Origin of the sequence: Geodermatophilus sp. DSM 45219 (assembly GCF_900104025.1) — a bacterium.
Taxonomy (GTDB): domain Bacteria; phylum Actinomycetota; class Actinomycetes; order Mycobacteriales; family Geodermatophilaceae; genus Geodermatophilus.
The window spans coordinates 1-56,213 of the sequence record NZ_FNIQ01000001.1 but is presented as its reverse complement, the minus strand read 5'-3'; the positions used below and the strand labels follow the sequence as shown (position 1 = coordinate 56,213).

Below are 56,213 nucleotides of genomic sequence, written 5' to 3'. Positions count from 1 at the left end.
CGATGAGCGCACGCGCGCCTACGCCGACCGCCGCCGAGCCGAGGGCAAGACCGACCGCGAGATCAAACGCTGCCTCAAGCGCTACATCGCCCGCGAGCTCTACCGGCGCCTGGAAACACCACTCGCAGCGGCTTGACGCGTCATAGGAGCGTCCCCGTTCTCCTCGCCGTGGAAGGACCCCGTCCTCCCCACCCTCTGCACACCCAGGGGCGGGACCCGGACTCTGCCGGGGCCGCGGTGTCCGTCCTGCGGAAGGTCGTGCTCTGCCCACCACCGTGGGCAGAGCACGACCTCCGGCAGGAGGTCCTCTTCTCAGCCGGCGTCGTCGGCGGGCTCCTCGAAGGTCACCTCGACCTGGTCGACGCCGAGCGCGCCGGCCAGGCCGGTCAGCATGGTGCGGGTGTTGTCCTCGGCGCGCTCGCGCAGGTCGCTCGCCACGGCGGCCGCGGCCAGCCGGTCCTCGGCCAGCGCGTAGAGCTCGGTGTCGTCGACCGGGTCGTCACCGACCGCGTCACCGACCCGCTCGACCAGCCCGCGGTCGCGGTCGAGGACGCGGCTCTCGGCGGGGTCGATGCGCACCTCGCCCAGCCGCGGGGCGGGCAGCGCGATGGTCGCGGACGTGCCGTCGGGCGAGAGGCTCACCCGGCCGGCGTCCAGGCCCTCGAAGTCGACGTAGGCGTCCGCGGTGCCGGTGGCCAGGAAGCTGACCCGCTCGCCGCTGATCACCGACGGCACGTAGCGGGTGTCCACCTCGCGGTCGACGACGACCTGGAAGGTGCCGGTCGCGGCGTGGTACTCCGAGAGGTCCTCCAGGGCCAGCAGCAGCGGGGTGGTGCTGCTGTCGGTGACCTCCTGGCCGGGGGCCTCGGGCACCCAGTCGGCGATCCGGAAGCCGGCCGGCACGAGCAGGGCCGCGCCGATCCCGGCGGCGAGCAGACCGCGACGGACGCGTCGACGGCGGCGCGGGGCCGGGGAGCCGGGGAGCGGGCGGGTCTGCAGCAGCGTGGGCATGCGCGGCCTCTCGGGTCAGGGGGTCGGGCGTGCGGTGCTCGCGGTGTCCAGCGGTGTGCCCGCCGCCACCATTCCCGACACGCCGCACCGACCCGGGGAGAGGTGCGTCCCGGCGTCGGCCAGGGTGGGGGCATGCGAGCCGTCGGGGTGACCGAGTTCGGCGGGCCGGAGGCCCTGCACGTCGTCGACGTCCCGCCCGAGCCGCTGGGGCCCGGCCAGGTGCGGGTGCGGGTGACCGCGGCGGCGGTGAGCCCGACCGACACGCACCTGCGCGAGGGCGCGTACGCGAGCCGCGACCCGGTGCAGCAGTTCCCGTACGTGCCCGGGATGGACGCCGCCGGCGTGCTCGCCGAGGTCGGCCCGGACACCGGCACCGACCTGCGGGTGGGCGACCGGGTGATGGCGATCGTCGTCCCGTCGGGGGCGCACGGCGCCTACCGGGAGGACCTGGTGCTGCCGGCCGCCTCGGTGGCCCGCTCCCCGCGGGACAGCACGGACGCCGAGGCGTCGACGCTGCCGATGAACGGGCTCACCGCACGGCTGGCGCTGGACCTGATGGCCCTGCGCCCCGGCCAGGTGCTCGCGGTGACCGGCGCGGCCGGGGCGTTAGGCGGCTACGTCGTCCAGCTGGGCAAGGCCGAGGGGCTGACGGTCGTCGCCGACGCGTCCGAGGCCGACGAGCAGCTGGTGCGCGACCTGGGTGCCGACGTCGTCGTCCGGCGGGGGGACGACGTCGCGACGCGGATCCGCGCCGAGTTCCCCGACGGCGTCGACGGGCTGGCCGACGGCGCCGTGCAGGACGCGCTGGTGCTGCCGGCGGTGCGGGACGGCGGGGCGGTGACGACGGTCCGCGGCTACCGGGGTGACGGCTCGGGGCGGGTCCGGGTGCACCCGACGCTGGTGCGGCGGGTCGCGGAGGACTGGGCGGCGCTGGACCGCCTCCGCGAGCAGGCTGAGCAGGGGGTGCTGACCCTGCGCGTGGCCCGCACGCTGCCCGCCGAGGACGCCGCCGAGGCGCACCGGCTGCTGGCGCGGGGCGGGGTCCGCGGGCGACTGGTGCTCACCTTCTGAGGTCGTGGCCTGCGGTGGCGGGAGGTGCTCGGGGCCTGACAGGGTGAGGTCGTCCCGGGGCAGCTGGGCCCCGGTGGGAGCGGAGGTGCGGTCCGATGGTGCACAGGCTCGTCGTCAGCTACGGGCAGCCGGAGGACCCGGCGGCGTTCGACGCGTACTACCGCGACACCCACGTCCCGCTGGCCACGACGATGCCCGGCCTGGTCCGGTACACGATCGGCTCGCCGCAGGCGATGGACCCGTCGCAGTCCGTGCCGTACCTGGTGGCCGAGCTGGACTTCGAGTCCGAGCAGGAGATGGGTGCGGCGTTCACCTCCTCGGAGGGCAAGGCGGCCGCCGGCGACGTCGCCAACTTCGCGACCGGCGGCGCGACCATGACGCACTACGAGGTGGACGAGGTGCACGCCTCCCGGTGAACGGCGCCCAGGCACTCATCCGGACCCTCGTCGGCGCGGGCGTCGACGTCTGCTTCGCCAACCCCGGCACCTCGGAGATGCACTTCGTCGCCGCGCTGGACGACGTCCCGGAGATGCGCGGCGTGCTCACGCTGTTCGAGGGCGTCGCGACCGGCGCCGCCGACGGCTACGCGCGGATGGCCGGTAAGCCGGCGGCGACGCTGCTGCACCTGGGCCCGGGGCTGGGCAACGGCCTGGCCAACCTGCACAACGCCCGCCGCGGCCGGGCATCCGTGGTCAACGTGGTCGGCGACCACGCCCGCTCGCACAAGCGGCTGGACGCGCCGCTGGAGGCCGACATCGACGCCCTCGCCGGCGCGGTGTCGGGCTGGGTGCGCCGCTCGCTGTCGCCGGCCGACGTCGCCGCCGACGCCGCCGAGGCGGTCGCCGAGTCCGCCCGCCGGGGGATCGCGACGCTGGTGCTGCCCGCCGACGTCTCGTGGGAGGACGGCGCCGAGCCGGCCGGCCCACCGCCGTACTGGTACCCGCCGGTGCCGACCGAGTACCGGCTGGCCGACGTCGCGGCCGTGCTGGGACGCGGGGAGCCGACGGTCCTGTTCCTGGGCGGGGACGTCGTCGCCAGCGACGAGGGGCTGCTGGCGGCGGGGCAGGTCGCGGCCGGTACCGGCGCCCGGCTGATGGCGGAGACGTTCCCGGCGCGGATGGTGCGCGGCGCCGGGCTGCCCGACCTCCCGAAGCTGCCCTACCCGCCGGAGATGGCGATGGCCGCGCTGGCCGGCACGCGCCACCTGGTGCTGGCCGGGGCGACCTCGCCGGTGCACTTCTTCGGCTATCCCGGTGTGCCGGGAACGCCGGTGCCCGCGGACTGCACGGTCCACGTGCTGTCCGCCCCGGGTGAGGACGGCGTCGCCGCGCTGCGGGAGCTGGCCGCGATGGCGGCACCCGCGGCCGGCGGGCAGCAGGCGCTGCTGGAGCCCGCACGGCCCGAGCTGCCCAGCGGGGAGCTCACGCCGCGGACGGTGTCGGCCGTCGTCGGGGCCCTGCTGCCGGAGCGGGCGGTCGTCGTCGACGAGGTGCTGACCTCCGGTGTGGGCCTGGCCGAGCTGACCTCCGGCGCGCCGCGGCACGACTGGCTGTCGCTGACCGGCGGGGCGATCGGCGACGGGCTGCCGATGGCCGTGGGCGCGGCGGTCGCCTGCCCGGACCGGCCGGTGCTCGCGCTGCAGGCCGACGGCAGCGCGATGTACACGATCCAGGCGCTGTGGACCATGGCCCGCGAGCAGCTCGACGTCACCGTCCTGCTGTACGACAACGGCTCCTACGCGATCCTCCAGCACGAGCTGTCCCGGGTCGGCGCGGCCGAGGACGGCAAGCGCGCCGGCGAGCTGCTGCACCTGGGCACCCCCGCGCTGGACTTCGTCGCGCTGGCCACCGGCATGGGCGTGCCCGCGACCCGGGCCACCACCGCCGAGGAGCTGGCCGATCAGCTGCGCACCGCTCTCGCCGCGCCCGGCCCGCACCTGGTCCAGGCCGTCCTGCGCGGCTGACGTCGCTGACCCGGCGGGCTCAGCCGGTCGCGCGGTAGAGCGTGTACGCGCCGAACAGGCGGTGGACGTGGGTTCCGGTCGCCGCGACGTCCCGGAACCCGGCCCGGGCGAGCAGCTCCGGGGCGTCCTCCACGGCGTGCTCCCGGGTGAACCGGTGCCGGTGGCCCCGGTCGTCGGAGCCGCCGACGTCCACCAGGTGCAGCGCACCCCCGGGGCGCAGCACCCGGAGCACCTCGCGCACCGCCGCGTCCCTCTGGTCGGCGGGCACGTGGTGGAGCATGAACGAGGAGAGGACGACGTCCATGCCGTCGTCGGCGTAGGGCAGCTCCTCGGCGTGGCCGCGGTCGAGCTGCACGGTCAGCCCGCGGCGACGGGCCTTGCGGTGGGCGCGGGCCAGCGCGGCGAGGTCGGGGTCGAGTCCGACGACGACCGCCTCGGGCTGGGCCCGTTTGGCCGCGAGCAGCAGGTTGCCGGTGCCGCAGCCGATCTCCAGGACGCGCTGGCCGGGCCGGAGCGCGGCCTGGTCGAGCAGCCGCCGGTGGACCCGCCCGACGCCGGCCAGCCGGGTGATCGGGTCGTAGAGGGGCAACAGCCACGCCTGCCTCATCCCGGGGAGGAAGTCGCGCTCCCCGCCGGTCACCGCCGTCCGCAGGCGTGCGCTGCCGGTCGTGCCACCCATGCCGATCACCTCCGCCGGGGGCCGTCCCCGGTGACCACCGCCACCCTCGACCGTCACGCGGGGGATGGCAAGGAGGCGGTGACCGCCGAGCTGTCCCTCCCACGTGGCGGGAGCCGTCCCCGGCCGTGAGCATGGGGGCCCCGACGACACCGGAGGCCGCGATGGACGCCGCACAGCTCAGGGACCGGCAGGCACCGATCAAGCAGGGCTACCGCGACGACCCGGCGTCCGCGTGCGTGACCATGCACGCCGAGGCCGCCTTCACCGAGCCCGGCATCACCTGCACGGTGCAGACCTGGGGTGGCCCGGCCCGCGCCGGCCTGCACCCGTCGACCGGCGGCGACGGCAGCGACGCCTGCTCCGGGGACATGCTGCTGCAGGCGCTGCTCGCCTGCGCCGGGGTCACCATGCGCAGCGTGGCCACCGCGATGGGGGTCGAGATCCGCTCGGCGCGGCTCACCGCGCGGGGCGACATGGACGCCCGCGGCACCCTCGGCGTCTCCCGGGAGGCCCCGGTCGGGCTCGGCGCCATCGCCCTGGACGCCGAGCTGGACACCGACGCCGACGACGACACCCTCACCAAGCTCGGCCAGCTGACCGAGCGGTACTGCGTGGTCGCCCAGACCCTGGCCCAGCCCCCGCACCTCACCGTCCGCCGCGCCTGAGCCGACGCCTCCGGCGCGAGGGTGAGCGCTGGCGTCGCGGGGCGTCCTCCGCCGCTGGCTCCCCGGCCGGCATCGGCCAGTCGAGGACCCACGGCTCCGGGAACAGCGGCGCGTGCCTCGGGCAGAGGTGCGCCACGGGCAGCGTGCGCAGCTCGCCGGTGTACCGGGAGCACTCGTCCGACGCGGTGTGGACGGTCAGCGGCTCGTGCAGCCGGACGACCGCGAAGACCGGCGTCAGGGCCGGCACCTCCGTCGACTGCCCGCAGACCAGGCAGCCGGGTGGGTCCTCGTCCGCGTGCTCGCGGGCGCAGCCACGGCCGACCGGCCCCCCGGGATCGCACAGCAGCCGGTCCGGGTGGCGCAGGCAGAGGGCGAGCGTCCTGACGCCGCCCCGCAGGCCACCGCCCGCGCCCGCCGCGTGCCGGCAGGCCGGCACGGGCGAGCCCTCGCGAGCGGGAGCCAGTGCGCGCTCGACGGCCAGCGCCGTCCGCCCGGCCCGCTCGATGAGGTCCGGCAGCGCGGTGGCCATCTCGATCCGCGCCCACGTCTGGTCGTCGGTCTCGTGGGTGCTCATCGGTGGTCCCGTCTCCCTGACGTGTGCCGGCTCGATCGAGGGCTCCAGGTCGGGACTACGGCTCCACGTCCTCAGGTGCTCATCGTCCCCCCGCGTGTCGCGGAGAACGCGCCGACGGCTCTCCTCCGTCGGCCGATCCGGGCGCGGGGGTGACACCTGACCGGGTGGAGCCCCGGCACGCGTCGTCCACAGATCGTGTGCCCGGCGCCCCGCGGACCGTCCGGTTCCCCTACAGTCCCTCGTCGTCCTGACCTGGCTCGACGACGGGGGTGCCGTGCCGACTGCGACCAGTGCACTGGAGGTCGTCGACGGCGAGGTGCGCGAGCTGATCCGCCGGCGCGGGCTGGACCCGTTCACCGACCCCGGTCCGGTGCGGCTGCTGGTGCGCGACGTGGTCGCGGACTACTCCGAGCGGTCGATGACCTCGGCGCTGCCGCCGATCGCCGACCCGGAGTCGGTGGTCCGCGACGTGCTGGACCGGGTGGCCGGGTTCGGGCCGCTGCAGCGGTGGCTGGACGACCCGGAGGTCGAGGAGATCTGGGTCAAGTAGCATCTGACCCAAGGGTGGCTTGGCCTGTGCCGAGGGGACGCTGCCCGTACCCGACCACGGAGGTAGAGGTCGTGGGGTCGACCCTGATGGCTGGCGCGCCGACGCGGCGGCCATAGATGGCTGCACTGCCAACCCACCACAGCTCGGGTGCACCGTACGGGACGTTGCCCGAGACCGCCCTGAAAGAGCAGCTCAGTCTCGCCTACGTCCAAGCTGTCGCCACGGCTGCTGCCTGCACGGTGGAGGAGGTGCGGGTCGACTACTCGGGCATCGACGTGACCATCAAGCAAGAGCAGCCGGCCCATACCCTGTACGACTACCCGGAGGTCGACCTCCAGCTGAAGTGCACGTCGCAGGCCAGTCTGATTCGACCGAACTACCTGGCCTGGTCCCTCGACCGCAAGAAGTACGACCACCTGCGGGCGGTCAAGGTCCTGGTGCCGCGCATCCTCGTCGTCATGGCCTGTCCGTCCGACTTCACTACCTGGGTTGATCAGGACGACCAGCGCCTCACCGTCGCGCACGCCGCCTACTGGATGAGTCTCCGGGGCGCAGAGGCTCTGCCTGAGACCCAGGACAGCAAGGTCGTCCACGCCCCGCGCTCCCAGCCGTTCAACGTTGAGCAACTGCTGGGCATCATGGCCAGGATCGGGGAAGGGGGTACGCCGTGACGGAGCCGCTCGCCGACCTCGGCATCACTCCGTCGGCGGTTGCCGCCTACCTCAACTCAAGCGGATGGTCGCTCGTCCACGACGATGACGTCCGGCAGAACTGGGCGTCCGACGACCCAGGCAGGGCGCGAACGGTCCTGCTCCTGCCTAAGGATCCGACCTACGAGGACTACCGGGAGGTCTTCGTCCGGGCCTTGCGTCGCCTCGAGCGCCTGTATGACTGGGACGATCAGGAGCTGTACACCCACATCCTGAGCACTCGCTCGGATGTGCTGTACATCCGCGCCGCGCAGTACACCAGCGACGGCAGCATCCCGATCCGTGAAGCCCAGCAGCTGCTAGACGGCGCCGTCGACATGATCACGGCCGCTGCCCGCTGGACCCTCAACCCCCGCCGGGCCTTCAGTGGCCGACTGCCTGACGCGGTGCGGCACTTCGTCGACGATGACCTGCGCATGGGGCACACCCAGCACGGCAGCTTCGTCATCACGGTCCTGACCCGTCTGGACCAGGACCGGGCAACCGATCAGGCGTCGGTCGGCTCGGCACCGGCGGCTTCGCCGACCGCCCTGACGGGGCATGCGGAACTGGTCAAAGGCACGCTGGCGCCTTTCCAGCGGCAGGTAATGACCAGCCTAGCGCTTGGCTTGACTTACGCCCAACGGGCAACCATGCAGGCAATGAAGGAGCAGGCCGGCGCGGCTGTCGTGGATGTCGACGAGGCGGTTCAAAACGGCGTCAATGCGCAACTCTGCGAGGCGCTGGGCACCATGACCGAGCAACCGGGGCTGCAGGCACTGGATCTGTCATTCAGCTGGGCGCTCGCCGAGCCGACGCCACCACCGCAGGTGGAACACATCGTCTTCGAGCGGCCGGCGGCACCCGTCCTGCATGCGATGCGCGAACGACTTGTGCCGTTGCCACCTGCACCGCGGCGTACGTCGGTCCTGGGATACGTGACCAGGTTGGAGCGCGGCCAGGACACCGAGGAGGGCACGATCACTGTGACTGGCCATGCCGACACCGGCGAAGAACGTCAGGTCCGTGTGCCACTGACCGGATCGGCATACGTTGAGGCGGTGCAGGCCCACGAGGCCCGGCGGCTCGTAGAGGCATCCGGCCGCATGGTGCGGGAAGGCAACGCCTACTACCTCCGTGAGAACCCAACCGTTCGTCGGGTCACACCTTCCGGCTGAGTCGCCTCAGCCCGCGCGCTCATTTGCTCTTCGATACGAGATTCACATTATATTCACCGCACTGGCACCTTAGGGCGTCTTCCTTGCCCGGGATGCCGGTAACCGTAATCCAGCACTCGCAGTCGTCATTGTCGCACCGGAACAGCTGCAAAAACTCCCGACAGGCTTGAACGACCGGTGCGAAGTCGTGCTTGGTCATGGTGGCCCACCCGTTGTAGTGGACCAGCGCATTAATGGCCCAGTTCTCACCGTCCTGTGCGAGCAGCGCCTTGGAGCGGGCGTCCTTCAGGTCGGCGACGCGCTGCTTGGCGTCAGGCAGATTCCAGCTCGCGGCCGAGTTGGCTGCCTTCTTGAGCCAATCGTTATGTCGACCTTTGACGGCTGAGAGCAGCTCACCTAGTTCATACTTGGCGTCTCCCCGGTACGTGACCCGTGCTCGCAGCTCTTCGGCCAGTTCCGGCAGCTCGGCCTCCAAGCCGCGACGCAGCTTGTGAGCGGCGGCAGGAACATCATCCTTAGCAAGATCCTGGTCGATTCGGGCCCAAAAGTCGGAGCCTTGTTCCGACGCGGGCCCTGTGTCGACGCTCCAGCCGTGGAAGCGAAGTTGTGATTTCTTGCTGATCAGCTGCGAGGATTGCATCTGCTTCGCCCAGATTTCATCGTGCGTCGTGATGACGAACTGCACGTTCGGAAATTCGGCACGCAGCAGTTCACAGAACTGGCGACGATGGTTGCTGTCAACGGACATGACGACGTCATCGAGGACGGCGAAGCGGAAGGCTGGACCAAGCAGCTTCTCGACAAGGGCAAGGTACAGACAGACTCCCATGCCATCCTGGTGGCCCTCGCTGTGGTAGGCGCCGGGCGGAAACATGCCCAGGCCATAGAAGTCCACTAGCAGGTCGAGCTTGCCGGCGCTGGGCTCGAGCTCGGCCTTGAAGCCGGACTCGTCGTCGGCGTTGATACGCTGGTAGAACTGGCTGAAGCGGGTCTCAACCTGGTCGTAAAGAGAGGTCAAAGCCTCGTCCGCGACCCGGCAGTACGCCCGGTAGACGTTGTCAGCCAGCTCATGTGCCTTGGCCGCGGCGTCGTAGCCAGTCCGGGCTAGACGGAGCTGGGACCAGCGCTCAGCAGCGATGATCAGACTGCTGCGGGCCTTCGCCTGGGCGCTGGTGTCGGGCTTGGCTGCCAGGTCGGCGGCGAAGCTGCTCAGCGCCGTTGTCAGGCCGGCAGGAACGGCGAACGGATCAGCTTCCAGTTGCTCGTAGATCGCCAGCGCACCGGGCACTGTCGCCAGTTGACTGTCTAGCGCCAGTAGCCTGTCTTCCCAGCTCTGGATGGCTTCTTGTGTAGCAACTTCTGCCCACGTGGTCGCGAGCTTGGAAGCAGCTCGAACGACACCACGGCCAGCCCGCAAGAGGTCGAGGAGTTCGGCAGTGGCCTGCTTAATGCGCTGTTCCAGCCGTGCTGCCTCCTGCGACGAAGACACCTTCTCCTGCAGGTGCGCCCGCAACAGTTCAGGAGAGTCCCATTCCACATCACAAAGCGGACAGACGCTGTCGGTCTCGACCAGGGTTAACCCAGTCTCGACGAAGGCCCGGTGCTTTAGGGAGTCCAGGACGCCCGGGTTCGCCTGTAGTGTGGCCAGGGGCTTAGTGAGCGCAGCGAGGGCGGCATTGAGGTTGGATTGATCGGCCAGCCAGGCCTGCAGTGCCTGGACGTCGCGCACAGCCGATGGCTTGTCGAGCGCCACCTCGGCATCGCGGTCGTCTAAGCCTTCCTTCAGGTCGGTGCCAAGCGCAATGTTCTCCAGGGCCGTCAGCCCCAGCACGGCGCGGTAGCCGTTGACGACGCCAAGGACCTCTGCAGAGGTCAGCCGCTGTAGGTCGAAGTGGCGGCTGGCCGCTGCTTGGGCGTTAGTGAAGTTGCTGTGGGCCGTCGACTTGTCTCCTGCCACCTTGCCGAGCGCGGACTTCAGCGCCTTGCGCTGGGCGTCCAGCGTCTCAAGCCGCAGCAGTGCCTGAACTTCACCGGCACGCTTGCCGGCCTCCGACAGGATGAACTTGATGATCTCTCGCCGGGAAAGGGTCAGCTCAGGGTGCTGTTGCACGACGGTAAGGGCTTGGCGCAACTCGGCAGTATCCGGCTGTAGTGAAAAGCTGGCCGGGTTCTTAACGGTGCGGGTGATGACACCCGTTTGCCCGCTCGCCGTGTCCCGGAAGGTCAGAGCTACCTTTGCAGCGCCGGGATCGTCGCGCTTGTGGACGTGTGGTCCATGCTTTTGGACGGTGATGCCGGCGGTTCCCGAACCGCTCAAGCGGGCGATGGTGCCCGTGAAGGCGAACCCGATGGCGTCGACGACCCCGCTCTTGCCAGACCCATTAGGGCCATGGATGGCAAAGGACTTACCATCGAGCGTGGTCTTAAGGTTGCGTATGCCGCGGAACTCCTCGATGTGCAATGCGAGAATTTGGATCATGCAACCGGTCCTTCGCAGGCGTTGCGGATCAGGTCGGCGAGTTTCTCGGCGTTCGGACCCTTCGGTGAGACAAGCTCCGCTCGCAGAGCCGCAGCAAGATCTGAACTCATCCCGTCAACCGAATCGAGCGCTTGCACGAACTGGTCGATTACTTGATCTTCTAATGGTGACATGGCAACGCCCCTGTTTAGCTAATCTCCCACTACTGTAAAGGATAGCAAGGAATGCCGCTCGTTACCTAAACTCCGTTCAGCCTTAAAACGATGCAACTCACCCCTCATTGCCGGCGGGCATGTCGAGAGAACCGGTCTGGCAGTGCAGGGGGATTCTAGGTTAAAGGATGAGAGCGGTGATCACTATGACGTTGTGACTGCAGTGACGGTAGGTGCCTATGAGGCGGCTGAGTGCACCTGCGCCAACTACCGCTTGCTCTCGGTCGGTTTCACCGGCGTACTGCTCGCCGTCACCCCCGCGGCCTACAGCGGCGCCCTCACAGAGCCCCCGGATCTACCCCGTCTCTGCGACCCCGCATCCTTCGACACCCCGGAGCCGCTCAGTCCGCTCGCCCTTGCGGCTATGGACCACCACGCCCGTCGGCTGGGTATCGACCTGGTCGTACGTTTGGGGTAGCTGGTGGTGCTGCTTACGTCTGGAGCGGGTCGGCTTGGCTGGCGCTAGTTTCTGGGTGGCTGCCACTGACCGGACGATCTGTTCCAGCGCATCAAGCTGCTGGGTCGTCAGTGGAGGAGCGGCGGCAGCCAGCTGGGCGGCGTAGGCCATGACGTCCGATGTTGTCGAGGCCCGTGGTCTCCCGGCCGCTCCCGTGCTCATGACCTATCGCCGGACGGGGAGTTTAGTAGTCCGAGCCAGTAGCGGGCACTCGTGACCAGCTGTCGTGGTCGGGGAGTGAAACTGACGGCAGTCCTGACGGCAACGTGGCCGACCAAGCGCTGCCGCGTACAAACACGGACGAGCTCCAGCGCCTCTGTTAGCGGGTCGTCATTGAGGGGCTGGCGGGACCTTTTAAGCAGGGTGTCGTGGGTTCGAGCCCCACTGGGCCCTCCAGATTGAAACGTAGTATTTGATGCAACAAGAGAGTGACTTGACGGCAGCAATTGACGGCAACGGCTGCCATCGAAGACTGCCGTCAGCAGTCGCTCAACGCCGCTGAGAGCGGTCCGTTGGTCCTCGGGACTGGCGTGCTGGTAGATCTGCTGGGTCGTCAGCGGACTGGCGTGCCCCAGCACCAGCTGGGCGTCGCGGACCGGCACGCCGAGCCGCTTGAGGAGGGTGGCGGTTGTGTGTCGCAGGTCGTGCAGCCGGATGCGCGGCAGGCCGGCGGCCTCGCGGATGCGCTGGAACGATCGGGCCAGGTTATGCGGCTCGATGGGCTGGCCGAACCGAGTGGTGAAGACGAGCGCGTCCGGAGCGGGCGCGGCCGTCAGCCCGGCGGCCTGCTGGCCAATGACCCGCTCAGCCAGCGGCAAGAGGGGCAGGTCGCGCTTGCCGGCCTCGGTCTTGACTGGCACCTGCTGGAGCTGGCCGTCGAGACGCTGGATCTGCTGCCGGACGTGCAAGGTGGCATGCGCGGCGTCGACGTCCTGCCAGCGCAGGCCGACGACCTCGCCGCGGCGCAGGCCGTAGAGCAGTAGCAGAACAAAGGCCGGATAGAGCGGATCGTCAGTCGCGGCCCGCAAGAACTGGCCGGCCTCTTCTGGCGTCCACGGCCGGACCTCCTTCGGCCGCCAGCTCGGCAGCTTCACCAGGCGCGCCGGGTTCCGGACGATGAGCTCCTCGCGCTGCGCCTGGGTCAGGGAAGCGCGCAGCACACTGCGGGTAGCGGCCAGCAGGCGCGTCGACTGGCCGTCGGCAGCCTGGTCGTTGAAGAAGGTCTGCAGCACCGCGACGCCGAGCCGGCCGAGCGGCTGGCGGCCGAGGGCCGGCTTGAGGTGGAGCCGGATGATGGCCTCGTAAGACTCATAGGTGCGCGGCCGGCAGTTCGGCCGCACCACGGTCGCCAGCCAGTGGTCGAGGTAGTCGCCGAGCCGCCAGGTCCGGTCCGGCACTGGCATGCCCTGGTCGCCCTGGGCGGCCAGGGTGATCAGCTGGGCGCGGGCCTCGGCACGCGTCTTGCCGTAGACGCGGACCCGTTTGCGGCTGCCACTGGCGGTGTGCAGGTGGATTGCCGCCTCGTAGCGGCCGTCCTTGCGCCGGTAGACCGAGCCCTCGCCGTTAACGGCGCGGCCAGCCATGGCTAGGCCTCCTCCTGCTGGCTCAGCTCGGCGATGAGCTCAGCCAGGGCCGCGGCCGGCACCAGCCGCCGGTTGCCGATGCGGACGGTGCGGAGACGGCGCTGCTGGACCAGGCGGTAGAAGCTCCAGCGGCTGATGCGCAAGGCAGCACAGGCCTCGGGCACGGTGAGGAGCAGGGAGTGGTTGGCGGCGCTGTCCGGTTGACCTGTCTGATCGCGGCCGGCAGCGCGGCAGTAGACGCGCCGCGCCAAAGCGGGATCTGCGGCGCGCCGGGCAGGGGCTGCGGCGGCCGACCTCATGGCGCGCCTCCAATGACCGGTGTCAGGCCGCGGCTCGCCCAGTGCGGCGACAGCAGGCGGAAGTAGGTCTGTCGGGGACGATGGGTCGGGCGCACCGTCGAGGGCGGGGCGCAGCGCAAGCGAGGGTCCACCAGCCCGAGCTGAGCCAGGCGGACCTCAATGGCGCGCTCGGAGACCCCGAAGTGCCGGGCCAGCGCGGCCGGCCGCTGCAGCCCCTGGCCCCAGGCCCGCTTCATCAGCCGCTTAGGCATCAGGGCGCAGCCGGCGAAGTAGTCGGCGGCCTGCTCGGCCTGCTGTGCGGGGGAGTGGCGGCCCACGCCGGTGTACAGCCGGTCGGTCGCGCCGTGATCGATGATGTGCTTGTACTCGTGCAGCAAGGTGAAGCGCTGCCGGGTCGTCGGCTCGCTGCTGTTCAGGGCGATAACCCAGTTGTGACCGTCCCAGAAGCTCATGCCGGAGGTCGGCAGCTCCACCCGGCGAACGCGGATACGGGGCAGTTCGGTGATGACGGCGCTGTCGACTGGTCCCTCGGTGCTGTCGCTCAGCTCGAGCAGCCGGGCGGCCTGCAGCTCGGCGATCTGCATGGCCTCGGGGAAGTCCAGCGGCCGGACAGGAATGACGGCCCGGAGGGACGCCAGGACACTGCGGCCTCCGTGGTGGTTGCTGTTGTTCATGGCGTTCCTCCTTTCGTTAGTTGCTGCGGCGGCTAGGGGAGCTCGTCCTCGCCGTCCTGGGGGCCGTGCAGCCCGTAGTCGCGGGCCAGGCGCTCGAAGACGGCCTCGATCTCGGCAACGGCCTCGTCCGGGAGTTCCTGGTACTTGCTGCGCAGGTAGGGCCGGAAAGTCGGCAGTTCGGTCGATGGCAGCCAGCCGGCGGCGGCGTACAGGTCGGCGGTCGAGATGCCGAGCGCGTGACCGACGGCGCGCAGCTTGTCCGGCTTCGGTTGGGCGATGCGACCCTGCTCCAGGTGCAGCACGGTGGCGGCGTCGACACCGGCCCGTTGGGCCAGCCCCCGGACCGACAGGCCTTCCTGTTCACGGGTGGTCCGCAGTAATTGGGCAAGTTTATGAATCTGATCGACCGACATATAGCGTGCTCCTGTTTCCATTATTGTCCGCTTAGCGTTGAGATAGGTCAACGTTTCGACGTGCATTCCACAACAGGCTCCGGCGCCAGCCAAAATGCACGACGGGCTAGGTGTTCGGCTGTTCGTACGGGTCGAACACGAACGTGCCACCGTCCTCTGGTGCGTCATAGACGTAGAAGTGGCCGGCCTGCTCGAAATCACGGGCGACGGCCTCACCGTCAAAGCGGATGTAGGCCTGCAGCCAGTCAGGCAGCCGATAGATGCGGCTGTCGGCGCCGAGGCGAGCCAGCAGCTCCTGGCCAAAGGCGTCGCGGCTGGGATAGTGGCCGAGGAAGCTGCGGCGGAAGCAGCCCTCGTCCCGGCTGCCGGACCACAGCTGGAAGACGGTCCAGGCCGTCTCGATGTGTTGCTGCTCCAGTTCCTGTTCGTGTTGTTGTACTTCATGGCTCATATCACCTCCTTTCGGTTAGTTGCTTGACCCCGGCGGGTCGGCGGCGCCGACGATGACGCTCACAAAGCTGGCCGCGGTCGTGACGCGGAACAGCTCTTGGTCGGTGCCGTAGCGGCGGCGGATCGCCGCGACGAGGACCCCGGCCCGCCGGTCGTCTGGTACCACCCAGAGCACCGCCGGGAAGACGCCGCGCTGCTCCTGCTCCCTGCCGGTGCGCTGGTAGCGCTCGTACTGGGCGCACTTCTTGAGCAGCGTCGGCAGGCTCTCGGTGCTGCGGTCGACCTCAATGAACCAGCTGTCCTCGTACTCGGTGGTCGCCGTCACGGCGTACAGGTCGGGCTTGAGCGTCTCTGCGCCGCCGTAGGCCCCGAGGAAGCCGCGCCAGCAGGCGGGTTCGTGCTCCGTGGCGAGCAGCTCCAGGTCGCCGCGGCGGTCGGCCTCGACCAGCTGCACGCTGCACTCGGCCACGGCCAGCACGTGATCGACGAAGCGCAGCCCGGGCTGCTTGTGGCGGCCGCGGGGCGCCCCTTCGTCCTGCCGGAGCAGGCGCTCGCCGACCGGGCCGACCCGCCAGACGTAGGACGCCGAACCGGCCCGCACCCCGCCGATGCGGCGGTCGAGGTGCTCGATGACGCCCAGCCGCTGCAGCCGGGCAAGGACACGGCGGCAGATGCGGCTGGCGGCGCCCTCGGTGGCGTGATCAGCGAAGTGCAGGCGCTGCAGCTGGCCCGTCGTCAGCAGCCGGCAGGCGGCCAGGCTGAGCAGCACACCGCGCTCGCGGTCGCTCAGATCGCTCTGCAGCCGGAGCAGCCGCCGGGCGCTCGTCCGCCGCCGGACAACCCTTCCGGAGCGCATACGGGAGGACAGACTTTCGGGCGCCGTATCGCCGCGGTACCGGGCGCCGACCTCGGTGTTCGTCGTCCCGGGCTCGACGCGATCGGACCACCGACCGGACCAGCCCTCAGCCGGACTCATGGCTGCCTCCGGCGGCGCCCAGTCGGTGCCGCAGGTGCGGTCGAAGCTGGCAGCAGCAGGTCGGCCAGGCCGGCGTCGACCTCGTCGAGCGGACGGCCCCAGCGCTCCCGGCTGCGACGCCGCAGCTCGGCCGGGTCGGCGGTCGGCGGGGGCAGCGGCAGCGTCCTGCCGGAGACGAACGGGCTGACGCCGTGGCCGGTGTGCAGGCTGGCGTAGATCGCGTAGGCGCTGAGGGCCGTCAGGTCGTCGGCGCTGAGCTCGGGATGGCCGCGGGCGATGACGCGGGCGTCAGCCTCGCTGAGGGTGAAGGCTACCCGGGAACGGGCGTTGGCCAGCACGGCGCTCTGCATGGTGTCCGGCAGCTGCTTGAGGAACTGGTGCGCCAGGGTGAAGCCGGCGCCGTAGCCGCGCGTCTGGGCCAGCACCTCGTCGAGCGGCGTGCCGGTGTGCAGGTAGTCCTGGACCTCGTCGATGTACACCATGACCGGGTGGCGCCGCTCAGCCGGGATGGCCGCCCGCGACTGCAGCGTCTGCCAGAGCTCGGCGACGACGAGCGAGCCGAGCAGCCTGGCGGCGTCGTCGCCGATTACGCCGCGCTGCAAGGGCACGAGCAGGATGCGGCGCTCAGTCAGCACCTGCTTCAGGGAGAAGCGGGGTTGTCGCTGAGCCAGCACGCCGCGCAGTCCGGGCCGGAGCAGCGGCCGCAGCTTGTTCATGACCGGTGCGACGGCGTTCAGGCGCTCCGCCTCAGACCAGGCCTCGTAGGTCGCCCAGAACGGCTCGAGCAGCAGCGGGTCACGGATGCCGGCCGTCAGCCGGCGGCGGACGCCGGGATTGGTTAGCAGGAGCGGCAGCATGGCCAGGCTGGCGTCGTCGCGGCGGACGAGCGTCAGCAGGCTGGCGTAGAGGATGTCCTGGCTACGCGGCCCGACGTTCTTGCCGTAGAGCTGCTTGAAGATCGACAGGACGGTGTCGGCGACGAGCTCCGGCCGGCGGCCGTGCCGGGCGAGTGGATTCAGACCGACCGGTACCGGGTCCTGCGCATCCAGTACGACGACGTCGTCCCAGCGTGCCGACGGCACGCGGGCCAGGACATCGGCCACTAGGTCGCCCTTGGGCTCCACCACCACGACCGCCCGGCCGTCGGCGATGTCCTGGCGGATGAAGTTGGCCAACAAGGTCGACTTGCCGGTGCCGGTTGGGCCGACGACGTGCAGGTGCTGGAGAGCTGCCGGGATGCCGAGCGCCAGCGTGCCCCGGTGTCCGGACGCCGTCACCGTGGCCAGGACGCGCTTGCGGCCCACGGTGCCCGGCGTCGGCGGCAGCAGTCGGGGATGGGCGGCTGGCTGGCCCGGCAGGTAGTCGGCGCCGAGCGGCCAGGCGGTGAGAGGCACCAGCTCTGGCACGCTCAACCTCAGGGGCCAGCGCCAGGGCGTCCGGGCGGCGTTCAGCCGGTCAGGACGTTCAGGGGCGAGGCGGAGCTGGACGCCCGGCGCCTCAACCGTGCGCAGCGCCGCCAGCAGCCCGAGCAGCCGGGCACGACGGACCTCCGCCGTTGCCGCCCGCGCCCCGAGGCGCAGGGTGCAGGCGAAGCCGTGGTCCGCGACCTTGGTGCGCAGGGCCGTGCGCTTCTCGCCGTCGAGCGTGTTGCCGGTGCCGTGCCAGGCGGTGACGTACCAGGGCGCCGTCAGCGCGGACGGGCTGTTGGTCGGCACCGCCAAGGGGATACGCCGCGGCCCGAGGACAAGTTGCAGCACCAGTTCCTCGTCAGCCCGGACCCGGGTGAGGGCCGCCAGGACGGCGTAGACGGTCGTCTCGGGCTCGGCGGTCTTCAGCGGCCGATGCCGGGTGTTCAGGCGCAGGCTGCCCACCACGTCGACGGGAAGGCGGGCGGCCTCCGGGCCGAGCGTCGTGGCCTTGGCGCCCGCGAGGTCGCCGAGCGCCGTGGTCAGGCCGGTGATGGCCTCGGGCGCTGCGCCGATGCAGTAGGCCACGCCCGCTGCGGTGGCACGGGCTTCGAGGACTGCCACCGGACTGCGGGCGTCGGTCGCCCACTGACGGAGGACCGCTGCGCTGCGCACGAGGTCGAGCGGGCGCTGCCAGTGCAGCTGGCGCCAGACGAGAACGTGCCGGCTAGTCATCGGCCGCCTCCGTGGTGCGCGTTGTCTTGTCTTCGCCCTCGGCCTGCGCCTTGGCGGCTGCCTCTGCGGCGGCCTGCTCCATGGCCAGCCGGATGAGGGCGCGGCTCAGCTTGTGCAGATCGGGCTGTTCCCGACGGACGGAACGGACGGAAATACGCCGGGTGCTCTTCCCTCCTTTCGACTGTCGACGACGCCTCTTGCTCATTGCTATCCCCCTTCCACCGTGCCGCATTAAGTGTTGAGTGAACTCAACATGCACGTCCTTTTGTTATATGTTGAGTTGACTCAACGGTCAACCATTGTTGTCTATTCGGCGGCACCGAATGGAACGGTGCGTACGCTGGTATGGGCGAATAGTCTGATCACCAGCCGCGGGGATGCTGCCAGCGCCAGAGCCCAATGCCGACGAGGACGGTGACGCCCACAGGAACGAGTACGGGGAGGGCTTCGCGCAACAGCTCGGCCGCGACATTGAGGGCGAAGGCGGCCGCCAGCACCACGAACGTGAAGCTCGTGATGCTGGCGGCCCAGGACCGCGGTCCCTTGCTCATGCTTCAGTTCCTGTCATTCGTGGAAGAAGAAGCAGAGGTGGCGGTCGCCATCCAGCTCAAGCAAGGGACGATCGCAGACGGGACATCGCCCTACGTCGCTCCCGGAAGGCGTGATCCCGCCTTCCGTGGTCTCACCGATGACCTGCTCGCTCCTATTCGCCGAGGGCATGGCGATCACTCCATCCCGGCCAGGCGAACGCGCATGAAGTAGTCGTCGTCGAGCACCGTGAACTTCGCCTTCAGTTCGGCGTCGTCGCCCGCGATGATCTGACTCTCCTTATGGGCTCGGTACAGCTCCCACTTTGCTTCGCTGAGAACCTGTCGACGGCTGTGGGCATCCGCCAGCTGCACGTAGGCGGCAACAGCCTTCTCAGCGGCAAGCTCGATGGCACTGCGCTCCAAACGCCGGAGAGTGAGGATGTGGTGAGACTGCCGCTGCCGATCTAGCTGACGATCCCCCCACGTAATTTGCCCTTGCTCCCCGCCGGAGTCCGTGGTGAGCATGACCGGACGGAGGTTGCGGAGGCCGACGATCTCGCTGCTGCGCCGGCTCTCGATGTTTGACAAGGCGCTCTCTTCTCTGTGGAGTTGGTCCGCCCTAGCAAGGTCGCGGGGGCAGGAGCGGCGCCCCTGGCGGTTGGCGAGTCGCTGCCTCGGGCCAGGTGCTGAGCTCGCAGCAAGCCAACTGCCCGACCGTCCGTGTTGGCCAAGACGCCCATAACCCGCACCAGTCGACTGACGGTTCCCCCTCGGGGACGGCATCAGGTGTTGTCCGGAGAGAAGCGGTGCACCACCACAGGTGTCTCAGCTGCGACAGCGCGCCAGACTGGTGAACATGGCATGCACCTGGCACACCAGTCGATCCGGGAGTTCAGGGCGTCCCCAGCGAGTCCGGGGTTGGCGCCGATGAGCCCCCCGCGGGTTAGCAAGGACCTCGGGATACGACTTCGGTACCACCGCGAGCAAGCTGGGCTCGGCCTTCGCGAGCTCGCTAGACGGGCTAGCGTGGACCACACCATGCTCAGCCGGATCGAGCGAGGTATGGCACCCATTTCTCGCCAGGTCATCGACGCGTACGAAGCGTCGCTCGATATTCGTTTTGTGCTATACCGCCACGAGTTACAGTCAGGGACAACCGACTTCTACGGGGTGGAATGCCCCACCGTGCTCGAACGTTTCACGATCGAGATCGAGCTAGGTTGGAAACCGGGCGGTGTAAAGCTGAACGGCATAAACTTGATTTGGGCTGGGCGCACTGGAAGCGACTCATTCACTCCCAGGATCCACATGCCTATAGACGTCAGAGAAAACTACTCATTCAGTCCGTGGTTCCCGAAGGGGAACCGTAAAGGGGCCGAGTGGATGGGTGACGAATGGGGCATGCCGCTCTACTTTACGGGCGGCAATCCGGAAAGCTACGGGCTCATTAGCCAGCCGGACGTTCAGCCATACGAAGAATTTGAGATCGGCTGGCGCGGGCATCTTCGGCAGGACTCGGACACCTTCATATTTGCCTTCGATTGGGGGACGATTGCGCCTAGCGTCGAGTTCAAGTTGTGGGAGGTGACAATCCCGGGTGATGCGATAGTTTCATGGCAGGACAGGGACCTTCCGCCGAACACGACAGCCTATAGTCGACGATCGTTGGGATCAATGAATCGCGATGAATGGTATACACTAAAGTGGAGAACTCGATCCGTTGAAGAGCGTCAAAGGGTAACTCGTCTAGACCGTGATGTCTTCAATCGCATTTACGAGTTTGAAAGTAAGGGGTGGGTAAGAGTCGCGGAGGACATATGGCGAAACGAGAAAGGGGTGGAACGCAAACTGAACGACATACTCAGGGGGCCCGCGCGGCCCGGCTAATTGCCCAAGCCCAGCAAACCAGCATGGGTGGGTTGAGGCCGGACTTATTCTGGACTTACATCCCGGCCATGAGGGTGGACATTACAGCCGCAGCCGTCGCACACGCTGGAGTTGTGGCGTCTCTTGACGAGAGCCGCGCCGAGCCGCTGAGGAGTTACCGCGAGGAAGCGGCCAAAGCGGTAATCAGGGCCACCTTTCCGCTTCAAGATCCGCCCGCCGCCCGTCTCGCTGCCTTGGACCGTCTGGCGCTGGAGGGAGAGGCCTTGTACGAAGCGGCCGCGGACCGTGGCTGCGGGTACGCCCTCGATGGCTATATCGGCTGGCTCGAAGCTCCAATGGAAGGGATCGACTACGATCCATCTGAACTGACCGTCGTGCAACTCACGGTCGCCGCGCTGCGCCGCCTATAGAGGCGAGTCGTCGCAGGTGGAGCATCACGACCGCAGCCTGGCAGCCGCTACTTGCTGAGAACCCACACGAACGCCACACCCGACCGCGGAAACACCCAGCCGTCGAAGCCGACGCTGACCCGCTGCCCGGGCACGGTCTTGGGGCTTTGTGACACCCGCGTCCGCTCGCTGCTGGCGATGAAGTCGACGACGTTGACGTAGTCGATGCCGCAGTCCGAGTAGTCCAGCTCGATGTCGACGCCCTTGGTCGGCTGCTCGAGGTCAAGGTGCAGCAGGTGGCCGCGCACCGGGACGACCGTCCGGTAGGTGTAGGCGATGGTGACCGGCTTGGCCTCCGCAACGACCTCCTGGCCGATGTTGACCGAGTAGGTCTGCCCGTCCGAGCGCTCGCTGCGGCGGATCGGCAGCTCAGTGCCCTCGACGGCGAACTGCACGAGCTCGAAGGCCTCGCGGCTGCCCGGCTTGATGCCGTGCACCGGGTTGACGTACCAGACGCTCGTCGTCGGGTCTTGGGCCAGCTCCCGGTAGTCCGCCCGGTCGTCGACGCAAGCAAAGCGCCGGACCTGTGTCGTCGGCACGACGGTGTACTCCCAGGCGACCGTCGTGACGAAGAGCGGTGAGCGGCCGGCCGGTGGGTCTGCCTCCGGCGACAGCCAGATCGAGATGCGGGCGTCATACCAGCGTTCCGTGGCCCGGATGGCCTGCTCGCGGATGTCGGTGTAGATGTCCTGGGCGAAGGCCGCGTCGCCGAGCCGCAAGGCCAGGCTGTTGGTCACGATCTCGTCCAGCCGCTCGGGCGTGGCCACCCGGGCCAGGTCCTCCCGCTTGAAGGCGAAGCCGTCGATGACGGCGTCGCGGATGGCCGGCGCTTTGGCCGTGATGACCCGCTCCAGGCGCTCGGTATCCCGGGCTTCGCGGTCCTGCCCGTCGACGTAGGTGAAGGCCACGACCACCAGACCGGTCGTGAACAGCGTCGACCCGAGCTCCATGGCCGGCAGCCGGCCGAGCCACTGCCAGCCAGGCTCCCCGGCGCTCCAAGCAGCCAGCACCATCAGCGCCAGCCCGACCACCGTGAAGACGACCGCCAGGAGGACGAGCTTTGCCTGATAGAGCCGGTGGAGCGGATTGCGCATATGTTGGTACTCATTATGCCAAACAGCTCAAGCCAACACAACTCCGGCAGGCGTTACGTGGCTAGCGCTGACCAATCGCACCGTTCCCGATGCTTGCATCATGGGCGATAAAAGCGCACTATAAAGAATAGTGACTCGCTCAAACTCAAACACTCCCAAGTCGTCGATAGCCGACGTACTCGTCGTCTTAGCCTGCATCGCCTTATTGTTGTCGGTCGCCAACATATGGCTCGGCTTAGCCTATCCGCAGAGTTATATTGGCTTTATTCTCTTCCCGCTACGTGCCCTGATCATAATCCTTCTCCTAGTGGCCTTCCTGAGCAGCCTGCGGACGGAGCCAGGCGCGCGCCGTCGAAGGTTCGCCCTGACGGCCACCGCGACTGGCATCGCGGCTCTACCGGACTTCGTCCTTTAACAAGCGATCCGGGTCAGCAGGCGCGGGTTCCTCGGGTCGAGACGGCGATGCATCGTTCCTCCTGCGAGCCATCGGCAAAGGTGACCGTGACCCGGATAGTCCGTGAAGACGTCATGCTCGGGTTGGTGTACCGCACAACTGGCTCGTCAGTCGTCCTGTCGATTGTGCGGTTGCCATCGAAGTCCCAGGCGAATGACGTGGAAGGAGCACCGCGTCCGTAGATGGCCGCAGCAGACAGGAGGATTCTAGTGCGAACCCTCGGCGAGCCGTTGGCCGTAAGCTCGCCAACTGGTCGGGCTGTGACTGCTTCTCCCTTGGTCTGGAGCACGCCGTGCGCCAGTAGGCCCGCGGCATCCTCGAGAAGGGAAGCTCCACCTGCCCTACCTGCGCTGTAGCTCTCAAGGTGAGCGGGCACCGTCAAGAGGCTTGACAGCCACCCCCGACCGGGCGTCCGGCCACAGACGGGGTCCTGATTGGCGCAGTAGCTTCGGGTAACGTCCTGAAAGCGCGTCCGGATCTCGGCGGGACGGGCCATCCCGTTACGCAGGCTTGTAACGGCGAAGGTGCCCCGCGCTGCCGGATCGTCAGAGTCAAACCGCGGGGATGCAAGCAAGGCAACCCCCTTGATGGACTCCCAGGCGCTGTTGTTGGCAGCCTGGTCATCCAAACGCTCCAGCGCCGACTGAATGACGTGCGCGCCCTGGCTGAAGCCCGTCAGCAGGATGGGGTGATCAACGCCGCAGGCGCCCTGAATGTCAGAAACTTGCCTAAGTAGGTTGTCACGCCCCTCTGCGACCGAGGCTCCGTAGCGCCGTACGTTCAGGTTCGTCACCGAGACGGCGTCATATTGCAGGCCGGTAACGCCGTCGGTAACGCCGTCGCCGTCGTAGAGATTGAGGCCCCAGGTGTCACGGAGCTGGCGCGCCAGCTCAACGGCGTGGTGACCAGGGTGGCGATCTCCCTGCGCGTTGTCGCCCGAGCCCCGTACCCCGATCAGGGCGGCGTCGCCGCAAGCTCCAGTGACTGAGACGGACGTTGAACGCAGCGTGGCACCGCCACAACTCACAACGAAGACGTACTGCCCCGGAGCAGAGACGGTGATTCCCTGGCTGTAGGACAGCTCATTGCCGGTCGTTGGAAGTCCCACCTCAACGGCGCTAGCTGGTTGGCCGTCTTTGTCCTCGACCCGCAGGCTTGGCACGGAACTGCACTCATAGCGGGCCGTGAACGTTGTGCCGGCAGTGCCGGACTCCGGTGTCACGGTGAGCGATGGTTCAGCCGGGGGTGGCGGAGGGGTAGCCACGTTGCCACGGCTGTAGAGGAGAGTCACCCGAGGCAATTCGTCGCTACTACCTCGGGTGCGTACGACGGCTCCTGTGTCGCTGATCGCAGAGTGCGAGTAAAGGGGAGGCGTCCGACACCCCTCCGAGTCTAAGCCGACGCGTTCTCCCGTAGTTGAATCGACCACTGACCATATGGCGGAGAAGCTCACTCCACCCTCGCACCGCGTAGACGCAAGTTCCAGTCGGAACCGACCGTTCGGCGATATGGCGGTAAGTGGCTCAGTGAGCACGGTCACCGCTTGCGTCGCTACATCAAAACGGGTCAGGCCACCCAATCCGTAATAGTAGACCTCGCCTTGATCGGTGATGTTGAACCAATCCCCGCGCGCGTCGCGCAGGTCAGGGATCACGAACGACATGCCGGTGTCCAAGTCGCGAACGTACGAGTCTGACGTCGCCCCCGAATCGGAGTAACCCTCAAAAACGAAGTATCGGCCATTGCTGCTCACGGCCCTAAAGAGATGATAGACCCCAGACCTGATGAGGTCATCGTTCTCGTCCCGAGAGATAATATCCGCGCTATCGGTTGTTGTATCGTGGCGCCAGCGGTAAGTCGTAGGGGTGTCGCCAGAATAGAAGCTGGTGTCGTAAAAGACGTAACGTCCGTCGGAGCTCTGCGCAACATCGAGGACGCTATTTCCGAAGTCATACATGCCCTCAACGGACGTGTAAATAGTCTTCGTGACGCCTGACGCGATCTCGCGCTGGTAGGCCGTTCGTATCATTGAGCCGTCAGCTTGTGGAGTGCGGGCCGAGAAGGCGATAAAACGCCCGTCGGCGGAGACGTGAACTGACGCGCTGGGTTCGTCTGGAGTTGACTCAAGCCTGACCGGTGACTGCTCACCTGACCGCACGTCAACGAGGTAACCGCCAGCGTATCCATACATCAAGGCAGCGAGACGACCGTCCGCGCTGAGGGAGACTTCCCGTGCGTAACTCGCGTCGGCCGGCGGCTGTAGCTCAAGCACTGAGTAGGGGCTACCAGCTGGTGGTGCCGCTGCCGCTCTGCCACTACTCACGAGGTACGCGGCCATAAGCAGGCTGACGGTCAAGAACACAAGTGCGCGTGTTGCCAAAGCAGCGCTTCGTTGGCTCATGTTTGCCCCCGTGGCCCGTCATCAATGTTGTTGATCAACAACCGAGCCTGAGCTCCCTAAGCCCCAGGCGCCGCTGAAAGCTAGCAGCTAGCGGACGCTGAGGGATAGAAGCTGTGCCTATTCACTAAGCGAATATGCGATACCACAGCCGGTAGGCGCTCACGGTGCGGTTGACTTACCGTCACCGGCCGGGGCCGGGGCGGTGCTGGTCATCCGAGCGAGCGAAGATCAAGACGCCGTATAGACGCGCTGCTCGGGCACATGCCAGGAGAGGCTGCGCAACTGGCAGCCAGCAGCTCGCCGGCAGCCACAGAGATGTGACGGACATCGACATCTTGGGCGATCGGCCGTGAGATGGCTGGACAGGAGCTGCCGCGGCGGCCGTGCCGCCAAGCAGGACCACCGCGGCGCTCCGGTCAGGGGTCCCTAGCGGGTCCCCGGGTACCTAGCCGCCTCCACCGTTCATGGGTGGCCACCCCCTCCCGGCCGTCGGGTCGCGACCGGCGCGATGCTACTTAAAGGTCTGTAGACCGACAAGTAGCAGCTCGGTCAGCGTCTCCACCAAGATGGAAGGGGACCTGCAGCGCGCCGTCGGCCGGAACTTGCGGCGCTACCGCCAGGTCCGCGGCCTATCGCAGGAGGCCTTCGCCGACCTGGTCGGCGTCCACCGCACCTACATGGGTGGCCTGGAGCGTGGCGAGCGCAACCTGACGCTCAGGAGCGTCGAGCGCATCGCTGCGGTCATCGAGGTTGACCCGCTGGAGCTGATGCAGGACAAAGCTGGCAGGTAGCCCCTGCGCTGGGTCCGCGAGCGTCACCGTGGCCCGCAACGGACCACTGGGTAGAGCAGGAGTCGGCGGCTGATGTCATCGGTTCAACGGGCGGCCCTGCCCTCACAGATGCAGCCCGAGGCTGGCGACGATCCGGCTCGTGGAACGGGGCGATCCCGCTTCAGTGGGCGGCGTTGTAGGCCTGCACCACGCTGCTGGGGACACGGCCGCGTTCAGGTATCGCATGGCCGCGCTCACGGGCCTAGGTACGGATGGCCGCCGTGTCCTTATGACCGGCGCTGCTACTGCGGGTGGTGCCGCCGGCCGACCGGCCCGCCCGTCGGCCGGCTCGGACATAGCGCTTGAAGGTCTGGCGCAGCGCGGCGGCGTTGTCCTTGTTCAGGTCGAGTTCATAGGACGTGCCGTCCAGCCCGAAGCTGACGGTCTGCCCCTGACCATCCGGCAGAACCTCGCCGGTCAGGTCATCAACAAAGACGACCTGCAGTTTCTGTGCCAAGACAGTATCTCCTCACCGGTAGGCCGAACTTGGCTCACCGCTTGCTTGTCACCATAACGACTGCCGTCGGCTTCGTGCGGACAATCACACCCGAAAGGGCATACCCTGTCTGCTGCTGACGGATGACGGGGACTGGGCCGCTCGGCGGCATACCTCTGCAAGGTCGCTCGGCTGCGCATGATATGTGCTGGCGCCGCGCCTGATGTAGAACCGCGGCCTGTCGCGGGAGTCGCTGTCGATTACGGCGTACGGCGGGCTTGCACCCGGCTGAACAGTCAGCACCAAAATCTGCTTGGCCTCGACCGTGTACGACGCAATGTCGAACTCGGGCGTCGGGATGACCCGGCTGCGGATCAGCTGACCGAGGCGATCGCGGGACGTCTGAATATCCGCGGCCTCAAGACCGGTGACCGTTGCTTCGTCGCGGTCGAGCCCGAAAACGATCGTACCGCCGGAGCCGTTGGCGAAGGCAGCAGCCGTTTTCCAAGGGTTAGGCGTCCTGGCGTTTTGATCCGGCAGTGTGCCCTTGAACTCCACGGTCGGCCCCTCGCCGCCGTAAACGAGGGCTTCGATGCGCGCTAGCTCGTCCACGCCCGGACGCTGGATGGCCACGCCGGCCGCCGCAAGCTGCTCGTCGGTCATGCCTGGTGCTGCCAGTAGACGGTAGTCCAGCCAGGCGCCGTCGCGCTTGAGCCACAGCCAGGCGTTGGCAGTCGGCAGGCCGTGGGGCAGCGCAACCTCGACGGTCTCCTCTTCCTTACCTGCGAGGTGGATGTTCTGCCGCTCTGTCGGGCTGAAGAGCTCCAGGACCGCGCCGTGCACGTCATTGCCTTGGACTGAGGCCGTCAGGATCGTCGGGCTGACATGGACGGGACCAAGCCAGGCGCGCATGTCGGCAACCCGTACGGTTACCAGCTCGCTGGGGACGGATTCGTGCCGCGGGGCGTCATACAGACCGAGAAAGAAGGCCCGGTAGGCGGCTTCTAGGTCAACGAAGGACGGTCCGTCCGTGCCGACCAGAAAGCCCGGACGGTAATCATTGGCGACCGGCTGAACCGCAGATAATGTGTACTCGAAGGACGGATGCCGTAACCGTTCCCGGTCATGCAACTCGTGGCTGGGGCGATGCTGCGCTTGGACCTGAGCTTGTAGCGCTGGGATGGTCGCGTCATGGCCACCGAGACGGATGGTGGCCCCCGCCGCCCCGGTCAGCGCGGTCACCAGCTGACTGCTCGGCATGACATCGGCCACGAAGGTGGCTCGGTCGTAGGTCCAGGAGCGGCCCGGCCAGGTGGTCGGGCGCGTACCCGTCAGCGCCTTGAGGTATCGCAAGCTCCAACCCTCGTCGCCCCGCTCGAGCAGTGCACGGACCCAGGCCTCACTGCGGGGCGTGCGGCTCGGCAGGTCCGCCAGCTCGAGCGTCTCCCGCTCCACCTCCTCAACCTCCTCCTGCACTCCGATTGCTGCGGCGCCACGGCGTGCGTGTGAGCCCGGCTGCGAATAGCACCGCCTATGGGTCGAGGAGCTCAAGCAAGTAGGTCGGTTCTTGGGACTTGGTCGGCGTACTGCCCGGCGAGCTCCTCGTGTCGGTCTAGATTAGGCGCCCGCGGCGGCGCGAATCTCTCGTGCCATGCGGCGCACCGCGTCATCGATCGACATTCCACCGGGCGGCCGTAGCAGCTCGTACGAGGTTCGGCCCTCGGGCGTCGTTACGTCGACGGGCCGGTACAGCACGAGACCCACGCCGTTGGCATAGGAGTTGGTGAGCATCTGGGCCTGGGCCTTGACGGCCTCGTGGTCGCCCGTGTCACGGATACGCAGCCCAAAGAGCGCGTACACCGCTGGGGGCTGGCGTTGAATCCACGTCGAGATGTCGCCTATCGGCGCAGTCCGCCCAGTCGGCGCGGCCAACTTGAGGTCGATGACGTTCAGGGCGATCTCGCGCACCCGCTTCGGCAGGTCGGCGTTGGCCCGCCGGCCGGTGACCGGGGCGGTCTGGTCGTTGCCCGGATGTTGCGGCGTCCCGAGCATCTTGGTCTCGGCGATGACCAGCGGGGTGCCGGTCGGTGGGTAGCACAGGTCGACGTCGACGTTCTGCAGGAGCACGCCCGGCCGCTTGCCGCGCTGGATGATCGGCAATCCGGTGGCGTTCTGTAACAGGCCGGCGATCAGCTCGTTGAAGAAGCGGCCCTTGCCCTGGTTGTCACCGCTGGTCCAGCTGCCCTTGGCCTGCTCGCTGTCGAAGGCGCTCATCGCCGCGACGAAGCGCTGTTCGACCGCCGAGAAGTCGGTCAGCCGCTCCGCTTCGACCAGCTGAAGCAGTTCGGTGAACAGCCCGAACGGAGGCTTCTTCGGTTTGCGCGCCATGCCTAGTCGGCCGGTTCTGCCCGGCGCTGCCGCGCCAGGCGGTGAAAGTTGATCGGACTGTCGTCGAGCACCCGGTTGACGATGGTGGCGAAGAAGACCTCGGGGGAGAGGTTGGTCGGTACGGCGTCTCGCCGCAGTCCCACCTGCGGCAGGTCGCGCAGCCGGCGGTCGAGCTCGTCCTCAGGCAGGGCCAGGGGCAGCGGCTCCGCGTCGTCTGTGCGGCCGGGCTGCACCCCGGCCGACACCAGCGGGTCCTCGTCGTCCTCGTCCTCGCCGGGCGGCGGCGGTAGCCCGTCGGGCCAGTCAGGGATCACCAGGCAGACGGCGTCGTAGGCGTCATCTTCACGCCCGAGCTTGCCGAGCAGGTCGATGATCCAGGCTGCGATGTCGGCGGATTGCGGCATCAGCGCCGTCGAGCGCAGGCTGTAGAGGAATCCGAGCGCCGCCTGCGGATGCCGGCTGCGCAGGTTCTTAGCGTCGCCGTAGCTCTCCTCGACGCGGTTGGCGGCGTTCTTGCCGAACGATGAGTCCATGCGCTTCGTCGAGATCATGATCTCCGGCCCGGTGTTCCAGGCGGACATCACGACGTCGACCTGCTTGACGTAGTTCTTGCCCAGGATGTTGGCGCTGGCGCCGGTCTCATTGCCGTACGTCTTGCCGGAGCGCAGCATGCCCTCCAGCGCCTCGCGCTGCGGCCGGGTGGCGTCCTTGAGCAGCGCCACCAGTGTCGACGGCAGGATGCGCGGCGGGGTGGCCCGCGGCCACACCAGGTCAGGCTGGAAGCCGACCCGCCGCAGTTCGTAAGCCGTCCAGACGTCGAGCGCCAGTGCCGGCACGCCGGACTGCGAGGCGGCTCCGAGCAGCAGCGGCACGCCGAGCAGCTGCTCGAGCACCGAGTAGTCGGGCTGGTAAACCGGCTCGTCGCCGTCCGCATCCGCGCGCCACGGGATGCTGTACGTCCGGCCGTCGCTGCCGGCAGCGCGTGCAACGATGCGGTCGAACAGCGTCCAGGCTTCGGCCTTGAGGGTCGTCTCGCTCACGGGTGGTGCTTCGCTTCGGCGCCGCGCGCCACCCGGCGGGCGCTCAGCTCGGCGTAGGCTCCGCGAAGGGCAGCTACGTCCCTGCTGGGCAGGCCGAGCTGTCCGGTTAGCAGGACCTCGTCAACGAGGCTGACCGCATCGAGCAGCCGACCGGTGCGCAGCGCGGCGGCAGCGCGCGGCCGGATGGCCAACAGGTCAGCGGCCGCAGCGGTCAGCAGTTCGGGTGCTGGCACAGGCAGCCGGTCGGCCTCCTTGGGCTCCAGCTTGAGCATGCCGCCGCCGTAGGCGCGACCGACGGTCTCGGCGCCGGCCAGCGTCATGGCGTTAAGTGACCCGAGTGGCAGCAGGCGCCGCCCCAGGTCATGCAGCACCGGCCGGAGATAGACCCCGTGCACTGAATTCAGGTGGTAGGCCCGCGCCTGGTTGGTAGTCAGGCGCGGCGTGTCAGCGTTCATGTAGGTCAGGAGCAGGTCAGCTGGTCTCACCAGCGGCACACGCCACCACGGACGGCGCACCCGGCACTTGTAGGCCAGGTCGACGCCCGCCTTTTGACCGGCCTCGATATAGCTCCAGGCAGCGGGCGACGGCTCACCGCCTGGGCGGAACAGCAGGCTGGCACGTCCGTCCGCGCCAAGTTGTCCGATAGCCGCCGGTGTCAACGACAGTCCCCGTAAGTGCCGGCTTCCCGGTGGCGACAGGACGAGCAGGTCCGAGCGCCTGAGTCCCAGCTCGGCTGCCCGGGCCGGGCTCATCGCGAAGTACTTGTTGTTGCCGGTGACCATGCCAAGCGTGGTGTCGCCCCAGGTCTCCAGCTCGGTGAAGTCTGGGCCGGCCAGCAGACTGTCGTAGGCCGTGAGCGCCCCGGCGGACAGCAGCGACGGCGTCCACTTGTCCTCTGGACGGCTCGGTCGCCACGTGCGACCGGCCTCGACGCTCGCCAGGTCGGCGGCGTTGCGCACCTGGTAGACGCTGGCGTGGTTGGTCGGCCCCTGGCCGTAGCCGTCGGCGAGTAACAGCACGACCTCTTCCAGGACGCCGGGGAAGACGCGCTCTTGAAACAGCACGAGGTCGACCGCGCGGAAGCGCTCAAGCAGGAAACGGCGGACATCAGCGGCGTAGTTGACGGACAGGAGCTCGGCGGGCAGCACCAGCCCGAGCCGGCCGCCCGGCTTGAGAAACAGGGCCGAGTGCACGGTGAAGGCAGCCCAGGACGAGGCCAGGCCGGTGAGGCGAACGCCTGCCCGCAGGGCAGCAGCCCGCGACTGGGCGCGCGCTTCGCCAGCAAAGTCCTGGTAGCGGACGTACGGCGGGTTGCCGACCACGGCGTCGTAGGAGCCAGTCGGCTCGACAGCGAAGAAGTCCGCCACTTGGACTCGCGCCTTGACGCCGGCCTGGTCGAGCAGGCGCTGTGCTGCGGCGGCCGACGGCTCGTGCAGCTCGACGCCGTCAAGTACGCCGGCCGGCCACGCCAGGTCGACGGCGGCATCGCCGAGGCGGCCCTGCTGCAGGCACTCAACGGCAGCGATGAGGAAGGCAGCCTCGCCGCAGGACGGTTCGAGAATGTGGTCGCTCGGGGAGCGGACGGCCCAGTCAGTGATGTGGCGGGCGACCAACTCAGGGGTGAAGAAGGCGCCACGGGCCTTTCGAAGCTCGGCGGTGTCAAGGTCGGATGGCTTGAGCGGGGCGACCACGTCCTGAGTCTGACTGACGGGTGTCACAGGATGCGCCGCCGGCCTCGGCGTGTTCCTGTCCGGTCGGCCGAACGGGCACAGCGGGGCTGCCGATGGCCCGCTGTGCGCCAGCGCCTATGCGCTGCCGGGCGGTCGGCATCCAGACGACTACCGCGACCCGCGGGTTCGCCGGGTTCTGAGTGCTGATAGATCGCTTCCCCTGCCGTCGGCGCGCCTGCCTAACGTCACCGTCAGTCCTGCTGAGGCTGTGATGGGTGACCGAGCTCGGCATCCCTTGATCAGCTGGAGGAACGGGGTGCCGCACGGCTGCCCCAGCTGAAGCCGTGCCCCTGTCGTCAGCGCAGGCGTCAACCGGAGTAGGTAGATGAGCCTTCCAGGCAAGCCCTGGACCAGCACCGATAGCCGCCGCGCGCAGCGTCGGACCGGGTGGCCCGACTGGCTCAGGCCAAGCGGAATCACCTTCACGCTGAGCATGTTGAGCGGCGTCTCATATGTGGGGCTGTACGCCTTCGCTGTCGCCTTCCTTGCCCGCTTCGGGACGACGCCGGAAGAGGTCGGTCTGACGCAGACCGCTCTGCTGGTTCGCGCCGCCCTCTTCGGGAGCATCCTGACCGCGGCCGTCTTCGCCGTCTCGCTGATGGCGATCGCAGTGGTGACCATTTGCGGAAAGCTCTTCTGGTGGGCAACGAAAGATGAAGTCGCCCTGATGCGTGACGGCCTGAACCTGGCACGCCAAGGGCTACACCGTGTCCGGCGGACCTCGGCCGGTGGGCAGCATCCGACTCGGTGGCGTTTTGGCGACAGTGCCAGCGTACGCCATCAGACCGCAGTCATCGCAGTTACTTGCGGCGCCCTTGTCGCCTTGGCCGGGATGCTGCTCAGTCCGGCGGTGTTCGGTTCACCTGAGGCCAATGGTGTCGCGGGGAGCCTGTTACTGGCACTGATACTGGTGCTTGCCTTCAGCTTCGTCGCGCGATGGAGGCATGCGGCAGCCGTCGCAGTGACCGCTCTGCTCATAATCGGTCTTGCGGTCGATTGGGCGGGGGCCGCTGGCAGCGCTGCGGCGCGTGACATCGCGCATGACAGCCGAGAGCACGCGGTCGTTGGAGCCGGGTCTGCCGCGGCGGAAGGAGCTCTCCCGGGCGCCCTGGGGGCAGCTGAAACGCATTACAGTCTGCAGGTCGCTGGGCTTGAAGTGCGTATCGTCTGCGTGTACTGGGCGACAAGCGCGCCTCCCTCGGTACCGCAGGCTGTGCTCTACCTTGGCCACGCCAACGGGGTCAGCTTGTTGTCAGACGGCCAGCAGCTGTTCCGGGTCCGCGACAGCCAGGTAAAGATGATCGCGGCCCCATTGCCGGGCGCGCCGAGTATTACCTGCCCCCAACCGCCGCCGTAGGCGCCACCTCGTCCGTGGTCAGCTGCTGCGCGGCCCAGGTCAAGGAAATGCGCGTCGGATCAGCCCGCGGGCCGCTCGCCGGGCCGACATGCTGCAGGGTGATGCTCTCGAAGAGCAGCCGCAGCACCGCCCGCCGCTGCGGCTGGGTCATCCGCGCCCAGGTCTGCTGGGGCGCGTACAGCAGAGCCTCGTCGACTGGCGGGGCGCTGCAGGCTACGTGCAGTTCTTCGAGGCGCTCTGCCAGCGCTGCCAGCTGAGGACGGGCGGCAGCAGTGGTCAACAGTCCTTCTGCGAGCAGTCCAGCGATGTCGTCGCGGCGTTGACGCAGGGCCTGGCGCTCGGTCGCGTGACTTGCGTTGTCCGGTGCTGCAAAGACTTGCCGCGCATCTGGTCGGGCCAGTCGGGCCAGCACGACGGCGCTTACCAGCTCGTCAGCGGCAGCCCGGGTGATGCTGACGTTGCAGCGGCCGGGGCCGGCCGCGACGTAGGTAGGGGCATGCGCCGCGCTGCCACCGAAACAGACATGCCCGTGTTCGGCACAACGCAGGATGCCGCCAAGCAGTGTCAGCTTCTCGCGCGGGCGTCGGCTTTCGCCGCGCGGCCGGCTCTTGAGGGCTGACTGCACTGCCTGCCAGGTCGCTGCGTCGATCACGCCGGGAAAGGCCGCGTCGCGCAGCTCATCGTCTACCTGTACCAGGCCGCCGAGGGCCGGCGAACTGATCAGGCGCTGGACGCCGGAATGGGTCCAGACGGTGCCGCGGCGCGGGCGGCTGCCGTCGCGGTTGAGGTCGGCGGCGATCCGGGTCAGGGCATCGCCGCGCAGCACGCGGGCGTAGATGTCTTTGACGACTGGTGCCTGGGCGGGGTCAACCTCGGGCAGGCCCGGCCTGTCGCTCGCCCGCAGCCCGAAGGGGATAGGGCCGCGCCACCGGCCCTGCGCCTTGGCCTGCTGGTGCGCGCGGCTGACGCGTTCGCCGGTGCGCTCGCTCTCTGCCCGGCTCACGGCCCCCAGCATTCTGGCTACCAGGCGGCCATGGCTCGTTGAGACGTCCCACAGGCCAGCCTTGACGGTCTCGACGGTCACATTGTGGCGCTCGACGAGCTCCAGGAAGTCCTCAAGCTGACGCGGGGAGCGGTGCAGACGCTCCGGCGCCCAGGCGAGGACTGTCTGAATGTGGCCGGCAGTGATGCCTGCGATGAGCTGTTCGTAAGCATCCCGCCGTCGCCCGGAGTAGGCCGATGTGTCGTTGTCGGTGAAGACGCGGCTGACCGCCCAGCCGCGGCGAGCCGCCAGTGCCCGGCAGTCCGCTTCCTGACGCTGAACGCCGAGGCCATCGCCGAGGTCGTCGCGACTAATCCGGGTGTAGATGGCGGTTGCCATGACACCAGTGTTAGCCGATGGTTGATCTGGGTGAACGAGCCGGGCCGGGTGTTCGTCGCCCGCCGCGGCCGGTCGGAGCTGACCACGACGATCCTCGCGCCCGGTGAGCTGGCCGACCTGGTCGAGCGGATGCTGCGCACCTCGGGACGGCGGATCGACATGTCGACGCCCTTCGTCGACGCGACGATGCCCGACGGCTCCCGGCTGCACGTGGTCATCCCGGACATCACCCGGCGCCACATGGCGGTCAACATCCGCAAGTTCGTGCTGCAGGCGCACTCGCTCGACGAGCTGGTCGCGCTGGGCACGCTGACCCCGCAGGCGGCGCGGTTCCTCGAGGCCGCGGTGGTCTCCGGGCTCAACGTGCTCGTGGCCGGCGGCACGCAGGCCGGGAAGACCACGCTGCTCAACTGCCTGTGCGCGGCGATCCCCGCCCGCGAGCGGGTGATCACCTGCGAGGAGGTCTTCGAGCTCCGCGTCCCGCTGCCCGACGTGGTCGCGATGCAGACCCGCCAGCCCAACCTCGAGGGCGCCGGGGAGATCCCGCTGCGCCGGCTGGTCAAGGAGGCGCTGCGGATGCGGCCCTCCCGCATCGTCGTCGGCGAGGTGCGCCAGGAGGAGTGCCTCGACCTGCTCATCGCGCTGAACAGCGGCCTGCCCGGGATGTGCACCCTGCACGCCAACAGCGCCCGCGAGGCGATCACCAAGATGTGCACGCTGCCGCTGCTCGCCGGGGAGAACATCGGCCACGCCTTCGTCGTCCCGACGGTGGCGGCCAGCGTCGACCTGGTCGTGCACGTGGGCAGCGACCCCGACGGACGGCGCCGGGTGCGCGAGGTCGTCGCCGTCCCGGGCCGCGCCGAGGACGGCGTCGTCGAGCTGGCCGACGTCTTCACCACGCGCGACGGCCGGCTGGTGCGCGGCACCGGCTACCCGCCGCACCCCGAGCGCTTCGCCGCCGCCGGCTTCGACCTGCCGGGCCTGCTCGACGACGGCCGGTGGCGGACGTGACCGAGCCCGCGAGGTCACGCGTGGACGCAGCACCGCCCGGCACGGGGTCGACGAGCACCGGCGAGGGAGCCCCGTGACCGGCGCCCTCCTCGGGCTGCTGCTCGGCGTCGGCCTGCTGCTGGTCTGGCGCAGCGGCCCGCGCTCCCCGCGGCGCCGCGACCGCACGCGCAGGCCCTCACGACGTCGGCAGCAGCTGGCCGCCGCGGGCCTGACCGGCATCAACGCCGCCCAGCTGACCGCCATCCAGGTCGCGCTGGGCCTGCTCGCGACGGTCGTCGTCCTGCTGACCACCGGCACGGTCACGGTCAGCCTGCTGTTCGGTGCCTTCGCCGCCGCACTGCCCGTCGTCCAGGTGCGCCGGCTGGTGGTGAAGCGGCGGGCGGACCTGCGCGAGGTGTGGCCCGAGGTCGTCGACAACCTCGCCTCCGCCGTCCGCGCCGGGCTGTCGTTGCCCGAGGCGCTCTCGGCGCTGTCCACCCGCGGGCCGGAGGTGCTGCGGCCGCCGTTCGCCCGGTTCGCCGCGGAGTACCGCTCCAGCGGCCGGTTCGGCGAGTGCCTGGACCGGCTCAAGGACGACCTCGCGGACCCGGTCGGCGACCGGATCGTCGAGACGCTGCGGGTGGCCCGCGAGGTCGGCGGCAGCGACCTGGGCCGGGTGCTGCGCACCCTCGCTTCCTTCCTCCGCGAGGACGCCCGTGCCCGGGCCGAGCTGGAGACCCGGCAGGGCTGGGTGGTGCAGGCCGCGCGGCTCGCGGTCGCCGCGCCCTGGGTGGTGCTGCTCCTGCTGGCCACCCAGTCGGCGACGCTCGAGGCCTACGACTCACCGCTGGGGTCGGCGATCCTGCTCGGCGGCGCCGCGGTCTGCCTGGCCTCCTACCGCCTGATGCTGCGGATCGGCCGGCTGCCGCAGGACGTGCGGGTGCTCCAGTGAGTGCGTCGCTGGCGGGCATGCTCCTCGGTCTGGCCGCGGCGGCCGGCGTCCTCCTCGTGGTCACCTTCGCGCCGCCGTTCCGCTCGGTCCGGCTGGTCGACCGGCTGGCGCCCTACGTCCACGACACCCCGCCGCCGTCCCGGCTGCTGGGCACGGTGACCGAGGCGGGGCTGCTGACCGCCGCCCGGCGGCTGTTCGGCCCGGTGGTCGCCGACGGCGCGCGCCTGGTCGACCGGGTCCTCGGCGGACGGACGGCGGTGCGCCGCCGCCTGGACGCGCTGGGCAGCGACACCGGCGTCGAGGACTTCCGTGTCGAGCAGGTGGTGTGGGGCGGGCTCGGGCTCCTCGGCGCCGCCCTGGTGGCCGCGGTCGGCTCGCTGGTCGCCGGCGACGTCAACGTGCTGTCGATGGCGCTGCTGTGCCTGGCTGGCCTGGTCGGCGGGGTCCTCGGGCGCGACTGGTGGCTGACCCAGCAGGTGCAGCGGCGCGAGGAGCTGCTGCTGGCGGAGTTCCCGGTGGTGGCCGAGCTGCTGGCGCTCGCGGTGACCGCGGGAGAGGGCCCGACCGCGGCGATCGCCCGGGTCACCCGGCTGTCCGGCGGGGAGCTGGCCCGCGAGCTGGGCGCGGCCCTCGGCCGGGCCCGCGCCGGGGTGCCGCTGGCCGAGGCGCTCCAGCAGGTCGCCGACCGCACCTCGCTGGACCCGCTGGCCCGGTTCGTCGACGGGCTGCTCGTGGCGCTCGAGCGCGGCACCCCGCTGGCCGAGGTGCTCCGCGCCCAGGCCGCCGACGTCCGGGAGGCCGGCAAGCGCCGGCTGCTCGAGGCCGGCGGCCGCAAGGAGATCGCGATGATGGTGCCGGTCGTCTTCCTGGTGCTGCCGGTGACCGTCCTCTTCGCGCTCTACCCCGGCTTGATCAGCATCGTCTCGCTGGCGCGATGAGCCCGCGGACACGACAGGAAGGACGCAGCATGCCTGGCTTCACGGGGGTCCTCGCGGCACTGGCCGCGCTGGCCGACCGCCTGCGCGGGGACGACGCCGAGCGGGGCGACGTCCCCGGCTGGGTGATGATCACGGTGATGACGGCGGCGCTCGTGCTGGCCATCCTCATCCCCTTCCGCGAGGCGGTCGTCGCCGCGGTCACCAACGCCCTGGCGTCCGTCACGACCGGTGGTTGAAGGACCTCGCCGCCCCCCGCCGCTCGCAGGCTCGCGGCGGGACGGCGAACGGGGCGGGGCGGTGGTCGAGTTCGTCCTCGTCTCGGTGCTCGTCGTGGTGCTGCTGCTCGCGGTGCTGCAGGTCGCGGTCTACGTGCACGTGCGCAACGTGGTGACCGCGAGCGCGCAGGAGGGTGCCCGGTTCGCGGCCAACGCCGACGTGCCGTCGTCCGCCGGGGCCGACCGCACGGTGGCCGTCGTGGCCCGGGCGACCTCGCAGCGCACCGCCGACGGGCTGGCCTGCAGCTCGGTGCAGGAGACCGACGCCAGCGGTCTGACGCTGGTGGTGGTCCGCTGCTCGGGTGCGGTGCCCACCCTGCTGGCCGGGCTGGGCTCGCTGCTGCCGGTCGAGGTCACCGGCCGGGCGGTGGAGGAGGCCGCGTGAGGTGGCTGCGGGCCCGGCTGGGGATGCTGGCCGGTGAGCGCGGCTCGGCGCTGGTCGAGTTCGTGTTCGTCGCGATCGTCGTCTTCGTGCCGCTGGTGTACGTCGTGGCCGGGTTCTCCGCAGTGCAGCGCGGGGTGTTCGCGTCCACCGCCGCGGCGCGGGAGGCCGGGCGGGCGATGGGCACCGCCCCGGACCCGGTGACCGGTGCGGCCCGCGCGGAGGCCGCCGCCCGGCTGGCGGTGCAGGACCAGTCGGTCCAGGCCACCGACGTCCGCGTGGCCTACGCCCCGGCCGGTGCCGGCTGCGACGCCGCGGGCGGGTACGCGCCGACGCTGGCGCCGGGAGAGGAGTTCTCCGTCTGCGTGACCGTCACGGTCCGCATCCCGTTGCTGCCGGAGTTCGTCGACGCCAACACCGCCACCGGCCAGTTCCTCGTCGAGCGCGACCGCTACGTCGACGGCTGACCCATCCACGGCTGCCGGTCGAGGTCACCGCCCTGGCGGTGACGGCGGTCGCGGGCGTGGCTGGGTTGCCCGAGAGGGCTTCCCGGCAACCTCACCGTGCTCCAGGTCAGGCCGGTGCCCACCAACCCCTTCGACTGACCCACTGCCGCGCTGTTCCACCTACTTCCGCGCCGTTGCAGCAGCGCGGAGGTATCAGGAAGAGCGCGAGAGTGTGAGCGTCGGGGTACTGGCGGCCGAACTCGCCCACTGGCCGGTCCTGCACAGCTCCGGCACTACGCGACGAACGCCAAGTGCTCGTCGTACACGATCGTGTGATCTGTGTTACGACACTCGTCAGTCCAAGTCGCTCCGTTGGGGCACTGTGACGCTTCGTCACCACACTCCGACGGGCAGGGTCACCCGTCCGGGTCTATCCGTGACCCCGAGTGGCACTCCGTGATCGGGTCTGGTTAGCGTCGGTCCGGCTCTCGGGGGAAGGCCCGGTGCCAGGGACGACGTGAGGATCCGAGCGGTCCCCACGGGCACCCGAGGGTGTACGGGGGAGGACACGGTCGCCAGACCGTTCGGGGAACGAGTGGCGAGACCGCCGTCCTGTCACGACCACCGGCCTGACAGGAGAGTCTTGGAACCGACGCACTGCGCCCGTCCGCCCACGCCCGGCGGAAGCCGCCGCACCGGTTAGCCGACCGGGGCCTCGAGCAGGCCCCGCACCCGTCGCCGTACGCCCCGCGTCCGGCCGCTGAGCAGCGCCGGCACGCCGCTGCCGCATGCCCGGCTGCACCGACCCGTGCCCACCGCACGGCCCGTGCCCACGCGGCAGCGCTCTCCCCGGCGTCCGCCCCGTTCACCCTGCAGTACCGGAGGAGCCATGTCCACGCTCGCCCTCGCGCCCCGTCCGGTGGCCGACCCCGCACGCGCCGACCTGTCGTCGTCCTCCCGGGCAGGAGGCAGCCTCACGGTCACGTCCCGACGTGGCTGACGCCCGGCCCGCCTACCCCTACGCCGACTTCAGCGAGCTCGCGGGCCCGCTGCAGGAGCCGGACGGGGACACCCGCGTCCGGTTCCAGCCGGTGTCCCGCGGCGGGGCCCGTGCCCGGGCCTGGCTGCTGGTGACGGCGGCCCTGCTGTTCGAGGTCCTCTTCCTCGTCTTCCTGCTGCGGCCGGCCAACCACCCCGAGTCCACCGGCGACTGGCAGTCGTTCCTGGCCATCGGGCTGATCGGCAGCATCGCGGTCATCGAGGGCCTGCGCCTGGTGAACGTCTTCACCCTGGCGGTGGCGACGCTGAACGCCCGCGACCCCGTCCCGCTGACCCCGCTCACCGGTCAGCGCCTCGCGTTCGTCACCACCGTCGTCCCGGGCAAGGAGCCCATCGAGCTGGTGCGCCGGACGCTCGAGGCCGCCGTCGCCGTCCGGTACGAGGGCACGCTCCACGTCTGGCTGCTCGACGAGGGCGACGACCCGGCGATGCGCGCGCTGTGCACCGAGCTCGGCGTCCGGCACTTCAGCCGGCACGGCGTCCCGGAGTGGAACCGGCCCACGGGTCGGCACAAGGCGAGGACCAAGCACGGCAACTACAACGCCTGGCTCGACGCCCACGGCGACGGCTACGACTTCTGGGTGTCGGTGGACACCGACCACGTGCCGCTGCCCAACATGGCCGAGCGGCTCATGGGCTACTTCCACGACCCGGACGTCGCCTTCGTGGTGGGTCCGCAGGTGTACGGCAACTACGACAACTTCGTCACCCGCGCCGCCGAGTCGCAGCAGTACCTGTTCCACAGCGTCCTGCAGCGCGCGGCGAACCGGTTCACGACCGCGATGTTCGTCGGCACCAACAACGCCGTCCGGATGTCGGCGCTGCGGGCCATCGGCGGGCTGCAGGACTCGATCACCGAGGACGCCGCGACCAGCATCGTCTGGCACGCCAGCCGCAACCCGGAGACCGGCGCGGCGTGGAAGTCGGTCTACACCCCCGACGTCCTGGCGGTCGGCGAGGGGCCGAGCACCTGGCGGGACTACTTCACCCAGCAGGGCCGGTGGGCCCGGGGCACCGACGAGGTCGTGCTGCGCAGGTTCTGGCGGCTGGCGCCGAAGCTGTCGTTCGCGCGGCGGCTGCACTACGCGCTGCTCATGTCCTACTACCCGGCGACCGCGATCAGCTGGGTCCTGGGCGTCACCAACCTGGTCGCCTACCTGCTGACCGGCGTCGCCGGCCTGCTGGTCCCCGCCCAGCTCTGGCTGATGCTCTACGTGAACGCGGCGGTGCTGCAGGTCGCCGTCTACTTCTGGAACCGCCGGCACAACGTCAGCCCGCACGAGGAGGAGGGCTCCTCGGGCATCAGCGGGATGGCGATCTCGGTGATGTCGACGCCGCTGTACGTCAGCGCGCTGTGGGCCGCGGTCCGCAACCGCAACACCGGGTTCGCCGTCACCCGCAAGGGCGCGGTCGCCGGTGACCGGCCGTCCTCCTTCACCCGGCACCTGGTCTGGGCCGCCGTCCTGCTGGGGGCACTGGCGGCCTCGCAGCTGCTGGGCCACACCCACCCGGCGATCCGCGTCTGGGCGGTGCTGAGCCTCGTCATGTGCCTGCTGCCGGTGGCGATCTGGGCCGCCGGGTCGGCCCGCCGGCAGGTCCCCGCGCCGCAGCCGGCGCCGTCCCCGGCCGTCGTCCGGGCGGCCGCTCCCCGCACGCCGGCCGTCACGTTCGCCGGCAACCGCGTCGTCGACGTCCCCGTCCCCCAGGAGAGCTCCCGATGATCCGCCCCAAGCCGCGGCCCGGCCGCCGGCTGCGCAACGCCGCCCTCGTCACCGCCACGGTGGCCGGGCTGGTCGCGGCCAACGGCCCGGTCGTCACCGCGGTGGCCCAGGAGGCCTACACCGACTTCCAGCGCAGCCGGGACGACTACAAGGCGCGGTACGGCTCCTGGGAGACCATCGAGCTGCCCGAGGAGTACCGGGCCCAGGCCGTCCACGCCGCGCTCCTGTACACCGGCAAGGTCCTGCTCATCGCCGGCTCGGGGAACGACGCGCAGGACTTCGAGGCCGGCAGCTTCCGCACGGTCGTCTGGGACCCCGGGACCGGGGAGACCAAGGAGGTGCCGACACCGGAGGACCTCTTCTGCGCCGGGCACGCCTACCTGCCCAACGGCAACCTGCTGGTCGCCGGCGGCACGCGCGAGTACGAGGTGCTCGCCGACGACGTCACGAGGGCCGCCGGCGTCCTCACCGTGAAGAACGAGCGCCTCGACGGGCCGGTGACCCTGCCCGCGGGCACCCGGTTCACCGCGCGCGGCAACACCTACGTGGCGGCGGAGGAGGTCACGGTGCCGCCGGCGCACACGATGACCGACGGCACGCACATGGCCGGCCAGCAGGAGGTGTGGATCGAGGCCGAGGAGGAGGGCGAGGGGCACGTCGTCACGGGCGGCCAGCAGTTCCAGGTCGAGGGCCTGGACGCCGACGAGCGCGCCACCCTCTACGGCGTCGGCGACACCATCACCCTGGACAAGCAGAACTACCGCGGGCTCGACGCCTCCTACGAGTTCGACGTCGCCACCGAGACCTACCGGGAGACCGACCGGCTGACCGAGTCGCGCTGGTACCCGACGCTCGTCGGCACGGAGGACGGCGGCGTGCTCGCCGTCTCGGGCCTCGACGAGCACGGCCAGGTCGTCGACGGCGACAACGAGGTCTACGACCCGGCCACCCGCTCCTGGGAGGACCGGCCCGAGCTGGAGCGCTACTTCCCGACCTACCCCGCCCTGTTCCGCCTGGCGGAGGGGAACCGGCTGTTCTACAGCGGCTCCAACACCGGCTACGGCCCGGCCGAGGAGGGCCGTCAGCCCGGCATCTGGGACCTCGACGACAACAGCTGGACCGACGTCGGCGGTCTCCGCGACCCGGGCTTCAACGAGACCAGCAGCTCGTTCCTGCTCGCCCCCGCGCAGGACCAGCGGGTGGCGATCGTCGGCGGCGGCGGGGTCGGCGACAGCGAGGAGTCCACGGCGCGCTTCGACGTGGTCGACCTCAGCCGGCCCGAGCCCCGGTACGCCCCGGCCGCGCAGGACTACCCCAGCCCGGCGCGGTACGTCAACGCCGTCACGCTGCCCGACGACCGCACCCTGCTCACCGGCGGTTCGGTGGGCTACCGCGGCAACTCGCAGAGCGACCTGCACCTGACCACGATGTACGACCCGCACAGCGGCCACCTGCACGACGCGGCGCCCAACGAGGTGGGCCGCAACTACCACGCCACCGCGCTGCTGCTGCCCGACGGGCGGGTCATGACCATGGGCTCGGACCCGCTGTTCTCCGACGCGGAGAACACGATGCCCGGCCGGTTCGACACCCGCATCGAGGTCTACTCGCCGCCGTACCTGTTCGCCGGCGACCGGCCGGAGGTGACCGAGGCGCCCGAGGAGATCACCCGGGGGAGCACCGTCACGATCGCCACCGAGGGCGCCGACGTCGCCTCGGCCCGGCTCCTGCGGCCCAGCGCCGTGACCCACCAGACCGACCCCGAGCAGCGCTCGGTCGCCCTCGACGTCCGGCCCACTGGCACGGGGACCTACGAGCTGGGCGTCCCCGAGCAGGAGGGCCTGACGCCGTCCGGCTGGTACATGTTGGTCGTGCTCGACGACGACGGCGTCCCCTCCCCGGCCCGCTGGGTCCACGTCCAGTGAGGGCCCGACCGACCCGGTCGGTGCGGGCCGCGGTGCTGGCCGTCACGGCCGGCACCGTGGTCGCCTGCGGCGGCGCCGCGCCGGCACCGGGCCCCGACCCGGTCGCGGAGGAGCCGGGCCGGCTCTCCGGGGAGCTGTGGCTGAACCCGGAGGGGCGCGGCCCGGTCGCGGTGGAGCAGGCCCTCGCCGAGGGGCGGACCGAGGACGCCGAGACGCTCGAGCCGCTGGCCGAGCAGCCGACCGCCACCTGGCTGGCCACCCCCGAGAACCCCTACGACCAGGTGCTGGAGATCTCCGAGGCCGCCGCGGCCGCCGGGGAGCTGCCGGTGCTGGTGGCCTACAACGTGCCGAACCGCGACTGCGGCTCCTACTCCAGCGGCGGGGCCGCCGACGTCGAGGCCTACCTGGCCTGGATCGGCAGCTTCGCGGCCGCGCTCGGGGACCGTCCGGCCGTCGTGGTCCTGGAGCCCGACGCCGTCCCGCAGGCCGTCGTGGGCTGCGAGGGCGTCGACCGCGCGGCGCGCTTCCAGCTGCTGTCGCAGGCGGTGGACATCCTCGACCGGCAGCCGGAGACCTCCGTGTACCTGGACGCCGGCAACGTCAGCTGGGTGGAGGACCTGCCGGTGCTGGCCGACGCGCTGCGGGCCAGCGGCGTCGACCGGGCCGAGGGCTTCTCCCTGAACGTCGCCAACTTCGAGCCGACCGACGAGACCGCCGAGTACGGGCTGGCCCTGTCGCGGGAGCTGGAGGAGGGGGCGCCGCCGGAGGAGGAGACCGCCCACGTCGTGATCGACACCAGCCGCAACGGCGCCGGGCCGCTGCCGGAGGGCGGCCCGGACGAGGAGCGCTGGTGCAATCCGCCGGGCCGGGAGCTGGGCGAGCCGCCCACGACCTCGACCGACCTGCCGCGGGTCGACGCGCTGCTGTGGATCAAGCAGCCGGGGGACTCCGACGGCACCTGCCGCGGGGGCCCGCCGGCCGGCGAGTGGTGGCCGGAGGCGGCGCAGGACCTCGCCACCGAGGGCTGACGGGCGGCCGACGTCCGCTCCGGGCACCGTCGCCCGGTCAGCCCGGAGGCGCGCCGCGGCACTCGCGGAGGTAGTCCGGCCAGCTCCAGCCGGCGAGGAACCCGCGGGCGGCCGCGGCGCCCGAGGCCACCAGACGGGCCCGCTCGGCCTCCCCGACGTCGAACTCGGTGAGGCCCGTGCCGCTCGTGTCGATCGAGAACGCCCGCCGCCGCACGCAGGGCCGGGCGAGGTAGGCCCGGTCCCGCGCGGTGATCGTGGTGGCCACCAGCGAGTCGAGCAGCCGCAGCGGCGGCGGCAGGAGCGCGCGGCCCGGGAAGATCGTCACGTCCTCGTCCGAGAGGGTGTCCCCGACGCCGATGCCGAACGTCGGCCAGCGCGGCGTGGCGGAGTCGGTGCGGTCGAAGGTCTCCACCGGGAAGTTGGACAGCACCCCGCCGTCCACCAGGGTCGAGCGGCGGCCGGTGCGCGCGTCGCGCAGCGTCCGCGGGGCGAAGAAGTACGGGATGGCCAGCGACGCCCGGACGGCGTCGGCGACCGGCTGCCTGTCGGGGTCCAGGCCGTACTCGTGGTAGTCCCACGGCAGCCGGAGCAGCCGGCCACGGGTGACGTCGGTCGCCGTCACCACGAGGCGGTAGCGCTGGGACGGCGCCAGGGCCGGGTCGTCGCCCGGGTCGTCGCGGCGGAGGTCGCCGAAGGTGTGCACGCCCAGGTCGGCCAGCTCGCGGCGCACCCACTCGGTGACGTAGCGCCCGGGGTGCAGCCCGGACCGGGTGAGCAGCCCGATCGCCGGGGCGACCACCGGCACCGGCGCCCACGCGTCGGGCACGCGGTCGTACTCCAGCCGCGCGGCCCGCTCGAGCACGCCGGCGGCGTCCAGCCCGGTGGCCAGGAACGCGGCCAGCAGCGCGCCGGCCGAGGAGCCGGCGACCCGCTCGACGCGGTAGCGCCCCAGCAGCTCGGCGGCGGCGCCGACCAGGGCGACGCCCTTGACCCCACCGCCCTCGAGGACCAGGTCGGCCGGCAGCCGGTCGGGAGGGGGCACGCCCGCACCGTAGGCACGCCCCCTCCCGGTCCGCTCAGCCGCCGCGCCGCACCTCCGCGGCCACCACGCCGCGGAGGGCGAGCAGGAGCGCCGCGTCGGACGTGTTCCCGCGGTCGAGGGCGATGCGGGCGTCCGCGGGCAGGCTGGCCAGCTCGACGTCGTCGAGCCAGGCCGTGTCGCCGCCCATCCGGCGGCCCAGCCTCAGGCTGTCGCCCTCGGGGCGGAGCACGTAGTCCTCGCTGTCGATGGTGATGCTCATCTCCTCGTCCATGCCCCCGCCCTACCCCGCGCGGCTGTCACCCCACCCTTGCAGGATGGCCCGGTGGCCGAGGACGTGTGCGAGATCGTCGTCACCGGAGGTGACGCCGAGTGGCTGAGCGGGTACACACGGACACTGGTGGAGGAGAGACTGGTGGCCTGCGGGCACCAGCTCGCTGCGATCCGGTCGGTCTACCGCTGGGAGGGCGCCGTGCACGACGAACCCGAGGCCCGCGTCGCGCTGCACACCCGCCGGTCGCTGGTGCCGGAGGTCGTGGCGCGGACCGCCGAGCTGCACCCGTACGAGGTCCCGTGCGTGATCGCCCTGCCGGTGCTCGGGGGCCACCCCGGCTACCTGGACTGGGTCGTCCGGGAGACGCGGGAACCGGGGAGCCGGGAGGGAGGAACGCGGCCGTGAGCCGAACCGCCGTGGGCGCCGTGCCCACCGAGACCGACGAGGGCCGCCGGAGCCGGGCAGGAGTGCACGTGGGACGACGACAGGGCGAGTCCGACCTGCCGATCGACGTCCGCCGGCGGGTCGACCGGCCCGACCGGTCCGCCGTCGTCGTGGAGGCGGTGCTCGACGCGCTGCCCTCGCCCACCCTGCTGATCGACGCCGACGGCACCGTGCTGCTGGCCAACACCGCGTGGGACAAGGCCGCCGACGTCCTCGGCGACGACCGGGTCCGGATCGGGGTGGACGGCGACTACTTCGCGATGGCCCGCCGGCTCTACGGCAACGACAGCAGCTCCACCCTCATCGACGAGCTGCGGGCGCTCTCCCGCGGTGAGCGCCCGTCGGTGCAGGCCGACTACGCCCTGGAGCTGCCGAACGGCACGCACTGGATCCACCTGCAGGCCTCCCGTGTCGACCAGGCCGGGCAGGTGGTGGTCACCCACACCGACGTCACCTCCCGGGTCGCCGCCGAGCGCGCCTCGGACTGGCGGGCCCGGCACGACACCCTCACCGAGCTGCCCAACCGCGCGCACCTGCACGAGCTGATCGACGCCGAGCTGCAGCAGCCCGACCGCGGCCCGGTCTCGGTGCTCTTCCTCGACGTCGACGGCTTCAAGGACGTCAACGACTCCCTCGGCCACGACGCCGGTGACGACCTGCTGCGGCAGATCGCCGCGCGGCTGACCGGCTCCACCCGGTCCAGCGACACCGTCGGCCGGCTCGGCGGGGACGAGTTCGTCGTGCTGTGCCGCGACTGCGACACCACCGGCGCGGAGGCACTCGCCGACCGCTGCCGGGCCAGCATCGACCGGCCCTTCGACCTGGGCGGGCGGATGGTGCGGCTGGGCGTCAGCATCGGGATCGCCACGGCCGCGGAGTCCAGGCCCACGCGGGTGCGCTCCACCGACCTGGTCCGCGACGCCGACCTGGCGATGTACGCGGCGAAGGCGGCCGGCCGCAACCGGGTCCGGCTGTTCACCGCCGACCTGCGCGCCGCCGTCCAGCACAAGGCCACCGTCGCCGCCGAGCTGCGCGACGCGGTGGAGGACGGCCAGCTGGTGCTGCACTACCAGCCGGTGCTGCACCTGCCCTCGGGCCACTGCACCGGCGTCGAGGCACTCGTCCGCTGGCAGCACCCCCGCCGCGGACTGCTCGCCCCGGCCGACTTCCTGCCCACCGCCGCCCAGCACGACCTGATGGCGCCGATCGCCCGCTGGGTGCTGCACACGGCCACCCGGCAGACGGCGGCCTGGGCCGAGGCCGGTCTGCACCTGGTGACCTCGGTCAACATCAGCGCCGGCGACGTCACCACCGGCACGCTGGTGGCCGACGTCCACGAGGCGCTGACGGGGGCCGGGTTGCCGCCCGAGCAGCTGGTCGTCGAGCTGGCCGAGCGGTCGGTGGTCGAGGACGTCGAGCGGGCCGCGGCGCAGTTCGCCGAGCTGCGCCGGTCCGGGGTCGAGGTCTCCATCGACGACTTCGGCGGCGGGTTCTCCTCGCTGGGCCAGCTTGTCGCCATGCCCACCGGCCTGCTCAAGATCGACCGCAGCCTGGTGGCCTACCCGCAGGGGCGGCGCAGCCAGGCGGCCGCGGCGATCGCCGCGGTCGTGGCGCTGGCCGGGGCCTGCGGCGTGCGCACGCTCGCCGCCGGGGTGGAGACCGCCGAGCAGCTCAGCCTGGCCGCCGAGCTCGGCTGCACCTTCGCGCAGGGGTTCCACCTGGCCCGGCCGATGCCGGTCGGGGAACTCACCGGCTGGCTCACCGCCCGGGCCGGCCGGCCGGTCGCCGCCGTCCGCTGAAGAAGGACCTCCCTGCCCCCCGCCGCTCGCGAGCTCGCGGCGGGACCCTGCAGGGAGGCCGCCCGACCTGGCTGCGGTTCAGCCGGGCTCGCCCCGCGCCTTGCGGCGGGTGATGACGACCAGGTCGACGGCGGCCACGGCCGCGAGCACGAACAGCACCACGGCCGGCCACGCCGGCAGCGGTGTGGCCAGCCACAGCAGCCCGCCGCCCAGGCAGACGACGAGGCCGAAGGCGGCCAGCACCAGCCGCAGCGTCAGGGCCGACCGGGCCGGGGGCGCGCCGCCGATGCCGGCCGTCGGGTCGTGGTGGTCGGGCAGCCCCCGCTGGTAGTCCTCGCGGGAGCGGGGTCGACGGGGCTCGCTCATGCCGCGGTGGTCTACCCCGCCTGCGGGCGCACTACCCTGGGTCGATGTGGCCGCTGACTTCTCCGTCGTCCTGGACGAGCTCGACACGACCCTGAAGTCCATCGAGGCGGTCCTCGACGTCGACCGGCTGCGCCGCGAGGTGGCCGAGCTCGAGCAGCAGGCCGCCGCGCCCGACCTCTGGAACGACGTCGAGGCCGCGCAGGCGCTGACCTCCAGGCTCTCCTACCTGCAGGGCGACCTGCGCCGGGTCGAGGAGCTGCGCAGCCGGCTGGACGACGTCGGGCTGCTGCACGAGATGGCCGCCGAGGAGAACGACGAGGCGACCACGGCCGAGACCGAGCGGGAGCTGGAGAGCCTGCGCCAGGCGATCGACGAGCTCGAGGTCCGCACGCTGCTGTCGGGGGAGTACGACTCCCGCGAGGCGCTGGTGACCATCCGGTCGGAGGCCGGCGGTGTCGACGCCGCCGACTTCGCCGAGATGCTCATGCGGATGTACCTGCGCTGGGCCGAGCGGCACAAGTACCCCACCGAGGTGCTCGACATCTCCTACGCCGAGGAGGCCGGCATCAAGTCGGCCACCTTCTCGGTGAAAGTGCCCTACGCCTACGGCACGCTCTCGGTCGAGCAGGGCACCCACCGGCTGGTGCGGATCTCGCCGTTCGACAACCAGGGCCGGCGGCAGACGTCCTTCGCCGGTGTCGAGGTGCTCCCGGTCGTGGAGCAGACCGACCACGTGGAGATCCCGGAGAACGAGATCAAGGTCGACGTCTTCCGCTCGTCGGGACCGGGCGGCCAGAGCGTCAACACCACCGACTCCGCCGTCCGGATGACCCACATCCCGACCGGCATCGTCGTGTCCTGCCAGAACGAGAAGAGCCAGATCCAGAACCGCGCGGCCGCCCTGCGGGTGCTCCAGGCGCGGCTGCTCGTCGTCCGCCAGCAGGAGCAGCGCGCCGAGATGGACGCGCTGAAGGGCGAGGGCGGCAGCAGCTGGGGCAACCAGATGCGCTCCTACGTGCTGCACCCTTACCAGATGGTCAAGGACCTGCGGACCGAGCAGGAGACCGGCAACACCACCGCCGTCCTCGACGGGGACATCGACTCCTTCATCGAGGCCGGCATCCGCTGGCGTCGCCAGCAGGAGGCCGTGCCCTCCAGCTGAGCCCGCGCCTGCGCCGGCCCGGCCCAGGGGTCCCGTTCGTCACACCCGTCGCACGGCGGGCCAGCGGATGCGCCACTCTGGGTGACGGGCGTCCTGGGCCGCCGGCGGGACCGCTCACGTTCCGTCGCGACAGGACGGCGGTCGACCGCGCGTGACGCTCCAGTCTCCCGGGTTCGAGAGGTACCGTGGCGCCTCGTGATCGAATTGCAACACGTCACCAAGCTCTACCCGGCCAGCTCCCGGCCGGCCCTCGATGACGTGTCCACGGAGATCGACAAGGGCGAGTTCGTCTTCCTCATCGGCTCCTCGGGCTCGGGCAAGTCGACGTTCCTGCGGCTGCTGCTCAAGGAGGACGACCCCACCAGGGGCACCGTCGTCGTCAACGGCAAGACGCTGAACACGATGAGCAAGTGGCAGGTCCCCAAGCTGCGCCGCACCATCGGCTGCGTCTTCCAGGACTTCCGCCTGCTGCGCAACCGCACCGTGGCCCAGAACGTGGCCTTCGCGCTGGAGGTCATCAACAAGCCCCAGCGGACCATCAAGCGCGTCGTCCCCGAGGTGCTGGAGATGGTGGGCCTGGAGGGCAAGGCCAACCGGCTGCCCGGCGAGCTCTCCGGTGGTGAGCAGCAGCGCGTCGCCATCGCGCGCGCGTTCGTCAACCGGCCGCTGGTGCTGCTGGCCGACGAGCCCACCGGCAACCTCGACCCGGAGACCAGCGAGGGCATCATGCTGCTGCTGGAGCGGATCAACCGCACCGGCACCACCGTGGTGATGGCCACGCACGACTACCACATCGTCGACTCGATGCGCCGCCGCGTGATCGAGCTCAACGGGGGAGCGCTCACCCGCGACCAGTCGCGCGGTGTCTACGGGGTCGGCCGCTGAGGCGGCGTTCCCCTCCTCCACCTGCCTGACCTCACGACAGGGAACCAATGCGCGTCAACTTCGTGCTCTCCGAGGTGGCCACCGGGCTGCGTCGCAACCTGACCATGACGGTCGCGATGATCCTGACCACGGCCATCTCGCTCGGCCTCATGGGCACCGGCCTGCTGATCGCCGGGATGATCTCCGACATGAAGGAGATCTACTACGACAAGGTGCAGGTCTCCATCTTCCTGGCCGACGACGTCACCGACGAGCAGCGCTCGGCCATCGAGCAGCAGCTGGCGGACTCGCCCGAGGTGGCCGCCTACATCTACGAGTCCAAGGACGAGGCCTACGCCCGCTTCCAGCAGCAGTTCAGCCAGCAGCCGGAGCTCGTGCAGAACACCCCGGCGGACGCGCTGCCCGAGAGCTTCCGCGTCGAGCTGGTGAACCCCGAGCGCTACTCGATCATCGCCGCCGAGTTCCCGAACGGGCAGGACGGCGTCGACCAGGTGCGCGACGAGGGCGACTTCCTCGACCGGCTGTTCAGCCTGCTCAACGGGGCGCGCAACGCCACGATCGCCGTCGCCGTCGTGCAGGCCCTGGCGGCGTTGCTGCTGATCTCCAACACGATCCAGCTGGCCGCCTTCAACCGGCGCAACGAGACCAACATCATGCGGCTGGTCGGCGCCTCCCGCTGGTACACCCAGCTGCCGTTCATCCTCGAGGCCGCGCTGGCCGGGCTGATCGGTGCGCTGCTGGCGATCGGCGGGCTGGTGGTCACCAAGCTGCTCTTCGTCGACAAGACCCTCGCCGGGCCGATCCGCGCCGGGATCATCCCGCCGGTCGACTGGGGTCAGATCGCCTTCATCAGCCCGGTCATCGCCGCCGCCGGCGTCGGGCTGGCCGGCATCGCCGCGTACGTGACCCTGCGCCTGTACGTGCGGATCTAGCACTCCCGCACTCCCGTCGACATCGGCGGTCTCGTGGTGATCAGCGCTCGATGGCCACGAGACCGCCGATCTCGCGTCGCGGGGACGCTCCCGGGCCGGGCAGTAACCTGGGGGTATGCCGCGTGAAGAGGGGCGCAAGCTCATCGCCCAGAACAAGAAGGCGCGGCACGACTACTCGATCCTCGACACCTACGAGGTGGGCCTGGTGCTCACCGGCACCGAGGTCAAGAGCCTGCGTGCCGGTCGTGCCTCGCTCGTCGACGGCTTCGCCACGGTGGACGGCGGCGAGGTCTGGCTGCAGCACGTGCACATCCCCGAGTACGCCGAGGGCACCTGGACCAACCACGCCCCGCGGCGGAAGCGGAAGGTGCTCATGCACCGCGCCGAGATCGACAAGCTGATCGGGAAGACCAAGGAGGGCGGCCTGACCCTGGTGCCGCTGGACCTGTACTTCAAGGACGGCAAGGTCAAGGCGACCCTGGCGCTGGCCAGGGGCAAGAGGTCCTACGACAAGCGGCAGGACCTGGCCGAGCGCGACTCCCGCCGGGAGATCCAGAAGGCCTTCGGCCGGTACGTGAAGGGACGGCGGTAGTGCGGGGTGTGGCCTTCGACGGGTACGGCGGGCCGGAGGTCCTGACCCTGCGCGACGACCTGCCCGACCCCCCGGTCGGCCCGGATACCGTGCTGGTGCGGGTGCACGCCGCGGGTGTCAACCCGGTGGACGTGCTGATCCGCTCCGGCGGGCTCACCGGCGCCTACCCGCACCACCTGCCGATCGTGCCGGGCTGGGACGTCGCCGGGGTCGTCGAGGCCGTGGGCCCGGCGGTCACCGCGTTCGCCGCCGGCGACGAGGTCTTCGGCTACGTGCGCCGCGACGACGTCCAGTGGGGGACGACGGCCGAGCTGGTGCCCGCGCCGCAGCGCTGCCTGGCGCACAAGCCGGAGTCGCTGTCCTTCGCCGAGGCCGCCGGGCTGCCGCTGGCCGGGCTCACGGCCTACCAGTCGCTGACCGAGGCGCTCGACGTCCACGAGGGCGAGCGGGTGCTGGTGCACCGGGCCGCCGGCGGCGTCGGGTTCTCCGCCGTCCAGATCGCCGTCGCGCTCGGCGCGCACGTCATCGGCACGGCGAGCCCGCGCAACCACGGCTTCCTGCGGGACGCCGGGGCCGCCGAGGTGTACGACTACGCGGCCGGGCCGGTCAGCGCCCAGCTGGCCGAGCCGGTGGACGCGGTCCTGGACCTGGTCGGCGGGGACACGCTGGCCGACGCCCCCGAGCAGGTCCGCGACCCGGCCCGCATCGCCTCGGTCGTCGACCCGGTGGTCAACGAGATGGGCGGGCGCTACGTGTTCGTCCGCCCCGAGCACGAGCACCTCGAGGAGCTCGGCCGGATGGCCGACGCCGGTCAGCTGCGGGTGCCGATCGCGCGGGCGTTCCCGCTGGAGCAGACGGCGCAGGCGCAGGAGCTGGTCGCGGGCGGGCACGTGCGCGGCAAGGTCGTCGTCACGCTGCGCTCGTGACCACGGCCACGCCGAGGTGACCGCTCTCCAGCCGCCGGCCGACGACGCCGACGTCCCCCGGTACTGGCGCGAGCTGGGCCTGCCCGGGCTGGTCGACGCGCATGTGCACTTCCTGCCCGAGCGGGTGCAGGCCAAGGTGTGGGCCTACTTCGCGGCGGGCGAGCAGAACTACGGCGCGGCCTGGCCGGTGCAGTACCCGCTGCCCGAGGACGAGCGGCTGGCCACCCTCGAGCGGCTCGGCGTCCGGGCGTTCCCGACCCTGCCGTACCCGCACAAGCCGGGCATGGCCGCGTGGCTCAACGAGTGGTCGCACGGGTTCGCCGCCGCGCACCCGCAGGTGCTGCAGTCGGCCACCTTCTACCCGGAGCCGGAGGCGGCGTCCTACGTCCAGGCCGCCCTCGCCGCCGGTGCGCGGGTGTTCAAGGTGCACGTGCAGGTCGGCCGCTTCGACCCGCGCGACCCGCTCCTCGACCCGGTGTGGGCGCGGCTGGAGGAGTCCGGCACCCCCGTCGTCATCCACTGCGGGTCCGGGCCGCTGCGCGGTGAGCACACCGGCCCGGCGCCGATGACCGGCCTGCTGGAGCGGTACCCGCGGCTGCAGCTGGTGATCGCCCACCTCGGCATGCCCGAGTACGCGGCGTTCCTCGACCTCGCCGAGCGGTACGAGCGGGTGCACCTGGACACCACGATGTTCGGCACCGACTTCACCGAGCGGCTGATGCCCTTCGACCCCGCGCTGCGGCCCCGGCTGGGTGCGCTGCGGGACAAGGTGCTGCTCGGCAGCGACTTCCCCTCCATCCCCTACCCCTACGCCCACCAGCTCGCCGCACTGCACCGGCTGGACCTGGGGGAGGAGTGGCTGCGCGCGGTGCTCTGGCACAACGGCGTGCGGCTGTTCGGGGTGGCGCGCTAGCCGCAGGGCACTTCGCCACTGGCCACCACCGCCCGTTCCGGTGTGCGCTGGCGACCGACCGCGCCGTTCCGCCGGGAGGTCCGGAGATGCCCGAGGCACCTGTCGCGTCCCGACCGGGCGCCGGCCACGCGGTGGTCATCGGCGCCGGCATGGCCGGGATGCTCGCGGCGCGGGTGCTCGCCGGGCACGTCGAGCGGGTCACTGTCATCGAGCGCGACCGGCTGCCGGACGCCGTGCAGCCGCGGCGAGGGGTGCCCCAGGGGTGGCAGGTGCACGCCCTGCTCGCGCGCGGACTGGTGGGCCTGGAGCGGCTCTTCCCCGGGTTCGGACAGGACCTCCAGGACGCCGGCGCCGTCCCGGTCCGCTTCCCCCGGGACGTGCTCGTGCTCACCCGCGCCGGGTGGGTCGACCGGCGGGCGCCCGGCTGGCCGTCCCTGTCGGCCAGCCGGCCGCTCATCGAGGCGACCGTGCGCCGGCGGCTGCTGGCGCTGCCCGGGATCACCGTCCTCGACGGCCGCCAGGTCACCGCGCTCGGCGCCTCGGACGACGGCCGGGTGGTGCGCGGGGTGGCGGTGCGCGGGGACGACGGCGCGGCGTTCGTAGACGCCGACCTGGTCGTCGACGCCTCGGGCCGCGGATCGCGGACCCCGACCTGGCTGGCCGACCTCGGCGGCCCGGTCCCTGACCGGACGATCATCGACGCACGGATCACCTACGCCAGCCGCCTCTACCGCATCCCCGACGGGTTCACCGCCGACTGGACGGGGTTGATGCTCTTCGGTGACCGGGCGGACAACCCGCGATCGGGCTACCTCTTCCCGGTCGAGGACGGCCGGTGGGTCGTGGGGCTCATCGGAGCCCGCGGGGTGCACGCGGCGACCGACGAGGAGGGCTACACGGCCTTCGCACGCAGCCTGCGCTCCCCGGTCCTCGCCGAGGCCCTCGCCGCCGCCGAGCCGGTCAGCGACGTCCACCTGCACCGCGGCACGACCGACGCGCGCTGGCACTACGAGCGGCTGCGCCGCCGGCCCGAGCGCCTGCTGGTCCTCGGCGACGCCGCCTGCGCGTTCGACCCCGTCTACGGCCAGGGGATGAGCAGCGCCGTCCTCGCCGCCGAGACCCTCGACGCGTGCCTGCGGAGCCGGAGGTCCGAGGGCGACCTCACCGGGCTGGCGGGTCGCTTCCAGCGGCGACTGGCCCGTCGACTGGCGGAGCCGTGGCTGTTCGCCGTCGGCGAGGACCTGCGGTTCCCCGGGACCACCGGCGGGACGGCGGGTCCGCTGCGGCGCACCCTGCACCGGTACCAGGACCGCCTCGAGGTGGCGGCCACCCGCGACCCCGTGGTGACCGACGTCTACATCCGGGCGCTCGGGATGCTCGAGCGGCCCACGGCGCTCCTCCGCCCGCACCTCCTGCTCGCCGCGGCCCGCAGCCGTCCGGCCCGCGGCGGGCACCCGCCTGCTCCGGCACCGGTCGCGACCGGCGCCCGGACGGTGCCGGCGTGATCGCCGCCCGGCGACGAGCTCGGGGTCGGTCGGGCCCACCTGGGGCTGCAGTGAGCGGCCTACCACCCGGGAGCGGGTCCCCTCTCAGGCCCCCGCGACGGTGCGCAGCTCGACCACCAGCTCGTGGGCGAGCACGCCGCGCCGGGCGTCCTGCGCGATGGCCCGGCAGACCGCGGCGACCTCCGGGTGGCCCAGCTGGGCACTCGTACCGGCGAGCGTGGCCGAGGCCCGGGCGAGGGCTGCGGCGTCCCCGGTGCGGGCGCCGTCGGAGATGGCCGTCAGCCGGCCGGGCAGCGCGGTCGCGTAGAGCTGCTGCAGGCGGTCCATGAGCTCGGCGTCGACGTCCTCGGTGGACGGGTCGCCGGCGCCGGACGCCGGTGGACCGGATGCCCTGCGGCCGAGGAGGCCCAGCAGCAGCCCGGCGTGGACCGGCTTGGGCAGGCAGGCCAGGGCGCCGGCCTCGAGCGCGGCCGCCCGGTCCTGCGCGTCGGCGTCGGCCGTGACGGCCAACAGGTGGGCGCGGCAGCCGACCAGGCGCAGGCGGCGCAGCAGGGCGGGCCCCTCGCCGGCCGGACCGTCCAGGTCGGTGACCACCAGGTCGGGGTCGGAGCGGCGGGCCAGGCGCAGTGCGTCGCGGGTCCCGGCGGCCTCGCGGACGTCCCACCCGGTGAGCCGGAGCAGCCCGGCGACCAGGGCGCGGTCGGCGGCGTCGGCGCCGACGACGAGTGCGATCCGGGCGGGCGGGCCATCGGTGCGGGGCGTGCTCACTGCTGCTCGCCCTCGGGGGTCCCGGCCGCGCTCCAGGCGCCCACCAGCAGCCAGGCGGTCAGCAGGACGACGGCGCCGTGGACCGGCAGCCGGTCGGCCCACGCCGTCCCCGGCGCGTCCGCCACGGTCTCGGCGACGTCGGCGCCGACCTCGTCGACCTCGGCGTCCTCGCGGGGGCGCCAGATGCCCAGCAGCAGCCAGCCGGCCAGCACGACCGGGACGCCGTAGACGAGTGCGTGGGTGACGGCCGGGGTGCGCAGGGCGGTGATGAGGTGGCCGACCTCCGGGAGGACGGCCCGGACCTCGTAGGCGGTGTCGCCCTGCAGGACGGCGGTCCACGGGTCGGCGTGGTCGTTGGCGTCGCCCTTGGTCTGGACGGTGACCGTGCCGTCGGAGCCGTGCTGGACGTCGGTGACGCGGTGGGTGACGACGCGGTGGTCGTCGATGGGGATGTGGTAGCTGATGACCATGCCGGTCGTCACGTCGGTGACGTCGATGGGCGTGGTGAGGACGACGTCGCCGGGGTCGATGCCCGGGGCCATGCTCGCCGTGAGCATGGTCATGGTGCGGTAGCCCAGCAGGTGCGGGCCGGCGGCCAGCACGGCGAAGGCGAGCACGGCGACCGCGACCAGGGCCCGGGTGGCCCAGCGGCCGGTGCCGGCGGCCAGCGGGCGCAGGGCCCGCAGGGCGGCGCCGGCGACCGGGGGCAGCGGGTGGGCTGCTCCGGGGGCGGGCATCGGGATCGCGGTCATCTCGGCTCCTCGGGTGTCCGGGTCGCGTGGGGGTCAGCGGGTGGCGGCGGCGCGCTGGACGCCGGAGAAGGTGAGGGCGAGGGTGGCGGTCTTGGCCTG

The 56,213-nt window shown here is 70.7% G+C and carries 57 protein-coding genes (1 of these 57 running past the window's edge); 30 read left to right on the top strand and 27 right to left on the bottom strand.

What is annotated here, in order from left to right:
* On the top strand, positions 1–136 hold the 3' portion of the coding sequence (locus BLR12_RS00285; protein ID WP_091371917.1) for an IS110 family RNA-guided transposase. 917 nt of this gene lie to the left of the window's left edge; 136 of the gene's 1,053 nt are visible here — the last part of the coding sequence; its start codon lies beyond the left edge, outside the window; the stop codon is at positions 134–136.
* A gap of 176 nt (positions 137–312) precedes the next feature.
* Here BLR12_RS00285 and BLR12_RS00280 read toward each other — a convergent pair whose 3' ends face one another.
* On the bottom strand, positions 313–1,011 hold the full coding sequence (locus BLR12_RS00280) for a DUF4230 domain-containing protein (RefSeq protein ID WP_091371914.1): 699 nt from the start codon (positions 1,009–1,011) through the stop codon (positions 313–315).
* Between the two features lie 132 nt (positions 1,012–1,143).
* Here BLR12_RS00280 and BLR12_RS00275 point away from each other — a divergent pair, with 132 nt between their 5' ends.
* The 3 genes from BLR12_RS00275 to BLR12_RS00265 all read left to right on the top strand — a co-directional run bounded on the left by BLR12_RS00275 (position 1,144) and on the right by BLR12_RS00265 (position 4,045).
* The gene (locus BLR12_RS00275; protein WP_091371911.1) at positions 1,144–2,082 is read left to right on the top strand and encodes an NADP-dependent oxidoreductase; all 939 of its coding nucleotides are present in this window, start codon (positions 1,144–1,146) and stop codon (positions 2,080–2,082) included.
* Between the two features lie 95 nt (positions 2,083–2,177).
* Entirely contained in the window at positions 2,178–2,498 is a 321-nt protein-coding gene (locus BLR12_RS00270) for an EthD family reductase (protein WP_091371908.1), read from the top strand.
* Positions 2,495–4,045, top strand: coding sequence for an acetolactate synthase large subunit (locus tag BLR12_RS00265; protein ID WP_091371906.1), 1,551 nt, complete (start codon positions 2,495–2,497; stop codon positions 4,043–4,045). Before BLR12_RS00270 ends, BLR12_RS00265 begins: the two co-directional genes overlap by 4 nt.
* A gap of 19 nt (positions 4,046–4,064) precedes the next feature.
* Here BLR12_RS00265 and BLR12_RS00260 read toward each other — a convergent pair whose 3' ends face one another.
* Positions 4,065–4,724 carry a class I SAM-dependent methyltransferase gene (locus BLR12_RS00260; protein WP_091371903.1) on the bottom strand — a complete coding sequence of 220 codons (660 nt, stop codon included), beginning with the start codon at positions 4,722–4,724 and terminating at the stop codon, positions 4,065–4,067.
* 161 nt (positions 4,725–4,885) lie between these two features.
* Here BLR12_RS00260 and BLR12_RS00255 point away from each other — a divergent pair, with 161 nt between their 5' ends.
* Entirely contained in the window at positions 4,886–5,389 is a 504-nt protein-coding gene (locus tag BLR12_RS00255) for an OsmC family protein (protein ID WP_091371901.1), read from the top strand.
* Here the strand turns inward: BLR12_RS00255 and BLR12_RS00250 are convergent.
* The gene (locus BLR12_RS00250) at positions 5,370–5,963 is read right to left on the bottom strand and encodes a hypothetical protein (RefSeq protein WP_091371898.1); all 594 of its coding nucleotides are present in this window, start codon (positions 5,961–5,963) and stop codon (positions 5,370–5,372) included. The two genes, BLR12_RS00255 and BLR12_RS00250, sit on opposite strands and share 20 nt — an antisense overlap.
* 274 nt (positions 5,964–6,237) lie before the next feature.
* On the opposite strand from BLR12_RS00250, the gene BLR12_RS00245 reads away from it, so the two are divergent.
* The 3 genes from BLR12_RS00245 to BLR12_RS00235 all read left to right on the top strand — a co-directional run bounded on the left by BLR12_RS00245 (position 6,238) and on the right by BLR12_RS00235 (position 8,380).
* On the top strand, positions 6,238–6,513 hold the full coding sequence (locus BLR12_RS00245; RefSeq protein ID WP_255363208.1) for a hypothetical protein: 276 nt from the start codon (positions 6,238–6,240) through the stop codon (positions 6,511–6,513).
* A gap of 164 nt (positions 6,514–6,677) precedes the next feature.
* Positions 6,678–7,184 carry a DUF4365 domain-containing protein gene (locus BLR12_RS00240; protein WP_176832286.1) on the top strand — a complete coding sequence of 169 codons (507 nt, stop codon included), beginning with the start codon at positions 6,678–6,680 and terminating at the stop codon, positions 7,182–7,184.
* Complete coding sequence (locus BLR12_RS00235; RefSeq protein ID WP_091371893.1) at positions 7,181–8,380, top strand: hypothetical protein; 1,200 nt, start codon at positions 7,181–7,183, stop codon at positions 8,378–8,380. Before BLR12_RS00240 ends, BLR12_RS00235 begins: the two co-directional genes overlap by 4 nt.
* A 19-nt stretch (positions 8,381–8,399) precedes the next feature.
* Here the strand turns inward: BLR12_RS00235 and BLR12_RS00230 are convergent, their stop codons facing one another.
* From BLR12_RS00230 to BLR12_RS00180, 11 genes are all read right to left on the bottom strand, one after another.
* The gene (locus BLR12_RS00230) at positions 8,400–10,859 is read right to left on the bottom strand and encodes an AAA family ATPase (RefSeq protein ID WP_091371892.1); all 2,460 of its coding nucleotides are present in this window, start codon (positions 10,857–10,859) and stop codon (positions 8,400–8,402) included.
* Positions 10,860–11,686: 827 nt separating this feature from the next.
* Positions 11,687–13,111, bottom strand: a complete 1,425-nt coding sequence (locus tag BLR12_RS00220; RefSeq protein ID WP_091371886.1) for a tyrosine-type recombinase/integrase — start codon at positions 13,109–13,111, stop codon at positions 11,687–11,689.
* Between the two features lie 2 nt (positions 13,112–13,113).
* On the bottom strand, positions 13,114–13,275 hold the full coding sequence (locus tag BLR12_RS24775) for a helix-turn-helix domain-containing protein (protein WP_218120483.1): 162 nt from the start codon (positions 13,273–13,275) through the stop codon (positions 13,114–13,116).
* Between the two features lie 131 nt (positions 13,276–13,406).
* Entirely contained in the window at positions 13,407–14,084 is a 678-nt protein-coding gene (locus tag BLR12_RS00210) for an ImmA/IrrE family metallo-endopeptidase (protein ID WP_091371880.1), read from the bottom strand.
* A 32-nt stretch (positions 14,085–14,116) separates the two neighbouring features.
* Positions 14,117–14,497 (bottom strand): helix-turn-helix domain-containing protein, encoded by a 381-nt coding sequence (locus tag BLR12_RS00205; protein WP_091371877.1) that lies wholly within the window; start codon positions 14,495–14,497, stop codon positions 14,117–14,119.
* Between the two features lie 106 nt (positions 14,498–14,603).
* Complete coding sequence (locus tag BLR12_RS00200) at positions 14,604–14,948, bottom strand: antirestriction protein ArdA (RefSeq protein ID WP_091371873.1); 345 nt, start codon at positions 14,946–14,948, stop codon at positions 14,604–14,606.
* 15 nt (positions 14,949–14,963) lie between these two features.
* Positions 14,964–15,716, bottom strand: a complete 753-nt coding sequence (locus BLR12_RS00195; RefSeq protein WP_176832285.1) for a replication-relaxation family protein — start codon at positions 15,714–15,716, stop codon at positions 14,964–14,966.
* A 203-nt stretch (positions 15,717–15,919) separates the two neighbouring features.
* Positions 15,920–18,064, bottom strand: a complete 2,145-nt coding sequence (locus BLR12_RS00190; protein WP_091371868.1) for a type IV secretory system conjugative DNA transfer family protein — start codon at positions 18,062–18,064, stop codon at positions 15,920–15,922.
* The gene (locus BLR12_RS23810) at positions 18,057–18,269 is read right to left on the bottom strand and encodes a hypothetical protein (RefSeq protein WP_143018651.1); all 213 of its coding nucleotides are present in this window, start codon (positions 18,267–18,269) and stop codon (positions 18,057–18,059) included. The genes BLR12_RS00190 and BLR12_RS23810 overlap by 8 nt, the downstream gene beginning before the upstream one ends.
* Positions 18,270–18,426: 157 nt before the next feature.
* Entirely contained in the window at positions 18,427–18,615 is a 189-nt protein-coding gene (locus BLR12_RS00185) for a hypothetical protein (protein ID WP_091371865.1), read from the bottom strand.
* 174 nt (positions 18,616–18,789) lie between these two features.
* On the bottom strand, positions 18,790–19,182 hold the full coding sequence (locus BLR12_RS00180) for a hypothetical protein (protein WP_091371861.1): 393 nt from the start codon (positions 19,180–19,182) through the stop codon (positions 18,790–18,792).
* 273 nt (positions 19,183–19,455) lie between these two features.
* Between BLR12_RS00180 and BLR12_RS00175 the strand changes: the two genes are divergently transcribed.
* Entirely contained in the window at positions 19,456–20,481 is a 1,026-nt protein-coding gene (locus tag BLR12_RS00175) for a helix-turn-helix domain-containing protein (protein WP_091371857.1), read from the top strand.
* Positions 20,482–20,594: 113 nt separating this feature from the next.
* Positions 20,595–20,891 (top strand): hypothetical protein, encoded by a 297-nt coding sequence (locus BLR12_RS00170; RefSeq protein ID WP_091371854.1) that lies wholly within the window; start codon positions 20,595–20,597, stop codon positions 20,889–20,891.
* 47 nt (positions 20,892–20,938) lie between these two features.
* Here BLR12_RS00170 and BLR12_RS00165 read toward each other — a convergent pair whose 3' ends face one another.
* Together BLR12_RS00165 and BLR12_RS00160 are read right to left on the bottom strand one after the other, a co-directional pair.
* Positions 20,939–22,024, bottom strand: a complete 1,086-nt coding sequence (locus tag BLR12_RS00165; protein ID WP_091371851.1) for a hypothetical protein — start codon at positions 22,022–22,024, stop codon at positions 20,939–20,941.
* 428 nt (positions 22,025–22,452) lie between these two features.
* Positions 22,453–24,435 (bottom strand): cutinase family protein, encoded by a 1,983-nt coding sequence (locus BLR12_RS00160; RefSeq protein ID WP_176832283.1) that lies wholly within the window; start codon positions 24,433–24,435, stop codon positions 22,453–22,455.
* A gap of 1,010 nt (positions 24,436–25,445) precedes the next feature.
* Between BLR12_RS00160 and BLR12_RS00155 the strand changes: the two genes are divergently transcribed.
* A complete protein-coding gene (locus BLR12_RS00155) occupies positions 25,446–25,670 on the top strand; it encodes a helix-turn-helix domain-containing protein (RefSeq protein ID WP_091371844.1) in 225 nt (74 codons plus the stop codon).
* Positions 25,671–25,911: 241 nt separating this feature from the next.
* On the opposite strand, the gene BLR12_RS00150 is transcribed toward BLR12_RS00155, so the two are convergent.
* The 5 genes from BLR12_RS00150 to BLR12_RS00130 form a co-directional block, all read right to left on the bottom strand.
* A complete protein-coding gene (locus BLR12_RS00150; protein WP_255363207.1) occupies positions 25,912–26,166 on the bottom strand; it encodes a histone-like nucleoid-structuring protein Lsr2 in 255 nt (84 codons plus the stop codon).
* An 84-nt stretch (positions 26,167–26,250) separates the two neighbouring features.
* Positions 26,251–27,600 (bottom strand): AlbA family DNA-binding domain-containing protein, encoded by a 1,350-nt coding sequence (locus tag BLR12_RS00145; protein WP_143018650.1) that lies wholly within the window; start codon positions 27,598–27,600, stop codon positions 26,251–26,253.
* A 162-nt stretch (positions 27,601–27,762) separates the two neighbouring features.
* Positions 27,763–28,533 carry a hypothetical protein gene (locus BLR12_RS00140; RefSeq protein WP_091371838.1) on the bottom strand — a complete coding sequence of 257 codons (771 nt, stop codon included), beginning with the start codon at positions 28,531–28,533 and terminating at the stop codon, positions 27,763–27,765.
* Positions 28,534–28,535: 2 nt separating this feature from the next.
* The gene (locus BLR12_RS00135; protein ID WP_091371835.1) at positions 28,536–29,573 is read right to left on the bottom strand and encodes a hypothetical protein; all 1,038 of its coding nucleotides are present in this window, start codon (positions 29,571–29,573) and stop codon (positions 28,536–28,538) included.
* Positions 29,570–31,264, bottom strand: coding sequence for an Eco57I restriction-modification methylase domain-containing protein (locus BLR12_RS00130; protein WP_091371832.1), 1,695 nt, complete (start codon positions 31,262–31,264; stop codon positions 29,570–29,572). Before BLR12_RS00130 ends, BLR12_RS00135 begins: the two co-directional genes overlap by 4 nt.
* Before the next feature lie 364 nt (positions 31,265–31,628).
* Here BLR12_RS00130 and BLR12_RS00125 point away from each other — a divergent pair, with 364 nt between their 5' ends.
* The gene (locus BLR12_RS00125; RefSeq protein ID WP_091371829.1) at positions 31,629–32,660 is read left to right on the top strand and encodes a hypothetical protein; all 1,032 of its coding nucleotides are present in this window, start codon (positions 31,629–31,631) and stop codon (positions 32,658–32,660) included.
* On the opposite strand, the gene BLR12_RS00120 is transcribed toward BLR12_RS00125, so the two are convergent.
* On the bottom strand, positions 32,635–34,041 hold the full coding sequence (locus tag BLR12_RS00120; RefSeq protein ID WP_091371826.1) for a recombinase family protein: 1,407 nt from the start codon (positions 34,039–34,041) through the stop codon (positions 32,635–32,637). The two genes, BLR12_RS00125 and BLR12_RS00120, sit on opposite strands and share 26 nt — an antisense overlap.
* Before the next feature lie 30 nt (positions 34,042–34,071).
* Here BLR12_RS00120 and BLR12_RS00115 point away from each other — a divergent pair, with 30 nt between their 5' ends.
* The 9 genes from BLR12_RS00115 to BLR12_RS00075 all read left to right on the top strand — a co-directional run bounded on the left by BLR12_RS00115 (position 34,072) and on the right by BLR12_RS00075 (position 43,757).
* Positions 34,072–35,052, top strand: coding sequence for a CpaF family protein (locus BLR12_RS00115; RefSeq protein ID WP_255363206.1), 981 nt, complete (start codon positions 34,072–34,074; stop codon positions 35,050–35,052).
* A gap of 73 nt (positions 35,053–35,125) precedes the next feature.
* Positions 35,126–35,983, top strand: coding sequence for a type II secretion system F family protein (locus BLR12_RS00110; protein ID WP_091371822.1), 858 nt, complete (start codon positions 35,126–35,128; stop codon positions 35,981–35,983).
* Positions 35,980–36,921, top strand: coding sequence for a type II secretion system F family protein (locus BLR12_RS00105; protein ID WP_091371819.1), 942 nt, complete (start codon positions 35,980–35,982; stop codon positions 36,919–36,921). Before BLR12_RS00110 ends, BLR12_RS00105 begins: the two co-directional genes overlap by 4 nt.
* Before the next feature lie 29 nt (positions 36,922–36,950).
* Entirely contained in the window at positions 36,951–37,157 is a 207-nt protein-coding gene (locus BLR12_RS00100; RefSeq protein WP_091371816.1) for a hypothetical protein, read from the top strand.
* A 61-nt stretch (positions 37,158–37,218) separates the two neighbouring features.
* The gene (locus BLR12_RS00095; protein WP_091371813.1) at positions 37,219–37,581 is read left to right on the top strand and encodes a TadE/TadG family type IV pilus assembly protein; all 363 of its coding nucleotides are present in this window, start codon (positions 37,219–37,221) and stop codon (positions 37,579–37,581) included.
* Entirely contained in the window at positions 37,578–38,045 is a 468-nt protein-coding gene (locus BLR12_RS00090; protein ID WP_091371808.1) for a hypothetical protein, read from the top strand. Before BLR12_RS00095 ends, BLR12_RS00090 begins: the two co-directional genes overlap by 4 nt.
* A gap of 971 nt (positions 38,046–39,016) precedes the next feature.
* Entirely contained in the window at positions 39,017–40,804 is a 1,788-nt protein-coding gene (locus tag BLR12_RS00085) for a glycosyltransferase family 2 protein (protein ID WP_143018649.1), read from the top strand.
* On the top strand, positions 40,801–42,729 hold the full coding sequence (locus BLR12_RS00080) for a radical copper oxidase GlxA (protein ID WP_091371801.1): 1,929 nt from the start codon (positions 40,801–40,803) through the stop codon (positions 42,727–42,729). The genes BLR12_RS00085 and BLR12_RS00080 overlap by 4 nt, the downstream gene beginning before the upstream one ends.
* Complete coding sequence (locus BLR12_RS00075; RefSeq protein ID WP_218120482.1) at positions 42,726–43,757, top strand: glycoside hydrolase family 6 protein; 1,032 nt, start codon at positions 42,726–42,728, stop codon at positions 43,755–43,757. Before BLR12_RS00080 ends, BLR12_RS00075 begins: the two co-directional genes overlap by 4 nt.
* A gap of 37 nt (positions 43,758–43,794) precedes the next feature.
* Here BLR12_RS00075 and BLR12_RS00070 read toward each other — a convergent pair whose 3' ends face one another.
* Entirely contained in the window at positions 43,795–44,799 is a 1,005-nt protein-coding gene (locus BLR12_RS00070; protein WP_091371800.1) for a patatin-like phospholipase family protein, read from the bottom strand.
* A gap of 34 nt (positions 44,800–44,833) precedes the next feature.
* A complete protein-coding gene (locus BLR12_RS00065) occupies positions 44,834–45,058 on the bottom strand; it encodes a hypothetical protein (protein WP_143018648.1) in 225 nt (74 codons plus the stop codon).
* Between the two features lie 63 nt (positions 45,059–45,121).
* Here BLR12_RS00065 and cutA point away from each other — a divergent pair, with 63 nt between their 5' ends.
* The gene (gene cutA, locus BLR12_RS00060) at positions 45,122–45,475 is read left to right on the top strand and encodes a divalent-cation tolerance protein CutA (protein WP_091371794.1); all 354 of its coding nucleotides are present in this window, start codon (positions 45,122–45,124) and stop codon (positions 45,473–45,475) included.
* A complete protein-coding gene (locus tag BLR12_RS00055; protein ID WP_091371791.1) occupies positions 45,472–47,313 on the top strand; it encodes a putative bifunctional diguanylate cyclase/phosphodiesterase in 1,842 nt (613 codons plus the stop codon). Before cutA ends, BLR12_RS00055 begins: the two co-directional genes overlap by 4 nt.
* A 78-nt stretch (positions 47,314–47,391) precedes the next feature.
* Here the strand turns inward: BLR12_RS00055 and BLR12_RS00050 are convergent, their stop codons facing one another.
* Entirely contained in the window at positions 47,392–47,679 is a 288-nt protein-coding gene (locus BLR12_RS00050) for a DUF6343 family protein (protein ID WP_091371788.1), read from the bottom strand.
* Between the two features lie 46 nt (positions 47,680–47,725).
* On the opposite strand from BLR12_RS00050, the gene prfB reads away from it, so the two are divergent.
* From prfB to BLR12_RS00015, 7 genes are all read left to right on the top strand, one after another.
* Positions 47,726–48,841, top strand: coding sequence for a peptide chain release factor 2 (prfB, locus tag BLR12_RS00045; RefSeq protein WP_091371785.1), 1,116 nt, complete (start codon positions 47,726–47,728; stop codon positions 48,839–48,841).
* Positions 48,842–49,036: 195 nt separating this feature from the next.
* Positions 49,037–49,726, top strand: a complete 690-nt coding sequence (gene ftsE, locus BLR12_RS00040; RefSeq protein ID WP_091371783.1) for a cell division ATP-binding protein FtsE — start codon at positions 49,037–49,039, stop codon at positions 49,724–49,726.
* A gap of 47 nt (positions 49,727–49,773) precedes the next feature.
* Positions 49,774–50,658, top strand: a complete 885-nt coding sequence (gene ftsX / locus BLR12_RS00035; protein WP_091371780.1) for a permease-like cell division protein FtsX — start codon at positions 49,774–49,776, stop codon at positions 50,656–50,658.
* Positions 50,659–50,773: 115 nt separating this feature from the next.
* Complete coding sequence (gene smpB, locus BLR12_RS00030; RefSeq protein ID WP_091371777.1) at positions 50,774–51,250, top strand: SsrA-binding protein SmpB; 477 nt, start codon at positions 50,774–50,776, stop codon at positions 51,248–51,250.
* Complete coding sequence (locus tag BLR12_RS00025; RefSeq protein ID WP_091371774.1) at positions 51,250–52,176, top strand: NADP-dependent oxidoreductase; 927 nt, start codon at positions 51,250–51,252, stop codon at positions 52,174–52,176. The genes smpB and BLR12_RS00025 overlap by 1 nt, the downstream gene beginning before the upstream one ends.
* A gap of 16 nt (positions 52,177–52,192) precedes the next feature.
* Positions 52,193–53,089 (top strand): amidohydrolase family protein, encoded by an 897-nt coding sequence (locus tag BLR12_RS00020; protein ID WP_091371771.1) that lies wholly within the window; start codon positions 52,193–52,195, stop codon positions 53,087–53,089.
* Between the two features lie 86 nt (positions 53,090–53,175).
* Positions 53,176–54,594, top strand: coding sequence for an NAD(P)/FAD-dependent oxidoreductase (locus BLR12_RS00015; protein ID WP_091371768.1), 1,419 nt, complete (start codon positions 53,176–53,178; stop codon positions 54,592–54,594).
* Between the two features lie 84 nt (positions 54,595–54,678).
* Here the strand turns inward: BLR12_RS00015 and BLR12_RS00010 are convergent, their stop codons facing one another.
* Together BLR12_RS00010 and BLR12_RS00005 are read right to left on the bottom strand one after the other, a co-directional pair.
* The gene (locus tag BLR12_RS00010; RefSeq protein WP_176832282.1) at positions 54,679–55,362 is read right to left on the bottom strand and encodes a response regulator; all 684 of its coding nucleotides are present in this window, start codon (positions 55,360–55,362) and stop codon (positions 54,679–54,681) included.
* Entirely contained in the window at positions 55,359–56,114 is a 756-nt protein-coding gene (locus BLR12_RS00005; protein ID WP_091371764.1) for a signal peptidase I, read from the bottom strand. The genes BLR12_RS00010 and BLR12_RS00005 overlap by 4 nt, the downstream gene beginning before the upstream one ends.
* Positions 56,115–56,213 lie beyond the last annotated feature (99 nt).

What these genes read in the sequence shown, in the direction of transcription:
- BLR12_RS00250 (WP_091371898.1), bottom strand. Translation starts at nt 5,963, where the DNA reads ATGAGCACCCACGAGACCGACGACCAGACGTGGGCGCGGATCGAGATG.
- BLR12_RS00155 (WP_091371844.1), top strand. Translation starts at nt 25,446, where the DNA reads ATGGAAGGGGACCTGCAGCGCGCCGTCGGCCGGAACTTGCGGCGCTAC.
- BLR12_RS00275 (WP_091371911.1), top strand. Translation starts at nt 1,144, where the DNA reads ATGCGAGCCGTCGGGGTGACCGAGTTCGGCGGGCCGGAGGCCCTGCAC.
- BLR12_RS00230 (WP_091371892.1), bottom strand. Translation starts at nt 10,859, where the DNA reads ATGATCCAAATTCTCGCATTGCACATCGAGGAGTTCCGCGGCATACGC.
- BLR12_RS00100 (WP_091371816.1), top strand. Translation starts at nt 36,951, where the DNA reads ATGCCTGGCTTCACGGGGGTCCTCGCGGCACTGGCCGCGCTGGCCGAC.
- BLR12_RS00185 (WP_091371865.1), bottom strand. Translation starts at nt 18,615, where the DNA reads ATGAGCAAGGGACCGCGGTCCTGGGCCGCCAGCATCACGAGCTTCACG.
- BLR12_RS00005 (WP_091371764.1), bottom strand. Translation starts at nt 56,114, where the DNA reads ATGACCGCGATCCCGATGCCCGCCCCCGGAGCAGCCCACCCGCTGCCC.
- BLR12_RS00015 (WP_091371768.1), top strand. Translation starts at nt 53,176, where the DNA reads ATGCCCGAGGCACCTGTCGCGTCCCGACCGGGCGCCGGCCACGCGGTG.
- ftsX (WP_091371780.1), top strand. Translation starts at nt 49,774, where the DNA reads ATGCGCGTCAACTTCGTGCTCTCCGAGGTGGCCACCGGGCTGCGTCGC.
- BLR12_RS00260 (WP_091371903.1), bottom strand. Translation starts at nt 4,724, where the DNA reads ATGGGTGGCACGACCGGCAGCGCACGCCTGCGGACGGCGGTGACCGGC.
- BLR12_RS00050 (WP_091371788.1), bottom strand. Translation starts at nt 47,679, where the DNA reads ATGAGCGAGCCCCGTCGACCCCGCTCCCGCGAGGACTACCAGCGGGGG.
- BLR12_RS00140 (WP_091371838.1), bottom strand. Translation starts at nt 28,533, where the DNA reads ATGGCGCGCAAACCGAAGAAGCCTCCGTTCGGGCTGTTCACCGAACTG.
- BLR12_RS00280 (WP_091371914.1), bottom strand. Translation starts at nt 1,011, where the DNA reads ATGCCCACGCTGCTGCAGACCCGCCCGCTCCCCGGCTCCCCGGCCCCG.
- BLR12_RS00190 (WP_091371868.1), bottom strand. Translation starts at nt 18,064, where the DNA reads ATGACTAGCCGGCACGTTCTCGTCTGGCGCCAGCTGCACTGGCAGCGC.
- BLR12_RS23810 (WP_143018651.1), bottom strand. Translation starts at nt 18,269, where the DNA reads ATGAGCAAGAGGCGTCGTCGACAGTCGAAAGGAGGGAAGAGCACCCGG.
- BLR12_RS00165 (WP_091371851.1), bottom strand. Translation starts at nt 22,024, where the DNA reads ATGCGCAATCCGCTCCACCGGCTCTATCAGGCAAAGCTCGTCCTCCTG.
- BLR12_RS00270 (WP_091371908.1), top strand. Translation starts at nt 2,178, where the DNA reads ATGGTGCACAGGCTCGTCGTCAGCTACGGGCAGCCGGAGGACCCGGCG.
- BLR12_RS00210 (WP_091371880.1), bottom strand. Translation starts at nt 14,084, where the DNA reads ATGAACAACAGCAACCACCACGGAGGCCGCAGTGTCCTGGCGTCCCTC.
- BLR12_RS00220 (WP_091371886.1), bottom strand. Translation starts at nt 13,111, where the DNA reads ATGGCTGGCCGCGCCGTTAACGGCGAGGGCTCGGTCTACCGGCGCAAG.
- BLR12_RS00205 (WP_091371877.1), bottom strand. Translation starts at nt 14,497, where the DNA reads ATGTCGGTCGATCAGATTCATAAACTTGCCCAATTACTGCGGACCACC.
- BLR12_RS00200 (WP_091371873.1), bottom strand. Translation starts at nt 14,948, where the DNA reads ATGAGCCATGAAGTACAACAACACGAACAGGAACTGGAGCAGCAACAC.
- BLR12_RS00175 (WP_091371857.1), top strand. Translation starts at nt 19,456, where the DNA reads ATGCACCTGGCACACCAGTCGATCCGGGAGTTCAGGGCGTCCCCAGCG.
- smpB (WP_091371777.1), top strand. Translation starts at nt 50,774, where the DNA reads ATGCCGCGTGAAGAGGGGCGCAAGCTCATCGCCCAGAACAAGAAGGCG.
- BLR12_RS00080 (WP_091371801.1), top strand. Translation starts at nt 40,801, where the DNA reads ATGATCCGCCCCAAGCCGCGGCCCGGCCGCCGGCTGCGCAACGCCGCC.
- BLR12_RS00125 (WP_091371829.1), top strand. Translation starts at nt 31,629, where the DNA reads ATGAGCCTTCCAGGCAAGCCCTGGACCAGCACCGATAGCCGCCGCGCG.
- BLR12_RS00120 (WP_091371826.1), bottom strand. Translation starts at nt 34,041, where the DNA reads ATGGCAACCGCCATCTACACCCGGATTAGTCGCGACGACCTCGGCGAT.
- BLR12_RS00160 (WP_176832283.1), bottom strand. Translation starts at nt 24,435, where the DNA reads ATGTATGACTTCGGAAATAGCGTCCTCGATGTTGCGCAGAGCTCCGAC.
- BLR12_RS00255 (WP_091371901.1), top strand. Translation starts at nt 4,886, where the DNA reads ATGGACGCCGCACAGCTCAGGGACCGGCAGGCACCGATCAAGCAGGGC.
- BLR12_RS00065 (WP_143018648.1), bottom strand. Translation starts at nt 45,058, where the DNA reads ATGAGCATCACCATCGACAGCGAGGACTACGTGCTCCGCCCCGAGGGC.